The sequence below is a fragment of the Streptomyces sp. NPDC089915 genome (assembly GCF_040684675.1).
Lineage (GTDB): Bacteria > Actinomycetota > Actinomycetes > Streptomycetales > Streptomycetaceae > Streptomyces.
The window spans coordinates 1-55,605 of record NZ_JBFBGN010000030.1 but is presented as its reverse complement, the minus strand read 5'-3'; the positions used below and the strand labels follow the sequence as shown (position 1 = coordinate 55,605).

At 75.1% G+C, this 55,605-nt stretch carries 52 protein-coding genes, 1 tRNA gene and 1 pseudogene (1 of these 54 only partly in view); 35 read left to right on the top strand and 19 right to left on the bottom strand.

Annotation, left to right across the window (positions count from 1 at the left end):
• The 4 genes from AB0O29_RS12605 to AB0O29_RS12590 all read left to right on the top strand — a co-directional run.
• Positions 1-544, top strand: partial view of an amidase domain-containing protein gene (locus tag AB0O29_RS12605; protein WP_365150301.1) — the final stretch only. Its footprint begins 599 nt before the window's first position; the window shows 544 of its 1,143 coding nt (coding positions 600-1,143); its start codon lies off the left edge, out of view; its stop codon occupies positions 542-544.
• A 260-nt stretch (positions 545-804) separates the two neighbouring features.
• On the top strand, positions 805-2,220 hold the full coding sequence (locus tag AB0O29_RS12600; protein ID WP_365150298.1) for a family 2B encapsulin nanocompartment shell protein: 1,416 nt from the start codon (positions 805-807) through the stop codon (positions 2,218-2,220).
• 96 nt (positions 2,221-2,316) lie between these two features.
• Positions 2,317-3,675: a family 2 encapsulin nanocompartment cargo protein terpene cyclase gene (locus tag AB0O29_RS12595; RefSeq protein WP_365150295.1), complete on the top strand. Its 1,359-nt coding sequence runs from the start codon at positions 2,317-2,319 to the stop codon at positions 3,673-3,675.
• Between the two features lie 17 nt (positions 3,676-3,692).
• The gene (locus AB0O29_RS12590) at positions 3,693-4,562 is read left to right on the top strand and encodes a geranyl diphosphate 2-C-methyltransferase (RefSeq protein ID WP_365150292.1); all 870 of its coding nucleotides are present in this window, start codon (positions 3,693-3,695) and stop codon (positions 4,560-4,562) included.
• A gap of 76 nt (positions 4,563-4,638) precedes the next feature.
• Here the strand turns inward: AB0O29_RS12590 and AB0O29_RS12585 are convergent, their stop codons facing one another.
• The 11 genes from AB0O29_RS12585 to AB0O29_RS12535 form a co-directional block, all read right to left on the bottom strand.
• A complete protein-coding gene (locus AB0O29_RS12585) occupies positions 4,639-5,733 on the bottom strand; it encodes a M20 family metallopeptidase (protein ID WP_365150313.1) in 1,095 nt (364 codons plus the stop codon).
• Between the two features lie 74 nt (positions 5,734-5,807).
• Entirely contained in the window at positions 5,808-6,926 is a 1,119-nt protein-coding gene (locus AB0O29_RS12580) for an LLM class flavin-dependent oxidoreductase (protein WP_365150289.1), read from the bottom strand.
• A 59-nt stretch (positions 6,927-6,985) separates the two neighbouring features.
• Entirely contained in the window at positions 6,986-8,347 is a 1,362-nt protein-coding gene (locus AB0O29_RS12575) for an NtaA/DmoA family FMN-dependent monooxygenase (RefSeq protein ID WP_365150286.1), read from the bottom strand.
• Positions 8,348-8,378: 31 nt separating this feature from the next.
• Entirely contained in the window at positions 8,379-9,506 is a 1,128-nt protein-coding gene (locus tag AB0O29_RS12570; protein ID WP_365150283.1) for an LLM class flavin-dependent oxidoreductase, read from the bottom strand.
• A gap of 123 nt (positions 9,507-9,629) precedes the next feature.
• Entirely contained in the window at positions 9,630-10,940 is a 1,311-nt protein-coding gene (locus tag AB0O29_RS12565) for an MFS transporter (RefSeq protein ID WP_365150280.1), read from the bottom strand.
• Positions 10,940-12,034, bottom strand: a complete 1,095-nt coding sequence (locus tag AB0O29_RS12560; RefSeq protein WP_365150277.1) for a PLP-dependent cysteine synthase family protein — start codon at positions 12,032-12,034, stop codon at positions 10,940-10,942. The genes AB0O29_RS12565 and AB0O29_RS12560 overlap by 1 nt, the downstream gene beginning before the upstream one ends.
• Positions 12,035-12,153: 119 nt before the next feature.
• The gene (locus AB0O29_RS12555) at positions 12,154-12,510 is read right to left on the bottom strand and encodes a hypothetical protein (RefSeq protein ID WP_365150274.1); all 357 of its coding nucleotides are present in this window, start codon (positions 12,508-12,510) and stop codon (positions 12,154-12,156) included.
• Between the two features lie 174 nt (positions 12,511-12,684).
• Entirely contained in the window at positions 12,685-13,317 is a 633-nt protein-coding gene (locus tag AB0O29_RS12550) for a hypothetical protein (RefSeq protein ID WP_365150271.1), read from the bottom strand.
• Between the two features lie 312 nt (positions 13,318-13,629).
• Entirely contained in the window at positions 13,630-14,415 is a 786-nt protein-coding gene (locus tag AB0O29_RS12545) for a methyltransferase domain-containing protein (protein WP_365150268.1), read from the bottom strand.
• Positions 14,416-14,551: 136 nt separating this feature from the next.
• Positions 14,552-16,000: an ATP-binding protein gene (locus AB0O29_RS12540; RefSeq protein WP_365150265.1), complete on the bottom strand. Its 1,449-nt coding sequence runs from the start codon at positions 15,998-16,000 to the stop codon at positions 14,552-14,554.
• The gene (locus AB0O29_RS12535) at positions 15,993-16,670 is read right to left on the bottom strand and encodes a response regulator transcription factor (protein WP_365150262.1); all 678 of its coding nucleotides are present in this window, start codon (positions 16,668-16,670) and stop codon (positions 15,993-15,995) included. Before AB0O29_RS12535 ends, AB0O29_RS12540 begins: the two co-directional genes overlap by 8 nt.
• A 136-nt stretch (positions 16,671-16,806) precedes the next feature.
• Here AB0O29_RS12535 and AB0O29_RS12530 point away from each other — a divergent pair, with 136 nt between their 5' ends.
• The 3 genes from AB0O29_RS12530 (at position 16,807) to AB0O29_RS12520 (ending at position 20,768) form a co-directional block, all read left to right on the top strand.
• Positions 16,807-17,436 (top strand): hypothetical protein, encoded by a 630-nt coding sequence (locus AB0O29_RS12530; protein WP_365150259.1) that lies wholly within the window; start codon positions 16,807-16,809, stop codon positions 17,434-17,436.
• A gap of 266 nt (positions 17,437-17,702) precedes the next feature.
• The gene (locus AB0O29_RS12525; protein ID WP_365150256.1) at positions 17,703-19,892 is read left to right on the top strand and encodes a SpoIIE family protein phosphatase; all 2,190 of its coding nucleotides are present in this window, start codon (positions 17,703-17,705) and stop codon (positions 19,890-19,892) included.
• A gap of 9 nt (positions 19,893-19,901) precedes the next feature.
• A complete protein-coding gene (locus tag AB0O29_RS12520; RefSeq protein ID WP_365150253.1) occupies positions 19,902-20,768 on the top strand; it encodes an FAD binding domain-containing protein in 867 nt (288 codons plus the stop codon).
• Between the two features lie 10 nt (positions 20,769-20,778).
• Here the strand turns inward: AB0O29_RS12520 and AB0O29_RS12515 are convergent, their stop codons facing one another.
• On the bottom strand, positions 20,779-22,485 hold the full coding sequence (locus tag AB0O29_RS12515) for an AMP-binding protein (protein ID WP_365150250.1): 1,707 nt from the start codon (positions 22,483-22,485) through the stop codon (positions 20,779-20,781).
• A gap of 95 nt (positions 22,486-22,580) precedes the next feature.
• Here AB0O29_RS12515 and AB0O29_RS12510 point away from each other — a divergent pair, with 95 nt between their 5' ends.
• The 4 genes from AB0O29_RS12510 (at position 22,581) to AB0O29_RS12495 (ending at position 26,429) form a co-directional block, all read left to right on the top strand.
• Positions 22,581-23,207, top strand: coding sequence for an alpha-ketoglutarate-dependent dioxygenase AlkB (locus tag AB0O29_RS12510; RefSeq protein ID WP_365150247.1), 627 nt, complete (start codon positions 22,581-22,583; stop codon positions 23,205-23,207).
• Positions 23,208-23,211: 4 nt separating this feature from the next.
• Positions 23,212-24,168: a hypothetical protein gene (locus tag AB0O29_RS12505; protein ID WP_365150244.1), complete on the top strand. Its 957-nt coding sequence runs from the start codon at positions 23,212-23,214 to the stop codon at positions 24,166-24,168.
• A gap of 110 nt (positions 24,169-24,278) precedes the next feature.
• Positions 24,279-25,496, top strand: coding sequence for an RNA ligase (locus AB0O29_RS12500; protein WP_365150241.1), 1,218 nt, complete (start codon positions 24,279-24,281; stop codon positions 25,494-25,496).
• A gap of 3 nt (positions 25,497-25,499) precedes the next feature.
• Complete coding sequence (locus AB0O29_RS12495) at positions 25,500-26,429, top strand: AAA family ATPase (RefSeq protein WP_365150238.1); 930 nt, start codon at positions 25,500-25,502, stop codon at positions 26,427-26,429.
• Positions 26,430-26,511: 82 nt separating this feature from the next.
• On the opposite strand, the gene AB0O29_RS12490 is transcribed toward AB0O29_RS12495, so the two are convergent.
• Entirely contained in the window at positions 26,512-27,015 is a 504-nt protein-coding gene (locus tag AB0O29_RS12490; protein WP_365150235.1) for a hypothetical protein, read from the bottom strand.
• A 227-nt stretch (positions 27,016-27,242) separates the two neighbouring features.
• Between AB0O29_RS12490 and AB0O29_RS12485 the strand changes: the two genes are divergently transcribed.
• Positions 27,243-27,617, top strand: a complete 375-nt coding sequence (locus tag AB0O29_RS12485) for a YbjQ family protein (protein ID WP_365150232.1) — start codon at positions 27,243-27,245, stop codon at positions 27,615-27,617.
• A 151-nt stretch (positions 27,618-27,768) separates the two neighbouring features.
• Complete coding sequence (locus AB0O29_RS12480; protein WP_365150229.1) at positions 27,769-31,215, top strand: endo-alpha-N-acetylgalactosaminidase family protein; 3,447 nt, start codon at positions 27,769-27,771, stop codon at positions 31,213-31,215.
• A gap of 14 nt (positions 31,216-31,229) precedes the next feature.
• Here the strand turns inward: AB0O29_RS12480 and AB0O29_RS12475 are convergent, their stop codons facing one another.
• A complete protein-coding gene (locus AB0O29_RS12475; RefSeq protein WP_365150226.1) occupies positions 31,230-31,829 on the bottom strand; it encodes a short chain dehydrogenase in 600 nt (199 codons plus the stop codon).
• 111 nt (positions 31,830-31,940) lie between these two features.
• Between AB0O29_RS12475 and AB0O29_RS12470 the strand changes: the two genes are divergently transcribed.
• Both AB0O29_RS12470 and AB0O29_RS12465 read left to right on the top strand, forming a co-directional pair.
• Positions 31,941-32,807: a LysR substrate-binding domain-containing protein gene (locus AB0O29_RS12470; protein ID WP_365150223.1), complete on the top strand. Its 867-nt coding sequence runs from the start codon at positions 31,941-31,943 to the stop codon at positions 32,805-32,807.
• Between the two features lie 141 nt (positions 32,808-32,948).
• Complete coding sequence (locus AB0O29_RS12465) at positions 32,949-33,584, top strand: class I SAM-dependent methyltransferase (protein WP_365150220.1); 636 nt, start codon at positions 32,949-32,951, stop codon at positions 33,582-33,584.
• A gap of 36 nt (positions 33,585-33,620) precedes the next feature.
• On the opposite strand, the pseudogene AB0O29_RS12460 reads toward AB0O29_RS12465, so the two are convergent.
• Positions 33,621-34,415 (bottom strand): annotated as a pseudogene (locus tag AB0O29_RS12460) (AraC family transcriptional regulator); the annotation flags it as partial.
• A 251-nt stretch (positions 34,416-34,666) separates the two neighbouring features.
• On the opposite strand from AB0O29_RS12460, the gene AB0O29_RS12455 reads away from it, so the two are divergent.
• The 3 genes from AB0O29_RS12455 to AB0O29_RS12445 are packed head-to-tail and all read left to right on the top strand — an operon-like array spanning position 34,667 to position 36,323.
• Positions 34,667-35,146 (top strand): LAETG motif-containing sortase-dependent surface protein, encoded by a 480-nt coding sequence (locus tag AB0O29_RS12455; protein ID WP_365150217.1) that lies wholly within the window; start codon positions 34,667-34,669, stop codon positions 35,144-35,146.
• Between the two features lie 8 nt (positions 35,147-35,154).
• The gene (locus AB0O29_RS12450; protein WP_365150214.1) at positions 35,155-35,811 is read left to right on the top strand and encodes a SigE family RNA polymerase sigma factor; all 657 of its coding nucleotides are present in this window, start codon (positions 35,155-35,157) and stop codon (positions 35,809-35,811) included.
• The gene (locus AB0O29_RS12445) at positions 35,808-36,323 is read left to right on the top strand and encodes a hypothetical protein (RefSeq protein ID WP_365150211.1); all 516 of its coding nucleotides are present in this window, start codon (positions 35,808-35,810) and stop codon (positions 36,321-36,323) included. Before AB0O29_RS12450 ends, AB0O29_RS12445 begins: the two co-directional genes overlap by 4 nt.
• Positions 36,324-36,381: 58 nt before the next feature.
• Here AB0O29_RS12445 and AB0O29_RS12440 read toward each other — a convergent pair whose 3' ends face one another.
• On the bottom strand, positions 36,382-36,834 hold the full coding sequence (locus AB0O29_RS12440; protein WP_365150208.1) for a MarR family transcriptional regulator: 453 nt from the start codon (positions 36,832-36,834) through the stop codon (positions 36,382-36,384).
• 196 nt (positions 36,835-37,030) lie between these two features.
• Between AB0O29_RS12440 and AB0O29_RS12435 the strand changes: the two genes are divergently transcribed.
• The 4 genes from AB0O29_RS12435 to AB0O29_RS12420 all read left to right on the top strand — a co-directional run bounded on the left by AB0O29_RS12435 (position 37,031) and on the right by AB0O29_RS12420 (position 41,179).
• Positions 37,031-38,254: an MFS transporter gene (locus AB0O29_RS12435; protein WP_365150205.1), complete on the top strand. Its 1,224-nt coding sequence runs from the start codon at positions 37,031-37,033 to the stop codon at positions 38,252-38,254.
• A 37-nt stretch (positions 38,255-38,291) separates the two neighbouring features.
• Positions 38,292-38,729 (top strand): heme-binding protein, encoded by a 438-nt coding sequence (locus tag AB0O29_RS12430; RefSeq protein ID WP_365150202.1) that lies wholly within the window; start codon positions 38,292-38,294, stop codon positions 38,727-38,729.
• An 86-nt stretch (positions 38,730-38,815) separates the two neighbouring features.
• Entirely contained in the window at positions 38,816-40,447 is a 1,632-nt protein-coding gene (locus tag AB0O29_RS12425; protein WP_365150199.1) for a glycoside hydrolase family 20 protein, read from the top strand.
• A gap of 132 nt (positions 40,448-40,579) precedes the next feature.
• Complete coding sequence (locus AB0O29_RS12420) at positions 40,580-41,179, top strand: hypothetical protein (protein ID WP_365150196.1); 600 nt, start codon at positions 40,580-40,582, stop codon at positions 41,177-41,179.
• 13 nt (positions 41,180-41,192) lie between these two features.
• On the opposite strand, the gene AB0O29_RS12415 is transcribed toward AB0O29_RS12420, so the two are convergent.
• On the bottom strand, positions 41,193-42,008 hold the full coding sequence (locus AB0O29_RS12415; protein ID WP_365150193.1) for an endonuclease: 816 nt from the start codon (positions 42,006-42,008) through the stop codon (positions 41,193-41,195).
• 218 nt (positions 42,009-42,226) lie between these two features.
• On the opposite strand from AB0O29_RS12415, the gene AB0O29_RS12410 reads away from it, so the two are divergent.
• The gene (locus AB0O29_RS12410) at positions 42,227-42,793 is read left to right on the top strand and encodes a DJ-1/PfpI family protein (RefSeq protein WP_365150190.1); all 567 of its coding nucleotides are present in this window, start codon (positions 42,227-42,229) and stop codon (positions 42,791-42,793) included.
• 67 nt (positions 42,794-42,860) lie between these two features.
• On the opposite strand, the gene AB0O29_RS12405 is transcribed toward AB0O29_RS12410, so the two are convergent.
• Entirely contained in the window at positions 42,861-43,673 is an 813-nt protein-coding gene (locus AB0O29_RS12405; protein ID WP_365150187.1) for a glutamate ABC transporter substrate-binding protein, read from the bottom strand.
• A 221-nt stretch (positions 43,674-43,894) separates the two neighbouring features.
• Between AB0O29_RS12405 and AB0O29_RS12400 the strand changes: the two genes are divergently transcribed.
• The 7 genes from AB0O29_RS12400 (at position 43,895) to AB0O29_RS12370 (ending at position 51,338) form a co-directional block, all read left to right on the top strand.
• Positions 43,895-45,001: a hypothetical protein gene (locus AB0O29_RS12400; RefSeq protein WP_365150184.1), complete on the top strand. Its 1,107-nt coding sequence runs from the start codon at positions 43,895-43,897 to the stop codon at positions 44,999-45,001.
• Positions 45,002-45,076: 75 nt separating this feature from the next.
• A tRNA-Arg gene (locus AB0O29_RS12395) sits at positions 45,077-45,149 on the top strand.
• Between the two features lie 107 nt (positions 45,150-45,256).
• Positions 45,257-46,408, top strand: a complete 1,152-nt coding sequence (locus tag AB0O29_RS12390) for a gala protein (RefSeq protein WP_365150182.1) — start codon at positions 45,257-45,259, stop codon at positions 46,406-46,408.
• Positions 46,405-48,252: an ankyrin repeat domain-containing protein gene (locus AB0O29_RS12385; protein WP_365150179.1), complete on the top strand. Its 1,848-nt coding sequence runs from the start codon at positions 46,405-46,407 to the stop codon at positions 48,250-48,252. Before AB0O29_RS12390 ends, AB0O29_RS12385 begins: the two co-directional genes overlap by 4 nt.
• Positions 48,249-49,448, top strand: a complete 1,200-nt coding sequence (locus tag AB0O29_RS12380; protein ID WP_365150176.1) for an AAA family ATPase — start codon at positions 48,249-48,251, stop codon at positions 49,446-49,448. Before AB0O29_RS12385 ends, AB0O29_RS12380 begins: the two co-directional genes overlap by 4 nt.
• Before the next feature lie 29 nt (positions 49,449-49,477).
• Positions 49,478-50,686, top strand: a complete 1,209-nt coding sequence (locus tag AB0O29_RS12375) for a VWA-like domain-containing protein (RefSeq protein WP_365150173.1) — start codon at positions 49,478-49,480, stop codon at positions 50,684-50,686.
• Between the two features lie 106 nt (positions 50,687-50,792).
• Positions 50,793-51,338, top strand: a complete 546-nt coding sequence (locus tag AB0O29_RS12370) for a TerD family protein (RefSeq protein WP_365150170.1) — start codon at positions 50,793-50,795, stop codon at positions 51,336-51,338.
• A gap of 152 nt (positions 51,339-51,490) precedes the next feature.
• Here the strand turns inward: AB0O29_RS12370 and AB0O29_RS12365 are convergent, their stop codons facing one another.
• Positions 51,491-52,120 (bottom strand): TetR/AcrR family transcriptional regulator, encoded by a 630-nt coding sequence (locus AB0O29_RS12365; protein ID WP_365150167.1) that lies wholly within the window; start codon positions 52,118-52,120, stop codon positions 51,491-51,493.
• Positions 52,121-52,291: 171 nt separating this feature from the next.
• Between AB0O29_RS12365 and AB0O29_RS12360 the strand changes: the two genes are divergently transcribed.
• From AB0O29_RS12360 to rraA, 5 genes are all read left to right on the top strand, one after another.
• Entirely contained in the window at positions 52,292-53,293 is a 1,002-nt protein-coding gene (locus AB0O29_RS12360) for a phosphatase PAP2 family protein (protein ID WP_365150164.1), read from the top strand.
• Positions 53,290-54,162: a DMT family transporter gene (locus tag AB0O29_RS12355; RefSeq protein WP_365150161.1), complete on the top strand. Its 873-nt coding sequence runs from the start codon at positions 53,290-53,292 to the stop codon at positions 54,160-54,162. Before AB0O29_RS12360 ends, AB0O29_RS12355 begins: the two co-directional genes overlap by 4 nt.
• 5 nt (positions 54,163-54,167) lie before the next feature.
• Complete coding sequence (locus AB0O29_RS12350) at positions 54,168-54,464, top strand: hypothetical protein (protein WP_365150158.1); 297 nt, start codon at positions 54,168-54,170, stop codon at positions 54,462-54,464.
• Between the two features lie 71 nt (positions 54,465-54,535).
• Positions 54,536-54,802 carry a GlsB/YeaQ/YmgE family stress response membrane protein gene (locus AB0O29_RS12345; protein ID WP_365150155.1) on the top strand — a complete coding sequence of 89 codons (267 nt, stop codon included), beginning with the start codon at positions 54,536-54,538 and terminating at the stop codon, positions 54,800-54,802.
• A gap of 71 nt (positions 54,803-54,873) precedes the next feature.
• Positions 54,874-55,353, top strand: a complete 480-nt coding sequence (gene rraA / locus AB0O29_RS12340) for a ribonuclease E activity regulator RraA (protein ID WP_365150152.1) — start codon at positions 54,874-54,876, stop codon at positions 55,351-55,353.
• Positions 55,354-55,605 lie beyond the last annotated feature (252 nt).

The window sequence follows — 55,605 nt, the reverse complement described above, 5'->3', positions numbered from 1 at the left end:
CCAGTACCCGGACGGCACGCCCGCGTCCACCAAGTACCCGGCGACGGCCAAGCCCAAGACGCTGACCGGCGGTGCGTACAACTACAACGCCATGGCGCAGTACGCGGAGAAGTACTGGAGCAACTACAACCCGGCGTACCGCAAGTTCAGCGGCAACGGCGGCGACTGCACCAACTTCATCAGCCAGGCGCTGAACGCGGGTGGATGGAAGCCGGTACCGGGCACCTCGTCGGACTACCGCAACTGGTGGTACGACGGCGCCAAGCAGTCCGATTCGTGGGTCGGAGCCAACGAGTGGGCCTGGTTCACGCTGTCCAACCAGCGGGCCGCCAACCTGGCCAACGTCTACCAGCTGGACGTCGGCGACATCCTGCAGGCGGACTTCAACCGGGACGGGTCCAAGGACCACTCCATGATGGTGACGTACCGCAGCAAGGCCGGAATGCCTTACCTGACGTACCACTCCACCAACACGTACCGGAAGTCGCTCGCGAGCATCCTCGCGTCGTACCCGAACGCGACGTACTTCGCGTACCGCACCTGACCGACCGCCCCCACGGGCAGTCGCCGGCCCCTCCCGCCGCGGAACCACCGCGGAGGGAGGGGCCTTTTTCGTGCACCGGCGGCCGAAAACCGCTGGTCGGCGCGGCAAACCTCGTACCGAGAAAGATCACTGCATCGAAGTAATACCAACGGCATTTCGCGGCTGACCGGCCGAATCGGCCGTTACTGTTCCTCAGGATCTGGACGGATTCCCGGATATTCATCCTCTTTTTCCAGTTTTGCGAAGGAGAAGCTCGTCCGATGACCATTGACACCAGCCCGGAAGCGCAGCTGCAGGAACCGCCCCAGCAGCAGAGCCTGAGCACGGCCGCGGCCCGCAACCTTGCCACCACCACCAAGTCCGCGCCGCAGATGCAGGAGATCACCTCCCGGTGGCTGCTGCGGACCCTCCCCTGGGTCGAGACCAAGGGTGGTACCTACCGGGTCAACCGCCGGCTCAGCTACACGGTCGGCGACGGCACCATCGACTTCGTCCAGGACGGCGCCAGCGTCCGCGTGATCCCGCAGGAGCTCGGCGAACTCGCCCTGCTGCGCGGCTTCGACGACGTCCAGGTGCTCACCGCGATCGCCGACCGCTGCGTCCAGCGCGACTTCCGGGCCGGTGAGGTCCTCGTGGAACGCGGCACCCCCGCCGACCAGATCCACCTCATCGCCCACGGCCGCATCAGCCAGACCTCCGTCGGCAAGTACGGCGACGAGGTGGCCGTGGCCGTCCTCGCCGACGGCGAGCGCTTCGGCGAGAACGCCCTGCTCGACGCCGACGCCACCTGGGACTACACCGCCACCGCCGACACCCCCGGCACCCTGCTCACGCTCTCGCGGGCGGAGTTCGCCGCCGTGCTGGCCCAGGCGCCCCTGCTCCAGGAGCACATCCGGAAGTTCAGCGCCCTCCCGCTCCAGCGGCAGAACCGCCACGGCGAGGCCGAGATCGCCATGTCGGCCGGCCACACCGGCGAGGCCGAACTGCCCGGCGCCTTCGTCGACTACGAACTCAACCCGCGCGAGTACGAACTCTCCGTCGCGCAGACCGTCCTGCGGGTCCACACCAGGGTCGCCGACCTCTACAACGGGCCGCACAACCAGACCGAGGAACAGCTCAGGCTCACCATCGAGGCGCTGCGCGAGCGCCAGGAGCACGAGCTGATCAACAACCGCGAGTTCGGCCTGCTCCACAACGCCGACTTCAAGCAGCGGATCCAGACCCACTCCGGCCCGCCCACCCCGGACGACCTCGACGAGCTGCTCTGCCGCCGCCGGGGCACCCGCTTCCTCTTCGCCCACCCCAAGACGATCGCGGCGATCGGGCGCGAGTTCAACGCGCGCGGCCTCTACCCGGACCACGTCGACCTCGGCGGACAGCAGGTCCCGGCCTGGCGCGGGGTCCCGATCCTGCCCTGCAACAAGATCCCGATCACCAAGGAGAACACCAGCTCCATCCTCGCCATGCGCATCGGCGAGGACAACCAGGGCGTCATCGGCCTGCGCCAGACCGGCCTGCCCGAGGAGTACGAGCCGGGCCTGTCCGTGCGCTTCATGGGCATCGACGAGCGGTCGATCATCTCCTACCTGGTCTCCACCTACTACTCCGCCGCCATCCTCGTGCCCGACGCGCTCGGCGTGCTGGAGAACGTGCAGATCGCCCGCCGGCGCGACTAGCGCCACCGCACCGCCACGACAGTCCGGGCCGTCCCGGGCCGACCGAGCATGCCCGGGGCGCGGGACGGCCCACTCACCTCACCAAGGAGTCACGCGATGCCCGACCCCGGGCCCTCCCCCCAGCAGCCGGGACCACCCGCCCCGGCGGCCCGCTTCGGGGCACCGGCCCTCGCCGACGCCCTCGCACCCGTGCGCGCGCCCGCCGACCCGCCCGCCGTCGGCGGCCGGGTCCTGCCCGCCCGGCCGGTACGGCCCTTCGGCGCCGCCCCGGTGGCGGAGGCCGCCGCTCCCGTGGCGGAGGCCGCCGCTCCGGCGCCCGTGGCCGTACTGCCCGGGAGCTCCGCGGGCGCGCACTCGGCCGAAGCCCTGCTGCGGATCCTGCGCGGTCCCAGCGGCCTGGGCACGGTGGGCCTGCACTGGGCCCGGGACGAGGAACCCCCGGCCGCCCCGGAGCCCCCGGAGCCCGTGGCCCCGGCGGCCAGCCGCCCGATCCCGGGTCTCTACCACCACCCGGTGGCGGAGCCGGACCCGGTCCGGGTGGAGGAGCTCAGCCGCCGCATCAAGGCCTGGGCGGTGGACGAGGTCCAGGCCTTCCCCCCGGAGTGGGAGGACCAGTTCGACGGCTTCTCCGTGAGCCGCTACATGGTGGCCTGCCACCCGGACGCCCCCGACATGGACCACCTGATGCTCGCCGCCCGGCTGATGGTCGCCGAGAACGTGGTCGACGACGCCTACTGCGAGGACGGGGCCACCGCGCCCGACGTCGGCGGCCGGCTGCTCCTGGCGCACACCGCCCTCGACCCGGTCCACACGACGAAGGAGTACCAGCCGGCGTGGGAGGAGTCGCTCTCCTCCGACGCCGCCCGGCGCTCCTACCGGTCGGCCATGGCCTACTTCGCCGAGGCGGCCACCCCGTCCCAGGCCGACCGCTTCCGGCACGACATGGCCCGGCTGCACATGGGGTACCTCGCCGAGGCCGCCTGGGACGAGACGGAGTACGTCCCGGAGGTGTGGGAGTACCTGGCGATGCGCCAGTTCAACAACTTCCGCCCCTGCCCCACGATCACCGACTCCGTCGGCGGCTACGAACTCCCGGCGGAGCTCCACGCGCTGCCCGCCATGCAGCGGGTCATCGCCCTCGCCGGCAACGCCACCACCCTGTCCAACGACCTCTACTCGTACATGAAGGAACTCAAGAGCCCAGGCAAGCACCTGAACCTGCCGGTGGTGATCGCCGAGAAGGAAGGTCTCTCCGACAAGGAGGCCTACCTGAAGGCGGTCGAGGTCCACAACGACCTCATGCACGAGTTCGAGGCCGAATCCGCCGCGCTCGCCGCGGCCTGCCCCGACCCGCGCGTGGCCCGCTTCCTCAAGGGCGTGGCCGCCTGGGTCGACGGCAACCACTACTGGCACGCGTCCAACACCTACCGATACACCCTGCCCGATTTCTGGTAAACGAGGGGACTTATTCCATGACCAGCACCGTCAGCACCACCCCGTTCATCCCCGCTCCCGCGACGCCCTACCAGGGTGACATCGCCCGCTACTGGAACGAGGAGGCCAGGCCCGTCAACCTGCGCCTCGGCGACGTGGACGGCCTTTACCACCACCACTACGGCATCGGCGCCGTCGACCACGCCGCCCTCGGCGACACCGAGGACAGCGCTTACGAGAAGAAGCTGGTCGCCGAACTGCACCGGCTGGAGTCGGCCCAGGCCGACCTCCTCCTGCACCACCTCGGCGCCATCGGCCGCGACGACACCCTCGTGGACGCCGGCTGCGGCCGCGGCGGTTCGATGGTCATGGCCCACCAGCGCTTCGGCTGCAAGGTCGAGGGCGTGACCCTCTCCGCCAAGCAGGCCGACTTCGGGAACAACCGCGCCCGCGAACTGGGAATCGAGGAATCGGTTCACTCCCGCGTCTGCAACATGCTCGACATGCCCTTCGAGACCGGCCAGGCCGCCGGCTCCTGGAACAACGAGTCGAGCATGTACGTCGACCTGCACGACCTGATGGCCGAGCACTCCCGCGTCCTCGCCGTCGGCGGCCGCTACGTCACCATCACCGGCTGCTGGAACCCGCGTTACGGCCAGCCCTCCAAGTGGGTCTCGCAGATCAACGCCCACTTCGAGTGCAACATCCACTCCCGCCGCGAGTACCTGCGGGCCATGGCCGACAACCGCCTCGTCCCCCAGGCCGTGATCGACCTGACCCCGGACACCCTGCCCTACTGGGAGCTGCGGGCCACGTCCTCCCTGGTCACCGGGATCGAGGAGGCGTTCATCGAGTCCTACCGCGACGGCTCGTTCCAGTACGTCCTGATCGCGGCCGACCGCGTCTGACCCGGCGGCGGCCGCAGCCCGGCCGCCGCACGCGAACGCCGGGCCCGTCCTCGACGGGCCCGGCGCCGTGGTGCGTTCAGGGTTGCTGGAGCGAGGCCACCAGGTCCGCGACGAGCTGCGCCCGCTCGGCCATCGCCTCGATCACCACGTACTCGTGGTCGGCGTGGGCGCCGCCGCCCACCGCGCCGAGCCCGTCCAGCGTGGGAACCCCCAGCGCGGCCGTGAAGTTGCCGTCGCTGCCGCCGCCCACCGCCCGGGCCTCGATCCCGGGCAGCAGCCGCTGCGCCACCGCGAACAGCCCGGCCGCGGCCGACTCGGGCATCGGGGGCCGGGTGATGGACCCCGCCACCGTGATCCGGGCCCCGGGCAGGTGCGGGGCCAGGGCCGCGAAGGCGGCCTCGACGCGCTCGCGCTCCTCGGCCGTCTCCACCCGTACGTCGACCACGACGGTGGCCTCCGCCGGGACGACGTTCTCCAGGGTGCCCGCGGCCGCGACCGTCGGGGTGACGGTCGTCCCGGCCTCCGGACGGCCGAACGCCGTGATGTCCAGGACCTGGTGGGCCGCCTCGACCAGGGCGTTGACCCCGGCCGCGGGCTCCAGGCCCGCGTGCGAGGCGCGGCCGGCGATGGAGACCTGGAAGGCGCCGCAGCCCTTGCGCCCGGTCTTGAGGCCCCCGCCGTCGGCGGCGCCCTCCAGCACCAGGACCGCGCCGCAGGCCAGGGCGCGTTCCTCCAGCAGGGCCCGGGAGGAACGGGAGCCGACCTCCTCGTCGGCGGTCATCAGGATCTCGACCCCCGACCGGTCGGCGAGCGTCGCCAGCCCGTGGACCGCCTGCACGATGCCGCCCAGCATGTCGAAGACCCCGGGGCCGCTGACCCGGCCGTCCCGGACCGTGAACGGGCGGCGCTCCAGGGTGCCCAGCGGGAACACCGTGTCGTGGTGGCCGAGGAGCAGCACCCTCGGTTCGCCGCCGCCCGACCAGTGGACGTGCGGACCGGCCTCGCTGTCGACCAGGACGGCATGGCCGCCCAGACGGTGCTCGATGATCCCGGCCACGGCCTTCGCCGACGCCGCCAGGGCCTCCACGTCGCGCGAGGGGGACTCGACCTCGACGAGCGTGCGCAGGTCCTCGATCATCGCGTCGACGTCCACATCGGCACCCTTCTGCATGGTCACGTCGCACAGAGTAGTACTCCGTGTGCCCGGACGGAGGTCCGGCCCGGGCGCGGGCGGCCGTCCGGGCGTCAGCGGCGGGCCCACTCCTCGGCCAGGAGGCGGTACGAGCGGACCCGGTCCGCGTGGTCGTGCGTGATCGTGGTGATCAGCAACTCGTCGGCCCCGGTGGCCTCCTGGAGCCGCTCCAGCTGGTCGGCCACCGTCTGCGGCGAGCCCGTGAACTGCGTCTCCACCCGGTCCGCCACCAGGGCGTGGTCGGCCTCGGACCAGCCGGCGGTCAGCGCGCGGGCCTCCTCGGGGGTGGGGAAGGGGATGGCGCCCTCGGCGCTGCGGATGCTGTGCACCCAGGGCGCGTACCCGGCGGCCAGCTCCCGTGCCGAGGCCTCGTCCGGGGCCACGACCACGTCGGCGGAGACGCTCAGGTAGGGCCGGTCCAGTCCGGCCGACGGCTTGAACGCGGCCCGGTAGCCCTCCGCCGCCTCAATCACCGTCGACGGGGTGACGTGGTAGTTCGCCGCGAACGGCAGCCCGTGCCGGCCGGCGGTCTCGGCGCTCTGCCCGCCGCTGCTGCCCAGGATCCACACCTCCACGTCCGCCCCCTCGCCGGGCACGGCGTGCGCCGCGAGGCCCTCGGCCGAGCGGTACTCGCCGCGCAGCAGCGCGAGCACGTCCTCGACCTGCTCCGCGTAGTCCTGCGGGCGGGCGCCCGGCAGGTTCAGCAGCTTGCGGTGGAGCTCCACCCTCGGGTGGCCGAGCAGATGGGCGAAGGAGAAACGGGGCGGGATCCGCAGGCCGTTCGGGGTGTACCCCTCGAAGGGTTCGGCGCCGTCCGGGCGCGGGGCGGGGGCGCCCGCGGAGCGGCCGAGGCCCAGGTCGAGGCGGCCCGGGTGCAGGGCGTCGATCAGGCCGAACTCCTCCACCGTGGACAGCGCGGTGCGGTGGCCGAGCTGCACGGCGCCCGAGCCGATCCGGATCGTGGAGGTGGCGGCGGCGGTCAGCGCGAGGACCACCGCCGGGGAGGTCCCCGCCAGGCCGGGGTTGAGGTGGTGCTCGGCGAACCAGTGGCGGGTGTAGCCGAGGCGCTCGGCCTGGCGGGCCAGGTCGATGCTGTGGTGCAGGGCGTCGGCGACGGTGGAGCCGGTGGGGACGGGGATGAGGTCGAGGACCCCGAGGGGGATGCGGGACATGGCCGGGTCTCCTTGCGGGCCGGGTGGCGGGGGACGGCGGGAACGCGGGGCCGGGGGGCTCAGGGGGCGCCGGCCGCCGGTACGTCGAGCCCGAGGTGCTCGCGCAGGGTGGAGCCCTCGTAGTCGGTGCGGAAGGCCCCGCGCTCCTGGAGCAGCGGGACGACGGTGTCGGCGAAGCCCTCCAGCCCGTCCGGGGTCAGGTGGGGGACGAGGATGAAGCCGTCGGCGGCGTCCGCCTGCACCAGCTCGTCGATCGAGGCGGCCACGGTGGCGGGGGAGCCGACGAAGGTCTGCCGGCCGGTGGTCTCGATGACGAGCTCGCGGATGGAGAGGCCCTTGGCCTCGGCGAGCTCCCGCCACTGCCGGGCGGTGGCCACGGGGTCGCGGAACATCCGTACGCTCGCCCGCCCCAGCGCGACCGTGTTCTCGCCGGGCTCGGGGTCGACGTCGGGCAGCGGCCCGTCGGGGTCGTAGCCGGACAGGTCCCGGTTCCAGACGTGCTCCAGGTAGGCGATCGCGGTGGCCCCGCTGACCTGGAGCCGGCGTACCTCGTGGGCGAGTTCGCGGGCCTCGGCGTCGGTGTCGCCGAGGACGAAGGTGGCGGCGGGCAGGATCAGCAGCTGGTCGGGGCGGCGGCCGTGGCGGGCGAGGCGCCGTTTGACGTCGGAGTGGAAGGCGCGGCCCTCCTCCAGGGTCCCGTACCGGCTGAAGATCGCGTCGGCGTGGGCGGCGGCGAACTCCCGGCCCTCGTCGGAGTCGCCCGCCTGGAAGACGACCGGACGGCCCTGCGGGCCGCGCGGCACGTTGAACCGGCCCTCGATGTCGAAGTGCCGGCCCCGGTGCTCGAAGGCCCCGGCGCGGGCGTCGCGCAGGAAGGCGCCGGTGGCGGGGTCGGCGGCGATCTCCGTGCCGTCCCAGGAGTCGAACAGCCCGGTGGCGGCGGCCAGGAACTCCCGGGCGCGGGTGTAGCGGTCCTCGCGGGGCAGGAAGCCGCCGCGCCGGAAGTTCTCGCCGGTGAAGGCGTCCCAGGAGGTGACCACGTTCCAGGCGGCGCGTCCTGCGGACAGGTGGTCGAGGGTGGCGAACTGGCGGGCCACCTCGTAGGGCTCGTTGAAGGTGGAGCTGATGGTGCCGGTCAGGCCGATCCGCTCGGTCACGGCGGCCAGCGCGGCGAGGACGGTGAAGGTGTCGGGCCGGCCGGCCACGTCCAAGTCGTATATCTTCCCGCCCTGTTCGCGCAGGCGCAGTCCCTCGGCGAGGAAGAGGAAGTCGAACTTGGCGCGTTCGGCGGTGCGCGCGAAGCGCACGAAGGAGTCGAACTCGATGTGGCTGCCGGCCGCCGGGTCGCTCCAGACGGTGGTGTTGTTGACCCCGGGGAAATGGGCCGCGAGGTGGATCCGCTTGCGCGGTCGGGTGCTCATCGTGTCCTTCCTCTTCCTTCCGGTTCCGGGGTCAGGCGGTGGCCGCGGGGGCGGCGTACCGGTTGGCGGGGCGCTCCAGGCCCAGCAGCCCGCGCAGGGTGGGCGCCCCGTACGCCGTTCTGAAGGCGCCCCGCCGCTGGAGTTCGGGGACCAGCCGGCGGGTGATCAGCGGGAGGTCGCGGGCGAGCACGGCCGGGCGCAGCCGGAACCCGGTCAGGCCCGCCTCCCGCCAGTCCAGGAGCAGTCCGGCCAGAGCCTCCGGGGTTCCGGTGAACACGGCGGCGTCCGCGGGGGCCGGCTGCCCCGCGACCGCGTCGAGGCGCTCGCGCCGGGCGGCCGCCGCCGGGCCGTCCTCCTCCAGGAACACCGTGAGGTCGCCGAAGACGTGCGCGGTCCCGGGGACGGAGGACGCGGCCGCGCGGGCCTCGTCCCCGTCGCGCGGGGTGACGTACACGAGGTCGACGGAGCCGGGCCGGGGGGCCACCGCGCCCGCCGAGGCCGTGACGAGGGGCTGCCCCTGCGGCGGGCGCGGGGTGATCGAGGGGCCCCGGACGCTGAAGTGCGGCCCGGTGAAGTCGATGGGGTGGAGCCTGTCCCGGTCGAGGAACCGGCCCGTGGCCACGTCGCGGATCTCCGCGTCGTCCTCCCAGCTGTCCCACAGCCGGCGGACCACCTCCACGTGGTCGGCAGCCTCCCCGGCCGGCTCGCCCACCGGGACCGGGAAGGTCCGGCGCCCGAAGTGCGCGGCCTCGTACGGCAGCGAGGAGGTCTGCACGCGCAGGCCCGCCCGGCCCCGGCTGACGTAGTCGAGGGTGGCGATCGCCCTGGAGACGTGGAACGGCTCGGTGTGGGTGGCCGTGACGCTCGGGACCAGCCCGATGTGCCGGGTGAGCGGGGCGACCCGGGCGGCGGTGAGCACCGCGTCCAGCCGGCCGCGCACCTGGTCGGTGCGGGCGTCGGGGGCGGTGGCCGAGGACGACTGGAGGGCCAGGGCGTCCTCGAAGGTCACGAAGTCGAGCAGTCCCGCCTCGGCTTCGGTGACCAGGCCCGCCCAGTGGCGGGCCGTGAAGAGTTCCGCCGGCCGGGCGCCCGGCTCGCGCCAGGCCGCCGGATGCCAGCCGGCGCCGTCGAGGGCGACGGCGAGGTGCAGTTCGGACATGCCGCTGACGCTACGCAGCCGGTGTGTACGGTACAACGACCGCAGTGTTAAAGGAGTTTGGCGGCCGTGTTGCCCGCTCCCCGGCGGTGGGCGCGCCGGGGGCGGACGGTGGGCGGACCGGTCTCAGGCGGTCACGGCCTCCCGTGCGGGGGCCTCGTGCGGGGGCGGCGCCAGGCGGCCGGTGCGGTGCAGCCCGTACAGCGCGGCCGTGCAGCCGAGCCCGAGGGCGAAGAGCGCCAGCCAGGGCAGCGCGGACATCCCCGCCGCGCGGGCCGCGTCCAGCGCGGCCCCCGTGAGCAGGTTCCCGAGCGCGATGCCGACGCCGCAGACGGTGTTGTACAGCCCGTAGTGGGTCGCGACCAGGCGGTCGCCCGAGAGGCGGACGATGGTGTCCATCTCGAAGGGGTAGGCGATCATCGTGCCCAGCGCCAGCAGCAGCGCCGACAGCGCCGGCGGCACCGCCGCCAGCAGCCGTGTCCCCGTCACCGAGTCCGGAGCCGGCAGCGCCGTGGCGGCCAGCAGCGGCAGGAACGCGGCGCCCATCGCGAACAGCCCCCAGGCCAGGGCCCGGCCCGGTTCCATCCTGGCCTTGCACCAGGCGGTGACCCGGGTCTGGAAGAGGATCGTGCTCAGCCCGGAGACGGCGAACAGCACCGCCACCGCCGCCGTGCCGAAGCGGCCCTCGCCGCCGACGCGCCGGACCTCCAGCGGAAGGGCCAGGTACACCTGGAAGTTCATCACGTACGAGCCGATCATGGCGACGGAGAACAGCAGGAAGGGGCGGTTGCGCAGGATGCCGCGCCACTGGGTCAGCACCCCCTCCCGGGACCCCGGCGCGCGCTCCGCGGGGGAGTCCCCGCCGCGCCGCTGCGGCAGGGCCCGGATCTGCACGATGCTCAGCACCGCGAAGATCCCGGCTGCGACCAGGCAGGTGACCCGGAAGTCGACGCCCGTCAGCACCATGCCCACCAGCGGGCCCAGCAGGATCCCGGCCTGGTAGAAGACGTTGAACAGGGCGAAGGCCTCGACGCGGCGCTCGCCCGCGTCGGCCGCCAGGTAGGCCCGGCTGGCCGGGTTGAACAGGGCCCCGGCCAGGCCCGTCGCGGCGGAGGCGGCGATGAGCGCGGGCACGGAGTCGACCAGGCCGAGCGTGGCGAAGCCGGCGATGCGCAGCGCCAGCCCGGCGACGATCATCGGCTTGTAGCCGAACCGGTCGGCGAGGGTGCCGCCGATGAGGAACATGCCCTGCTGGCTGAAGTTGCGGACGCCGAGGATCAGCCCGACCGTCCAGCCGGCCAGCCCGAGGGGTCCGGCCAGGTGGGCGGCCAGGTAGGGCATGAGCATGTAGAAGCCGAGGTTGATGGTGAACTGGTTCACCATCAGCAGCCGGACGCTGCGCTCGTACGTGCGGACCTGCGCGAGGGTGCCCTTCATCAGGCGGACACCCCGGTCCGGGCCAGGGTGAGCGGGTCGACGACGGTGGCGCAGCGGGTCCAGCGGGTGACCTCCCGCTCGTCGAGCCGTCCGATGGTGTCGGGCTCCCGCGCGGGAGGGGAGTCGAGCAGGCCGTGCGCGGCGCAGTAGTCGTCGTCGTACACGGTGCCGAGATAGCGCTGCGGTCCGTCGGGGAAGACCGCCGCGATCCGGGTCTCGCGGGGCAGGGTGCGGGCCAGCCAGCCGGCGACGAGGGCGACCGCGCCGACGCTCCAGCCCCCGGTGGCGTAGTGCGAGGAGGCCAGCTGGCGGCAGGTCCAGACGGCCTCGCCCGGAGCGACCCAGTGCACCTCGGAGAACTGCTCGTAGGCCACGTTGCGGGGGTAGATGCTGGAGCCGAGGCCGCGCATCAGCCGGGTGCGGGCGGGCTGGCCGAAGATGGTGGAGCCGACGGTGTCCACGCCCACCACCCGCAGCTCCGGGTAGAGCTGGCGCAGGACGCGCGAGACGCCCGCCGAGTGGCCCCCGGTGCCGACGCTGCACACCAGGACGTCGACGTGGCCCAGTTCGGTGGCCAGTTCGAGGGCGAGCGGGGTGTAGGCGGTGGTGTTGTCCGGGTTGTTGTACTGGTCGGGGCACCAGGAGCCCGGGTGCTCGCCCAGCAGTTCGGTGACCCGGTCCCGGCGCGCCTGCTGCCAGCCGCCGGTGGGGTGGGGTTCGGAGACGACGTTGACCTTGGCCCCGTACGCCGTCAGCAGCCGGGTCATCGAGGGCTCCAGGCCGGGGTCGGTGACCAGGGTGACGGGGTGTCCGTAGACCATCCCGGCCAGGGCCAGGCCCAGGCCCAGGGTGCCGCTGGTGGACTCGATGATCCGGGCGCCGGGTGCCAGGTCCCCCCGGGCGCGGGCCCGCTCGACCATGTGCAGGCCGGGGCGGTCCTTGATGCCGCCGGGATTGAAGCCCTCCAGCTTCGCCCAGAAGCCGCGGCCCGCCGGGGACAGGGGCTCGGAGACGCGCAGCAGGGGGGTGTTGCCGACCAGTCCGGAGAGGGTGGTGCGGGCGGGCGGGGTGACGTCGGTGGCCGAAGGATGCATGGTTCCGCTCTCGTTCGATGGTGCGTCGGAGGTCGCTCTCGGGAGGAGTCGTGCCGTGGCGGGGCCGAGTTCCCCGCCGGGCCCGCGTCGGCGTGCGCGCGCGGGCTCACGGGAGCGGCCTAGAGCCGCCATCGGCAGACGACGGCCAGGGTCGAACGTGCGGAACGGGCCCGGACGGGTCCGCCCGGGCCCGGCTCCCGGGCCTGGTCGGAGGCGGTGCCGGCCCCGGGAACCGCCTGGGGCCGGGCCGCTCCGGCGGGCTGGGGGGTGCCGGGCCGGGCGGTGGGTGCCGGGTCGGCGGGGGAGCAGGCGAAGCCGTGGGCGGGGTCGGGGTGCGGGTGCCCTTCAGTCCCCGTGGGCCCGGGCTGGAGCGCGGCTCCGGCGTTCGCCGAGGCGTTCGCGACGGGCGCGTGAGTGGGGGAGGAGCAGGAGGGGGCCGTGAACAGCAGGGCCGCGAGCAGGGCGACGAGCAGCACGGCACAACGGGACGCTACGGGACGAAAGGGGTGTACGCGGGGATGGGCGGGCACTGTTCCTCCGTGCGGCGGGCGCCCCCCGGCCCGGGTGGGGGCGGGGCGGCGGGGGATCGCGGGGGAGGCTCCCGGGCACGGCGGTGCGTGCGGGGTCGCCGGCGGCGTGGACCCCGCGGTCTACACCCGCAGGACGGCGGAGCCTCCGGGAGGGGCCGGGGCGGTGCCGCCCGACGGCAGGGCCGCGCCGGCCGCGCCGGAACGGGAGGGGCCGCCGGCCGGGGCGCAGCCCTCGACGGGGGCCGCGGGGGCGGCCGGGACGTCGGCGCCGGGGGCCGCACGGGGCGGCAGGGGCACGCACTCGTGCACCGGGTGGCCGGGGTCGTGCCGCTCGACGACGGCGGCGGCCGGGGCGACGGCTTCGGCCCCGGCGGTGCCCGCCCCGGCGGTGATGGCCCGGGCGGTGTCGGCCGGGGCGACGGCTTCGGTCACGGCGGTGTCGGTCCGGGCGGTGTGGGACCCGGCCGGGTGGGTCTGGATGGTGCCGGTCCGTGCCGCGTCGGGCCCGGGCATGAGGGCTCGGGGGGTGTCGGGCAGGGACGCTGCGGTGTCGGCGGGCCGGATCGGGAGGGCTCCCGGGGCGCCGCCGGAGGCCGAGGCGTGGTGCGGGGTGGCGTGGTCGGCCGTGGTGTGGGAGCCGCCGGTGCCGTGTGCGCAGGCCAGGGCCAGGAGCAGCAGGGTCAGCCCGAGCAGGTGCAGCAGACCCGCGGAGGAGCGGGCCCGCCGCAGGCGGGGCGACCGGGCTGTGACCACGCCGTGATCTTAGCGTGCCCCCAGCGTGATGACGGGCCGCGAATCGGACAATCGGCAGCCGGGTTCCGGACGGCCGTACACCGGAAGGGGGTCAGGCGGCCCGGCTCCCGCGCGTCCAGCGGAACCCGCAGGGCGCGCGGCTCGGCCCCCAGCGGGCTCGGCGGCACCGCGGGGACGCACGCGCGGGTGGTGCGGCCGGCCGGGCCGCCGCCCGGGGCCCGGCAGGCCGGTACCGCCCACGGCTCCGCGCCCCGCGCCCGGGCCTCGGCGGCGGCCGGGGGCGTCAGGCCGGCGCGGGATCCCAGGGGGGCGTCAGGCGGGGTCCGGGGTCGCGCGGACGAGGACCAGCGAGCCCTCGTAGGTGCTCTGCGTGCGCAGATGCCCGTAACGGGCGTCCCAGGCTCCGGAGGCCAGGTCGCGGCGGAGGCTCACGTCGAAGCGCTCGCGCACCCCGTCGTCGACGAAGCTCCACGCCGAGCAGGCCTGCCGGGCGGCCGGGTCGAGGAGCATCTCGGGGCGCCCGTAGTAGGCCTCGTTGAAGCCGTCGGTGCAGTCCAGCGGGATCGGCACGGTGTGGACCGTCCCCGTGCCGCCGACGGCCGCCGCGATGTCCTCCACGCGCGGATAGCGCAGGGCCTCGGTGTCCAGGACCTCGGGGGCGTACTCGTACAGCCAGAAGTCGCGGACCAGTTCGGGGGCGCAGGTGAGGACTACCACCGGGCCCCGGGTGACCCGCCGCATCTCGCGCAGGCCCCGGGTGACGTCGCTCCACTGGTGCACGCTGAAGAGGGTCATCGCCCCGTCGAACTCGCCGTCCGCGAAGGGCAGGTCCTCGGCGACGGCGTCGACGGCGCGGGTCAGACGGGCCGGACGCTGGGCGCGCATCGACCGGGAGGGCTCCACCGCGGTCACCTCGCGCGCCGCGTTCTCGTACGATCCGGCGCCGGCGCCGACGTTGAGGACCGTGCGGGCCTCGCCCAGGGCCTCGGCGATGAAGCGCGCGATACGGGTGTCGGGCCGCCGGAACGAGGAATAGCCGGAACCGATGGCTCCGTAGTCGACGTCCCCGGCGCTGCCGTCCTGAGTGCGTACATTCATGGTTGCATCCTGCATCCGCGAGGCCCGTTTCGTACATGGCCTTGCAGATGCTTGTGGAAACAGCCATACGGGCAGCAGGTGTGGAATGGAGGATGGTCCGGTCCCTCCCCCGTCCCCGGTCCATCCGTACGCCCGTTCAGCCGGCCCCGGACTCCGGCGGGAGCACGGGCAGCCGCAGGACCAGGCGGGCCCCCGCGCGGGAGCGCTCGGCCGTGAGGGTGCCGCCGTGGTGGGCGGCCAGGTCGCGGGCGATGGCCAGCCCCAGGCCGGCGCCGCCGTGGTCGCGGCTGCGGGCGTCGTCGAGCCGGGTGAACCGCTCGAAGACCCGCTCCCGGTCGGCGGGCGGGATGCCGGGGCCGTCGTCACGGACCTCCAGGACCGCCGTCCGCGTCTCCGGCGGGCCCGCGGTGCGCAGCGCGACCTCCACCCGACCGGCGGCGAACCGCTGGGCGTTGTCCAGCAGGTTCGTCACCACCCGGATCAGCCACAGCTCGCTGCCCTCCACCTCGACCCCGGCCTCGGCGCGGACGGCGACCGGGACCCGGTCGCCCAGCCGCGAGCCCACCGCGTCCCGCACCAGGCCGCCCAGGTCCAGCCGGGTCGACGCGGCCGGCTGCGCGGCGTCGATGCGGGCCAGCAGGAGCAGGTCGGAGCAGAGCCGCTCCAGCCGGTCGGTGTCCTCCAGGGCCCCGCTGATCAGCTCCGGCCACAGCTCGGGGTCCCGTACCGCCAGGGCCACCTCCAGCTGGGTGCGCAGCACGGTGAGCGGGCTGCGCAGCTCGTGCGAGGCGTCGGCGATGAACTGGCGCTGGCGGATCCCGGAGGACTCCAGGCGGTCCAGGGTGCCGTTCATCGTCCGGGCCAGCCGGGCCACCTCGTCGCCGGTGGGCGGCACCGGGACCCGGCGGTGCAGGTCGCGGTCGGTGATCTCGGCGACCTCCGCGCGGATCGCCTCGACGGGCCGCAGGGCGCGGCCTGTGACATGCCAGGTCACCAGCGCCACCAGCGCCAGCAGCAGCGGCCCGCCGACCACGAGGGCCGCGGTGGTGGTGTCGTCCGCCGCGTCCACGTCCCGCAGCGAGGTCCCGACGTAGACGGTGACCAGGCCGTCCGGGGTCTGGGTGGTGACCTGGACCACCCGCTGGCGGTGCTCGCCGCCGAGCGGGCGGATCCGCCAGGTGTGGAAGGCCGTGCCGGGCCGCAGCGGTCCGGCGGGCCCGAGCGCGGGCAGGCCGGCCAGGTTCGGGGTCGCGCGCAGCACCCGCCCGCGGGCGTTGACCACCTGCACGAAGTCGGCGCCGTGCAGCGGCGCCCGCATCCCGTCGAGGCGGCCGCCCGAGGCGAGCTGCGCGACGGCCGCCGCCTGCTCCTCGGCGTCGCGCTCGGCGTTGCGCAGCATCCCGGCCCGGAGCAGCCCGAGCAGCGCCACCGAGGCCAGGGCCAGGGCGACGGCCACCACGAGGACGGCCCCGGCCGTGGCCCGCGCCCGGACCGTGGCCGGCCACAGCCGGAGCGCCAGCGCCCGGCAGCGGCGCAGCGGACGCTTCAGGGCGCGCCGGACGCGCGCCGCCCGCCCCTCAGCCACCGTCGGCCGCCAGCCGGTAGCCGACGCCGCGCACCGTCTCCAGGGCGGACCGGCCGAACGGCGCGTCGATCTTCCGGCGCACCGCGCTCACGTGCACCTCGACCACGTTGGGATCGCCGTCGAAGGCGCTGTCCCAGACCTGCTCCAGGATCTCCCGCTTGGGCACCACCTCGCCGGGCCGCCGGGCCAGGTACTCCAGCACCGCGAACTCCCGCGCGGTCAGCCGGATCTCCGTCTCCCCGCGCGAGCACAGGTGGCGGGCCGGGTCCACGAGGAGGTCGCCCAGCCGCAGCGCCTGCGGGCCGCGCCGGCCCGTGCGCCGGGCCAGCGCGCGCAGCCGGGCGACCAGGACGAGGTAGGAGAAGGGCTTGGAGAGGAAGTCGTCGGCACCGGTGTCCAGTGCCTCCGCCTCGTCGTACTCGCCGTCCTTCGCGGTCAGCATCAGGATCCCGGACTGGTTGCCGGCCGCGCGCAGCCGGGCGCAGACCCGGTATCCGTTGAGGCCGGGCAGCATGATGTCGAGCACGATCAGGTCGTACACGTGCTCGCAGGCCATCCACAGCCCCTGCGGCCCGTCGTGGGCCACGTCCACCGTGAACCCCTCGGACTGCAGGCCGCGCTGCAGCGCGGCGGCCAGCCGCCGTTCGTCCTCCACCACCAGTACGCGCATGCCGACCAGGGTCTCAGGCCCGGCCGGGGCTTTGCTGAAGAGGTCTTCAGCGGGCTTCAGGTGGGCTTCAGCATCGCCTCGGCAGGCTCTGCGACGAGCCGGGCGCGGTGCCCGGTGGTTTCCGAGGAGTCCCGCCATGTCTGAGTCTTTCCCGCAGCCCGAGCACACCCCCGAGCCGCAGCCCGAGGCCGTGGTCGCCGAGGGCCGGGCCAAGCGCAAGGGCCGGCTGGCCCGGGTGGCCCGCGCCGTGCCCCGGGGCGCCGGCGCGCGCTGGGCGGTGGCCGGGGCGGCCGCCGCGGTGATCGTGGGCGGCGGGGCCGCGGCCGTGGCGGTGGCCGGCCAGCACCACGGCCACCGCGAGGCGATGGGCCAGGACGGCCGCCCGGGCTGGTCCGTGCCCGACCACGAGGGCGGTCACGGCGGCGGCCACGGCGGCGGGCACGGGGGACGCGGCCCCCAGGGCGAGCGTCCCCACCCGAAGGCCCCGCAGGTCCGCGACGGCGCCGCCGGCCTGGACGGGATGCCCGGGAAGCAGGACGGGGCGGCCCCCGTCCCGCTGCCCGCGCTGCCGATCGACCAGGCCGCCCAGAAGGCGGCGGCGGCCGTCCCCGGCGGCAAGGTCGAGGCGCTGCGCGCCGTCCCCCAGCAGGGCGGCGGCAGCTCCTGGCGGGCCGTGGTCCTCGGCCCGGACGGCGTCCGCCACGCGGTGACCATCTCCGGCACGGACGGCACGGCCACCGCGAACACCCCGCTGACGAAGGGCTGACCCCCGGCCGGGGCCGGAAGGGGGCCCGGACCTCAGCCATGGCCCGAGCCTCCGGCCCCGGCCCGGCCTGGTGGCCCGGCCCGCAAGCCACGTCCCCCGGTCGCCGCCCCCCTGGGGGGCACCGCCCCCGGGTACCGCATCCCCCCGGGGCGCCGGCCGCGTCCCCGGGCGCCGGTGTCGGCGGGGGCGCGCAGAATGAAGGGGGCCCTCCCCCCGCCACTCGGGCGGACGGCCACGCGGCGTGCCCCGGGCAGAGGAGGCCACTCGTGCCGTCGGACCAGCCGGGGGGTGCGCGGGCTCCCGGGCCGATCCGGTCCGAGCCCGGGTCGCTGCTGGAGCACGTGCCCGTCGCCGTCCTCGGCCTCGACGCGGCCGGACGGGTCCGGTACTGGGGCCCGGGCGCGCAGGAACTCCTCGGGTACGCGGCCGCCACCGCGCTGGCCCGGCCCGCCGCCGCCCTCTTCCCCGAGCCGCCCGGGGGCCCGCCCCCGGCCGAGCGGCTCGTGGAGCGGGCCCTGGCCCTGGGCTACTGGCGGGGCCGGCTGCCGGTCCGGCACCGCGACGGCACCGTCTTCGACTGCGGGTTCCGCGTCTTCCCCGTCACCGGCGCCGCCGACGCCGCCGAGGGCACCGTGGTCATGGCGCTGGCCAGCCGGGGCGAGGAGCTCGACCGGGTGAAGACCAACCTCGCCTTCCTCGACGCCCTCTTCGAGACCTGCCCCATCGGCCTGGTCATGCTCGACGAGGACCTCCGCTACGTCCACCTCAACCAGGCGCTGGCCGACATGGACGGGATCCCCGTCGCCGGACACCTCGGCCGCGACACCTCCGAGATCATGATCACTGCCGACGGCGGGGAGTTCCGGCGGATGCTGCGCGCCGTCGCCGACGAGGGGCGCCCCCTGGTGGGCGTCCTGGTCGGGATGCGCACGCCCGGCCGCCCCGACGTGGACCAGGTGCGCTCCGTCAGCCTCTTCCCGCTCAGCGGGGCGGCCGGCAGCCGGCCCGGGGTGGGCGGCCTGCTGGTCGACGTCACCGACCGGGAACGGGCCCTGCTGGAGGCCACCGCCGCCCGCCGCCGCCTCGCCCTGCTGGACCGGGCCGGGGCCCGCATCGGCACCACCCTGGACGTGGACACCACCGCCCGCGAGCTCGTCGACGTGGTCATGCCCGAGTTCTGCGACGGCTCCGTCGTGGAGATGGTCGAGTGGATGTACCCCTCCGAGGCCTTCGACCCGGCCCTGCCCCTGTTCACCCGCCGGATCGCCTCCGGCAGCGTGCTGCCGCCGCCCGCCTCCGAACTGCTCGCCGCCCTCGACCGGGTGACCTACCCGCCGGGCTCCGGCATCCACCGGATGCTGCGCACCGGCCGCCCGCTGTCCCTCCGCGTCGACGAGGAGTTCGCGGCCCGGACCGCCGGCCACCGGGACCTCGCCCGCCAGCTCCTCGACTGCGGCGTCGGCTACGTCCTGATCGCCCCGCTCATCGCCCGCGGCCACGTCCAGGGCATCACCGTCTTCGGCCGCTCCGACGCCCGTCCCGCCTTCACGGAGGAGGACCTCGGCCTGGCCGGCGAACTCGCCTCCCGCGCCGCCCTGTGCCTGGACAACGCCCGCCTCTACAGCCGGGTCCAGGACATCTCCCTCACCCTCCAGCGCGCCCTGCTGCCCACCGCCCCGGACGCGACCGAGCACGTGAGCGTCGCCCACCGCTACCTGCCGGGCAGCCGGGCCACCGAGGTCGGCGGCGACTGGTACGACGTGATCGCCCTGCCCGACGGCCGGGTCGCCCTCGTCGTCGGCGACGTCATGGGACACGGGGTGCCCGCCGCCGCCTCCATGGGCAGGCTGCGGATCACCGCCCGCGCGCTGGCCCGCCACCGCCCCGACCCCGAGGGCCTGCTCGCCGAGCTCGACGCCGCCGCCCGGGACGCCGGCATCGAACTGGCCACCTGCCTCTACGTGGTCTACGACCCCCGCACCGGCCGCGCCCGCATCGGCAACGCCGGCCACCCCCCGCCCCTGGTGCGCCACCCCGACGGCGCGGTCGAGACCCTCGGCGACGTCCTCGGGGTCCCGCTGGGGGTCGGCGGCGTCCCCTTTCGCTCCGCCGGGGCCGCGCTCCCCGACGGGGCCGTCCTGGCCCTGTACACCGACGGCCTCGTCGAGTCGCGCGGCCGGGACATCGACGCGGGCCTCGACGCCCTGCGCGCCGAACTGGCCCGCGCCGCCGGACCGCTGGAAGGGGAGGCCGACCGCATCCTGGCGGCCCTGCTGCCCGACGGGGCGACCGACGACACCGTCCTCGTCCTCGCCCGCCTCCGCCACGCCCGGGCCGAGGACGGGAACGCACCCGACGGCGCGGACGCACCCGACGACGGGAACCCACCCGACGGCGCGGACGCACCCGACGGCCGCGAGCCGCCCGGCGGCGACCCGGCCCCGCACGAGGATTGAGAGCCGCTCATGGAATTCCTTCGCCCCGCGAGCTGGGAGGAGGCCCTCGCCGCCAAGGCGGAGCACCCGTCCGCCCTGCCCATCGCCGGGGGCACCGACGTGATGGTCGAGATCAACTTCGACCACCGCAGGCCCGAATACCTCCTGGACCTCAACCGGATCGGCCTGCTCCGGGAATGGCGGACCGAGGGGGACGTGGTCCGCCTGGGCGCCTCCGTGCCCTACACGCAGATCATGGAGCAGCTGCGCGCGCCCCTGCCCGGCCTCGCGCTCGCCTCCCACACCGTCGCCTCACCGCAGATCCGCAACCGGGGCAGCGTCGGCGGCAACCTGGGCTGCGCCTCGCCCGCCGGGGACTCCCACCCGGCGCTGCTCGCCGCCGGGGCCGAGGTGGAGGCGGAGTCCGTACGGGGCGCCCGGCTGATCCCGATCGACTCCTTCTACACGGGCGTCAAACGCAACGCGCTCGCCCCCGACGAGCTGATCAAGACCATCCGCGTCCCCGTGGCCGACGGCCCCCAGCAGTTCTCCAAGGTCGGCACCCGCAACGCGATGGTCATCGCCGTGTGCGCCTTCGGCCTCGCCCTGCACCCGCGCACCCGCTCGGTCCGCACCGGCATCGGCTCGGCCGCCCCCACCCCCGTCCGGGCGCGGGCCGCCGAGGAGTTCCTGGAGGCGGCCCTGGAGGAGGAGGGCCTCTGGGACTCCCGTGCGGAGCTCGCCCCCTCGCTCGCCGAACGGTTCGGCGAGCTCGCCGCGGCCTCCTGCAACCCCATCGACGACGTCCGCGGCACCGCCCGCTACCGCCGTCACGCGGTCGGCGTCATGGCCCGCCGCCAGCTCCTGTGGACCTGGGAGGAGTACCGCACCCCGTAGGGCCGGCCCCTCAGACCCCTTCCCGGGCCCCCTCCAGCAGGCGGGCCGCCATGGCCCGCATCTCGACCTTGCGGATCTTGCCCGTGACGGTCATGGGGAACTCGTCCACCACGTGCACGTAGCGCGGGATCTTGAAGTGGGCGAGCCGTCCCTCGCAGTACGCGCGCACGGAGTCGGCGGTCAGCGGCTCGGCGCCCTCGCGCATCCGCACCCAGGCCATCAGCTCCTCCCCGTACTTGGCGTCGGGCACCCCGATGACCTGCACGTCCAGGACGTCCGGGTGGGCGTGGAGGAACTCCTCGATCTCGCGCGGATAGAGGTTCTCGCCGCCCCGGATCACCATGTCCTTGATCCGGCCGGTGATGCTCAGGTAGCCGTCCGCGTCCATGACCGCCAGGTCGCCGGTGTGCATCCAGCCCTCCCGGTCCACCACCTCGGCGGTCTTGTCCGGTTCGCCCCAGTAGCCGATCATCACCGAGTAGCCCCGGGTGCACAGCTCGCCCGGGGTGCCGCGCGGGACGGTCCGGCCGGATCTCGGGTCGACCACCTTGACCTCCAGGTGCGGGCCCACCCGGCCGACGGTGGAGACCCGGCGCTCCACGGAGTCGTCCGCGCGGGTCTGCGTGGACACCGGGGAGGTCTCCGTCATGCCGTAGCAGATGGACACCTCGGTCATCCCCATCCGCTCGATGACCTCGTTCATCACCTCCACCGGGCACGGCGAGCCCGCCATGATCCCCGTCCGCAGGCTGGAGAGGTCGTACCCGTCGAACCCGGGCGCCGCCAGCTCGGCGATGAACATCGTGGGCACCCCGTACAGGGAGGTGCACGCCTCCGCCTCGACCGCCGCCAGGGTGGCCGCCGGGTCGAAGGCCGGGGCCGGGATCACCATCGCGGCGCCGTGGCTCGTACAGGCCAGGGCCCCCATGACCATGCCGAAGCAGTGGTAGAAGGGCACCGGTACGCACACCCGGTCCGCCTCGGTGTAGCCGCACAGCTCCCCGACGAAGTAGCCGTTGTTGAGGATGTTGCGGTGGGAGAGGGTGGCGCCCTTGGGGAAGCCCGTGGTCCCCGAGGTGTACTGGATGTTGATCGGGTCGTCCGGGTGCAGGGCGGCCCCCGCCCGCGCCAGGACCGCCGGATCCGCCCGCCGGCCGCGCTCCAGCAGCGAGTCCCACCGCGACCCGTCGAACAGGACCGTGAACTCCAGGTCGGGGCAGCGCGGCCGGACCTCCTCGACCATCCCGGCGTAGTCGGAGCTGCGGAAGCTCCGGGCCGAGACCAGCAGCCGGATCCCGGACCGGTTCAGCACGTACTCCAGCTCGTGCGAGCGGTAGGCCGGGTTGACCGTGACCAGGATGGCCCCGATCTTCGCCGTGGCGTACTGCACGAGCGTCCACTCGGCCCGGTTGGGCGCCCAGATGCCGACCCGGTCCCCCTGCTCGATCCCGAGGTCCAGCAGCCCGAGGGCGAGGGCGTCCACGTCGGCGGCCAGCTCCCGGTAGGTCCACCGGCGGCCGGCGGCCACGTCGACGAGGGCGTCGCGGTCGGGGAAGGCCCGCACGGTGCGGTCGAGGTTGTCCCCGATGGTCTCCTCCAGGAGCGCGACCTCCACGCTCCCGGACGCACAACTCGACGCGACGGACACACGTACCTCCTGGACGGGGAGCCGGGGCGGCGGCGGACGCGCCCGGCCCGCGGCCCGGCGCCCGCTCATGATCGCCTCCCCGGGCCCGTCCCGCCAGAGCCCCCGAGGAGGGTTTCGCACGCATTTAATCGAGCAGGTGTTCGGATCGGGAGTAGGCTGGAACCATGCACGCACTCCAGGGCTCCCTCTTCGACCAGACGGACGAGATCCGGCTCGGCCCCCTCTCGCCGCTGGAGCGCACCGAGCTCGGGGCCGGCGCCTGGACCGACCGGCTGCCCGGCTGGCTGACCGGCGCCGACGCCCTGTTCGAACACCTCGCCGCCGAGGTGCCCTGGCGCGCCGAGCGGCGGCGGATGTACGAGCGGGCGGTCGACGTACCCCGCCTGCTCGCCTTCTACGGGGACGGCGACCCCCTCCCGCACCCCGTCCTCACCGAGGCCCGCGAGGCCCTCGGCCGGCACTACGCCCCCGAACTCGGCGAACCCTTCGTCACCGCCGGGCTCTGCCTCTACCGCGACGGCCGCGACAGCGTCGCCTGGCACGGCGACCGCACCGGCCGCTCCGCCACCGAGGACACCCTCGTCGCGATCCTCTCCGTCGGAGACCCCCGCGACCTCGTCCTGCGCCCCCGCGACGGCGGCCCCACCCTGCTGCGCCTCCCGCTCGGCCACGGAGACCTCGTGGTGATGGGCGGCTCCTGCCAGCGCACCATGGAGCACGCGGTCCCCAAGACGGCGCGCGCCGTCGGCCCCCGCATCAGCGTCCAGTTCCGCACCCGCGGCGTAATGTGAGCCCATGCGCAGCCGCAGCCGCCTGCGGGACCGGTGGGCCGCACTCCCGCCCGCCGCGGGCGGCGCCGTCATGGCCGCCGGGATCCTCTCCGTCGGCCTCGAACTGACCGGCCGCCACCTGCTCTCCCTGGCCGCACTGGCCGTCTCCGCCCTGCTCTGGCTGCTGCTCGCCGCCGACTTCACCGTCCGGCTCGCCGTCGACCGCGGCCGCTTCCGGGCCGAGGCCGACACCCCGGCCGCCCTCACCGCCGTCGCCGCCACCACCGTGCTCGGCGCCCGCCTCTCCCAGCTCGGCCGCCAGGACGCGGCCGCCGCCCTGCTGGTCCTCGCCGCCCTGATCTGGCCCGGGCTGCTGCTGGCCGTCGTCCGGCACTGGCGCCGGCGCATGCCCGGGGTGGTCTTCCTCGGCTGCGTCGCCACCCAGGGCCTCGCCGTCCTGGCCGCCGCCCTGGCCACCGTCCACCGCCTCGACTGGCTCGCCCGCGCCGCGCTCGCCTGCTTCTGCCTCGGGATCCTGCTCTACGCCCTCGCCCTGCGGCGCTTCGACTTCCACGAGGTGCTCCGCGGGGCGGGCGACCACTGGGTCGCGGGCGGCTCCCTGGCCATCACCGCCCTCGCCGCGGCCCGGCTCGCCACCTCGCCGGCGGGGGCCGGCGGCCCGGCGCACACGGCCCTGCGCGCCGCCGCCCTGACCGCGCTCGCCCTCTCCCTCGTCTGGTACGCCGTCCTGCTCGCCGCCGAGGTCCGCAGCCCCCGCCCGCGCTACGACGTCCGCCGCTGGTCCACCGTCTTCCCCCTCGGCATGACCGCCACCGCCTGCCTCACCGCCGCCCCGGTGACGGGCGTGGCCGCGCTCCGCCCGCTGGGCGGGGTGCTGCTGTGGATCGCGGTCGGTGCCTGGGCCCTCACCACCGTCGCCCTCCTGCGCTCGCGCCACCCCGCCCGGCCGCGCCCGCGCTGAGCGCGCCGGGCGTGTCACAGCCCCGCTACAGGCCGGTGACCAGTCGTAATTGAGTACCGGGCCGCCCCTCCCACCGGTGAGAATGAGCCGACTCGAACCGGGAGGAACCCATGAGCCAGGACCGCCTGACTCTCCATGACCTGCTGCCCGCCCAGGCACTGGCGGAGGCCGTCGACGCCGGATACGTGACCCGCAAGCGGCACCCCGAACTGCCGCTGTCCATCTACACGTACACGCGCACCGCGCAGTACGAGCGGGTCTGGAACCAGGTCACCACGCGCTGCCGCGGCCTCGTCGCCGACGACGTCACGGGAGCCGTCGTCGCGCTGCCGCTGCCGAAGTTCTTCAACGTCGGAGAACACGAGTCCGGCCAGCCCTACGCCACGGCCCTGCCCGACGAACCGTTCGAGGTGTACGACAAGGTCGACGGCAGCCTCGCCGTCGTCTTCCACTACGCGGACCGCTGGCAGGTCGCCTCCAAGGGCTCCTTCATCAGCACCCAGGCCACCTGGGCGCAGCGCCGCCTCGACGCGGGCGACACTGCGGCCCTGGTGCCCGGCACCACCTACCTCGCGGAGATCCTGTACCCGCAGAACCGGATCGTCGTCGACTACGGCGACCGCCGCGACCTCGTCCTGCTCGCCGCGTTCGACCGGGCCGGCGCCGAGGTGCCGCTCGCCGAGGCCGCCGCCCACTGGGCGGGCATCGGCTCCGTCGTGAAGGTGTGGCCCGCCATGCCGCTGCCCGAACTCCTCGCGCTCGCCGAGTCCAACACCCTGCCCGGCGGGGACTCCGCCACCGGCATGGACGCCGAGGGCTTCGTCCTGCGGTTCGCCTCCGGCGTCCGCGCCAAGGCCAAGCTCTCCGAGTACGTACGCCTGCACAAGCTGCTCACCGGCGTCACCGAGCGGGACGTGTGGCGCAGCCACGGCGTCCAGCGCTTCGCCGGTACCTCCGCCAAGATCCTGGCCCAGGGCCTCGGCCTCTCGCTCGCCGAGCTCGGCGGCGTCCGCTCCCGGGGCGGCCGTCCGCTGGACGCGCTGCTGGAGCAGGTGCCCGACGAGTTCGACCACTGGGTGCGCGAGGTGATCGCGGGCCTGGAGGAGGAGTTCGCGCGCCGGGAGCGGGCCATCGACGAGGCGTACAAGGAGTTCGAGCACCTGGCGGACGACCGGGGCGCCTTCGCCCGCGCCGTCCGGCAGCATCCCGACGGCCGGATCCGCGCCGCCATGTTCATGCGGCTGGACGGCCGCACCACCGAGCTCGTCAGCTGGCGGGCCGTACGGCCCGAGACGGCCGATCCCTTCACCACCGACGAGGAGAACTGAACCGTGTCCGAAGAGCCCGAACTCCCCGTGGTCCACGTCATGACGGGGTTGCCGGCCTCGGGCAAGACCACCGCGGCGCGCGCCCTCCAGGCCGAGGCCGGCGGCCGGATGCGCCGGGTCAACCTCGACGACCTGCGGGCCATGCTCGACGTGCCCGACCCCGAGCGGGGCCGCTCGTACAAGCACGAGCAGACCGTGCTCGCCGTACAGGACGCGGCGGTCGCGGCGGCCGTCGCGGACGGCTTCGACGTGGTCGTCGACAACACCCACCTGACCTCGCACATCCCCAAGCGGCTCAAGGCGGCGGTGGCCGGCCGCGCCACCTTCGCCGTGCACGACTTCACCGGCGTGTCCGTGGAGGAGTGCCTGCGCCGCGACGCCGCGCGGGAGCGGCCGGTCGGGGAGGAGATCATCCGGATCCTGGCCGACAAGCACGCCAAGGCCCGCAAGGGCGGCTGGCGGCTGACCGCCGAATGGCTCAACGACCAGCCGCCGGTGCGGCCGTACACCGCCGACCCGGACCTGCCGGCCGCCGTGCTGTGCGATATCGACGGGACGCTCGCCCTCACCGGGGACCGCGGCCCGTACGACTTCTCGCGCTGCGAGGCCGACCTGCTGAACGAGCCGGTGCGGCACGCCCTGGAGGCCTTCCGCAGCGCGGGGGACCGGCTCGTGCTGCTGTCCGGGCGCGGGGAGGAGCACCGGCCGCAGACCGAGTCCTGGCTGCGGGCGCACGAAGTGCCGTACGACGAGCTGTGGATGCGGGCGGCGGGGGACACGCGCCGCGACGACGTCGTCAAGGCCGAGCTGTTCGACGCGCACGTGCGCGAGCGCTTCGCGGTCCGCGTCTCGCTCGACGACCGGGACCGGGTGGTCGCGGTCTGGCGCCGGATGGGCCTGCCCACCTGGCAGGTCAACTACGGGGACTTCTGATCCCCGGACCACGGCCCGCCGCCGCGCACGCCGGTACGGGAGCGGCGGGCGCGGCGGCGGGGACGGTCGCGGCGGGAGCGGGTCAGTCGCGGCACCAGCGGACGCGGTCGAGGTCCTTGACGTAGCGGGCCGAGACCCAGTCGTGGTCGTACCCGTCGCGGGCCACGGCCTCGCGGGCCTTCTTGCGGCCCTCGCCGTCGGTGCCGTCCGCCCAGTCGTCGCGGTCGTCGTCACCGGGGTCGATGAGGTACCAGATGTCGTTCCCGGCCACGTTCTCGCCGCGCGTCTTGCACTTCAGGGCGAGGGTCTCGCCCGGGTACACCTTGTACTGGAGGTGCGAGTGGGTGGTCGGCTTGCTGCGCACGCTCAGCGGGCCGCGCGAGACGACCTTGCCCAGGGAGTAGCGGTGCTTGTGGTAGTCGTCGTAGGAGGTGTCGTCGCCGTCCCTCCCGTCGCCGGGGGCGTGGTACCGGGCTCCGCCGTGGGCCGCCGCGCCCTGGTCCGCGAAGGCGGCGCCCCCGCCGACCAGGCCGAGCGCCAGGCTTCCGGCGGCCAGGGCGAGGATGGTCCTGGTGGGCTTGGGCATGAGCGGCTCCTCTGGAAAGACTCCCGCCCGGCCGCGCTGCGCGGCGGGACGCGGCGGCCCGGCGGCCGCCAGGGACGACTATGACGAGACGGGCCTCGCGGGCTCCCGGCGACGCGCCGCCGTTTAGCCCGATATGCCCAACCCGTTCCGGTGGACCGCGCCCGGCGCCCCACGGGGGCGAGGCCCAGCGGATGCGGGCGGCCGCGCCCGCGCCCACAGTGGGGCGCATGGGTATCGAAGACTACGGAGGCGGCCCCGGCGCCCGGGAGACCGGTGTCCTGGTCGTCACGACCAACGACGTCCCCGGCTACCGGGTGGAGCAGGTGATCGGCGAGGTGTTCGGGCTGACCGTGCGCTCCCGGCACCTGGGCAGCCAGATCGGCGCCGGCCTGAAGTCCATGATCGGCGGCGAGCTGAAGGGGCTCACCAAGACGCTCGTGGAGACCCGCAACCAGGCCATGGACCGGCTCATCGACCAGGCGAAGGCGCGCGGGGCCAACGCGGTGCTGATGATGCGCTTCGACGTCACGGAGGCGGCCGACGTCGGGACGGAGGTGTGCGCGTACGGCACGGCCGTCGTGCTGGTGCCCGCCGGGGGCTGATCGGTAAGTCCAGGACGCGGCGTCGCTTTGTCCATGGGCCCGGGCGCCCGGGGTCCGCAAGCTGGCAGGCCAGTGAGCGGACCGCGGGGCTCCGGAGGGAGTCGCGCGGCCTCGCCGTCCGTGCAGGCAAGCGCCGACTCCCGGAGGCCCGATGCGCACCCCCCTCCGGCCGGCCGCGGTCGCGGTCGCCGGTCTCGTCGCCACCCTCTTCCCGTCCGTCCCGGTCGCGGCGGCCCCGGCCGCCGCCGCGCCCGTGACGATCACCTCGCCCGAGCTGTCCGTCAGCGTGGACCCGGCCTTCCCGCGCGTCGTCGACTACACCCGGCGCGCGACCGGGGACGTGCTCCACGGCAACGAGGACCCGCTGAGCACCGTCCTCGTGAACGGGACCGCGTACACCCCCGCCGTCACCTCCGTCCCCTCCGCCTCCGGCGTGGACTACGCGATGTCCTTCTCCGGGGTGACCGTCCGGTCCCGGATCTCGGTGGCCGGCCCGGTCGTGGAGTTCCGGGTCACCGCCGTCGAGGACACCCCCGCCCTGCGGGTGCGCAGCTTCGAGATCCCGGAGCACACCCTCGTCAGCGTCCGCAGCGACCAGCCCGGCGCGGCCCTGGCCACCGCCACCATGCACACCGCCACCACCGGCACCGGCGACGCCTTCACCCCCGTCACCGCCTCCACCCCGGTGGACCCCGCCGCCAGGACCGTGATGTACGGGCTCCTCAGCACCGGCCGGCTGGCGGCCGCCATCGACTCCAACTCCCTCTACGACACCCCCTCCGGCGGCACCGCCCGGGAGAACGGCCGGATCGGCGAACGGGTGACCGACCACGGCTCCTACCGCCGGGCCGGCCTGTGGAGCGGGGCCTGGCTCTACCGGGCCCAGGGCGCCGCCGACACCGACACCGAGCCGCTGCCCTACGTCCGCGTCGCGATCACCGCCGACCGCAACGGCGACTCCGTGGTCGACTGGCAGGACGCCGCCGTCGCCTACCGGGACATCTGGACCCCGCCCGCCGGCTGGCAGGACACCGCCCGCCGGGTGGTCCAGCGCATCCCGTTCAACTTCGCCTCCCAGGCCACCCACCCCTTCGCCCAGACCCTCGACGAGACCAAGCGGGTCAGCCTCGCCACCGACGGCCTCGGCCAGTTCGTCCTGCTCAAGGGCTACGCCTCCGAGGGCCACGACTCGGCGCACATGGACTACAAGGACATCGGCGCCAAACTCGGCGGCGCCGAGGGCCTCAACGCCCTCACCACCGCCGGCCACGCCTACAACGCCGACTTCGGCGTGCACGTCAACGCCACCGAGGAGTACCCCGTCTCCGCCACCTTCGACCCCGCCCACCAGAGCGGCGGCCTCGGCTGGGACTGGCTCGACCAGTCGTACCGCGTCGACACCCGCAAGGACGGCCAGTCGGGGGAGCGGCTGAAGCGCCTCGCGGACCTCAAGGCCGCCGCGCCCGGACTCGACTTCCTCTACGTCGACGTCTGGTACGGCGACGGCTACGTCTCCCGCAGGCTCCAGCGCGAGATCTCCGGCCTCGGCCTCCAGCTCGCCACCGAGTTCCCCAACACCCTCACCGAACAGTCCCTCTGGCACCACTGGGCCGCCGACGTCGACTACGGGGGCAGCGACCTCAAGGGAGTGAACTCCACCATCGCCCGGTTCATCGCCAACCACGCCAAGGACGACTGGATCGCCCGCGACCCGCTGCTCGGCGGCGCCGAACTGGCCGCCTACGAGGGCTGGCAGGGCAAGAAGGACTACCCGGCCTTCCTGAACACCACCTTCGGCGTGGACCTGCCGACCAAGTACCTCCAGGAGTCCCCGATCGTGAAGTGGACCGCCGACACGGTCACCCTCGCGAACGGCACCTCCGTCACCACCGCCGGGGGCACCCGCCGCATCACCACCGCCGGGCGCACCGTCCTCGACGGTTCCGCCTACCTGCTCCCGCGGGACGGCAGGCTCTACCACTGGAACGCGGCCGGCGGCCCCACCACCTGGACCCTGCCCGCCGGCTGGCGGACCCCCACCCTGTACCGGCTCACCGACACCGGCCGGCAGCCCGTCGGACCCCTCACCCCCGGCGCGGACGGCCGGGTCACCATCGACGCCGCCGCCCGCACCGCGTACGTGGTCACCGACGGCGCCGCCCCCGCGCAGCCCGACCCGCGCTGGGGCGAGGGGACCCCCGTCAAGGACCCCTCCTTCAACGCGGGCGACCTCGCGGCCTGGAACCCCACCGGGACCGGCGCCGCCGTCACCCGGAACGCCCTGGGGCAGAACGAGCTCACCTTCGGCCCGCAGGCCGCCCCGGCCGTCTCCCAGCGGCTCACCGGCCTGAGCCCCGGCACCTACGCGGCCTCCGTCTGGGTCACCACCCCCGCCGGCCGGGCCGCCACCCTCGCCGTCACCCCGGCCGGCGCCACCACCGCCGAGTCCGTGTACGCCGACTCCTCCCCCCTGGTCAACGACCTGGGCGGCAGCGAGAAGAACGGCACCACCATGCAGCGGATGAAGGTGCTCTTCGACGTACCCGACGGGCAGTCCACGGCCCTCCTCACGCTGTCCGCCGCCGCCGGACCCGGCACCGTCCGGCTGGACGACGTCCGCGTGGTGCGCTCCGCCCGCACCCCGTTGGGCGGGCACACCTACGCGGAGGACTTCGAGAACGTGGACGCCGGCTGGGGCCCCTTCGTCTTCGGCGGCGCCGGCGGATCGGCCACCGACCCCCGCACCCACATCGCCCAGCGCAACGCCCCCTACACCCAGGCCGGCTGGAACGGGAAGCTCGTCGACGACGTGATCGGCGGACGGAACTCCCTCAAATCGCACGAGGAACGCCCCGGACTGGTCTACCGCACCCTCCCGCAGACCCTGCGGTTCACCCCCGGCCACGCCTACCGGGTCGGCTTCCGCTACGAGAACGGCTTCGCCGGGGACTACCGGTTCGTCACCGGAGCGGGCACCGCCGAGACCGCCACCGCCCTCGGCCAGGCCCGCACCGCCACCGCCTTCACCCAGACCTTCACCGCGGGCGCCGACGCCTGGATCGGGGTGCGCAAGGTCAGCGCGGAAGGCTCCCACGACGAGGCCGACCTCGTCCTCGACGACCTCACCGTCGACGACCTCGGACCGGCCGGCCCCGGCGAACTCCTCGTCCCGCAGAACAAGATGAGGGTCAGCGCCGTCGACAGCCAGGAGACGGCCGGCGAGAACGGGAGCGCCGCCAACGTCCTCGACGGCAAGGCCGCGACCCTCTGGCACACCCAGTGGTACGCCGCCACCGCGCCCATGCCGCACGAGATCACCCTCGACCTCGGCGCCTCCTACCGGGTGTCCGCCCTCCACGTACTGCCCCGCCCGGCGCAGAGCAACGGGCGCATCGCCGACTACGAGGTCTACACCTCCGCCGACGGGACCACCTGGGGCCCGGCCGCCGCCACCGGGACCTGGGCGGACGGCGCCGCGCAGCAGGACGCCGCCTTCACCCCGCGGGCCGCCCGCTACGTCAGGCTGAGGGCCACCCGGGAGGTGAACGGCAACCCCTGGACCTCGGTCGCGGAGCTCAACGTCGGCTACCGGCCCTGACCGGACGGGCCCGGTCAGTGGACCCGGTAGACCTGGCCCGTCTGCGCCCCCTCCACCGAGCGCACGTAGGCCGTCGCCGCACGGGCCGCGGAGACGGCCTCCATCCCGGCGAAGAAGGGGCCGTAGGCGGGCAGGGACTCCTCCAGCACCGTCGGGCTCACCGCGTTGATCCGCTGCGGCGGCAGCTCGACCGCCGCCGCCCGCACGAAGGCCTCGACCGCTCCGTTCGCCGCCGAGGCGGCCGCGCCGGCCACGATCGGCTGCTCCGTGAGGATGCCGCTGACCAGCGTGAACGAACCGGTCGGGGCCAGGTGCGCGGCGCCCTGGCGGACCAGCTCGATCTGGCTCAGCGCCTTGCCCCGCAGCGTCGCCGCGAAGTCGTCGGCCGCCAGCTGTCCCAGCGGGCGGAACACGGCCTCCCCGGCCGCGACCGCCACCGCGTCCAGCGGGCCCGCCTGCGCGTACAGGCGGGCCACCTGCTCCGGGTCCGTGACGTCCGCCACCAGGTCACCGCCCGAGCGGCCCACCCCGACCACCTCGTGCCCGCGCGCCGCCAGCGCCCCGCGCACCGCGGTGCCCAGCGTGCCGCCCGCGCCGACCAGCAGAATCCTCATCACGACCTCCGGAGAACCTGCCCGGCGGAACCTCCGCCGGGCACCTCCGACCGTAGGGACCGCGCCGCCCGTCCGGAAATGCCGTCTGGGCAGCGACTATGCTCCCCAGGCATGGATGATGTGGAACTGCGGCACCTCAGGGCGCTGGACGCCGTCGCCGAGGCCGGGACGATCACCGCCGCGGCGGCCCGCCTGCACATGACCCAGCCCGCCCTCTCCCGGACCCTGGCCCAGCTGGAGGCCCGCGTCGGCGTCCGGCTCGTGGACCGCTCCTCCCGGCACCTGGCCCTCACCGGGGCGGGCACCACCCTGCTCGGGCACGGCCGGGCCATCCTCTCCCACCTGGACGCCGCCCTCGCCGACACCCGCGAGGTGTCGCGCCCGCTGCGCCTCGGCTACACCTGCGCCGTGCTCGGGCAGCAGACCGTACCGCTGCTGCGCACCTGGCGCCGCACCCAGCCCGGCACCCCGCTCGACGTGGTCCGGCGGGACAACGCCACCGCCGGACTCGCCACCGGGGACGCCGACGTCGCCGTCCTGCGCACCCTCCTCGACGACCCCCGCATCCGCAGCGAGGCCCTCTACACCGAGGGCCGCGTCGCCGCCCTGCCCGACGACCACCCGCTGGCCGGCCGGGACCGGATCCTGCTGGCGGAACTCACCGCCGCCCCCGCGCTGCCGCTGGCCGTCTGGCTCGAGGCGGGCACCGCCTCGCCGGAGCTGTGGCCGCCCGCGGAGCGCCCCGCCCGGACGGTGGAGGTCGGCAACGTCGACGAGTGGCTCAACCTGATCGCCACCGGCGGCGCCTTCGGCCTCGCGGCCGCCGGCACCGCCGAGAGCCACGGCCACCCCGGCGTCCGCTTCCTCCCCGTCTCCGACGCCCCGCCCGCCACCGTCTACGTGTCCTACCCGCACCACCCCACGCACCCCGGAACGGACGCGTTCCTGGCGGCGGTCCGGGAGGCGGCCTCCGGCTGACGCCCTTTCGGCGGTTCCGGGCACGGGCGGCCCGCGCGGCGGGCATCCTGCGCCTGGGGCCCGTCCGGCCATGCCCGCCCGGGCCCCAGGACCCCGTACCCGGCAACGGTGCGGGCACGACGAGGAGAGGCAGGCCGCACGATGACCGGTCGCAGGACCGCCGCAGAGGTGTTCGACGCGCTCGCGGGGCGCTACGAGGAGGCGTTCGGCACCATCCCGGCCCAGCGGCAGGCCCTGGAGTGGCTCATGGGACGGCTGCCCCGGGGCGCCCGCGTCCTCGACGTCGGCAGCGGCACCGGCCGCCCCACCGCCGAGACCCTGGCCCGCGCGGGCTGCGCCGTCACCGGCATCGACGTCTCCGCCGAGATGGTCGCCCTCGCCCGCACCCGGGTCCCCGGAGCCCGCTTCGAGCAGGCCGACGTCCGCACCTACACCCCGCCCGGCCCCGAGGGCTTCGACGCCGTCTGCGCCTTCTTCCCGCTGCTGATGATGGACCAGGCGGAGATCGCCGGCTCACTGGAGCGGATGGCCTCCTGGACGGCGCCCGGCGGCCACCTCCTCGTCGCCACCGTCCCCGGGGACATCGACGCCCTCGACATCGAGTTCATGGGCCATCCCGTCACCGTCAGCAGCCTCTCCGCCGAGCAGTACCTGCACCGGATCCGGGCCGCCGGGCTGGAGGTCCTGCACCAGGAGACCGTCCCGTTCCGGCCCGCCGGAGGGCTCGCCGACCCGGAGGAGCACTTCTTCTGCTACGCCCGCCGGCCCATGCCCTGAGGCCCCGCCGCCCCACCCCGCCGGGGCCCGCACCGACTGCTGCTCCCGGAACCGCACCGGGGCCATGCCCACCCGGCGGCTGAAGAGCCGGCTGAAGTAGGCCGGGTCCTCGTACCCCACCCGGCGGGCTATCCCCGAGACCGGCAGGTCGGTCCGGGCCAGCAGCTCCTTGGCCCGGCTCAGCCGGATCCCGAGCAGGTACTCCTTGACGCCCCCGCCGGTGCTGCGCCGCACCGCCCCGCGCAGCTCCGGCAGCGGGATGCCGAGCCGGGCCGCGTGCTCGGCCACCGGGATCGGCAGCAGCGCGTCCCGGGCCAGCGCGTCCACCACCGCGTCCCCGTGCCGCGACACCTCCGCCCGCGCGTAGCGCAGCGCCACCAGCAGGGCGTGCACCTGCGCGGCGGCCTCCACCTCCAGCAGCGGCCCGCCGCGCCGGGCGGCCCGCACGATCCCGTCCACCACGTGCTGCACCCCGGTGGTCCCGCTCAGCGGCACCACCGGACGGTCCGGGGTGAGGTAGCCGAGGTCGGTGTACGCGCCGACGGCGGCGCCCGTGAAGTCGACGAAGCACTCGTCCCAGCCGCCGCCCTCCGGATCGGGGCCGTAGTGGTGCTCCACCCCCGGCACCAGCCACAGCAGGGCGGGCGCCGCCACCGCCTGCGGCGGACGCCCGGCCCCGGCGAACCAGCCGCGGCCCCGCGTGACCACGACCGCCACGTGATGGCCGAGGACCCGGGGCCCGACCACCGGCAGCGCCCCCTGCTGCACGCCCACGCCCAGGCAGACCAGGCCGAGCCGGCGGTGGACCGGGGCGGGGGAGAAGTACCGCATCCAGCTGCTGTACGGGGGCCGTTGGCCCGTGGCAGGGCTCGGGGGAGTGCACGGCGGCGTCGGCATCTGCGGATTGTGATCCACGACGGCGGCCCCATCAAGGGGCCCTCACCCGGCGACGGCCGTCGCCGGCCCCGCCGAGGGGCGCGGAAAGTTTTTTCGGGAACGGCGGCAACCGATCGCGGACTCGCACGTCGTGCGGGGGTGAAGGGCGAAGTTCCGAGCCCTCGAACCGACCGTGGAGATGCACCGTGAAGAACCTGAAGCGCGTACCCCAGTCCGCCCGCCGGGCGGCCGTCGTCGCTGCCGCCGCCGGGGCGGCCGTCGCCCTCGTCGGACCGGCCTTCGCCGCGCAGGCGCCTTCCGCCACTCCGGCGCAGCCCTCCGCCTCGGCCGCGCCGCACCCGGTTCCCTCGCAGCCCGGCGGCACCGCCCGGCCCAGCGCGGTCCCGACCCACCCGGGCGGCGGGCAGCCCTCGGCCGTGCCCTCCCTGCCGCCGGGTGCCAAGCCCAGCCCGTCGGTGAGCATGCCCGGCACCGCGCGGCCCTCCGCCGTCCCGTCCGCGGCCCCGTCCGCCGTCCCGTCCGGGGCGCCCGGCTCCGGCGAGGGATCCGAGCTCGCGCATACTGGCTCCTCGGCGACCACCGTCGCCCTCGGCGCCGGAGCGGCCGGGCTGGTCGCCGTGGGCGCGGGAGCCCTCTACACCGTGCGGCGCCGCGCCGGCAACTGAGGACACCCGTGCTCGCACTCGCACCGACCACCGGCCCCGCCGCGCCCGTTTCCCCCCGGGCGTGGCGGGGCTTGTGGTGGTGGCTCACCCGCCGCGAAACCCCCGCCCCGCCGGCCGGCCCCGGCGCGCACCCGCACCCGTACACCTACGGGGCGTCCGGCCCCGCCGCCGGCGACCCCGTGCCGACCGTCAGCCAGCTGTACCACGCCCACCGGCTGTCCATGGTCCGCCTCGCGGTGCTCCTCGTCGACGACCTGGGCACCGCCGAGGACGTGGTCCAGGACGCCTTCACCGCCCTCTACCGCCGGTACGGGGAGCGGATCACGGAGGTGGACAACGCGCTGGGCTACCTGCGCACCTCCGTCGTGAACACCGCGCGCTCCGTGCTGCGCCGCCGCCGCACGGCCCGCGCGTGGATCCCGCCGGTCACGGCCGACGTACCCTCCGCGGAGGCGTCCGTCGTCCTGGACGAGGCGCACCGCGAGGTCCTGGCGGCGCTGGGCCGGCTGACCCCGCGCCGCCGCCAGGTGCTGGTGCTGCGGTACTGGGCCGACCTCAGCGAGGCGGAGATCGCCGAGACCCTGGGCATCAGCCGGGGCTCGGTGAAGTCGAACGCCAGCCGCGCCCTGGACGCGCTGGAACGGATCCTGGAGGGAAGGGTATGAGCGGCGAACGTCCCGTGGAGGGCCGGCTGCGGCGGGCCATGGAGGCCAGGGCCGCGGAGGTCACCGTGGTCGTGCTGCGCCCGGCCGACCCGCCGGGTCCGCACCTGAAGGCCGGCCGGGTCCGGCTGCGCCGTCCGGTGTGGGCCCTCGCGGGCCTGTCCGGTCTCGCGGCGGCGGCCCTGGCCGGCTACCTGCTGCTGGGCCCCGACGAGGTCCCGGTCCGCCCGGTGCCGCCCGCCGCGCCGCCGGAGCTCACCCCGCTGCCGAGCCCGAGCCCGAGCACGCCGCCCGGCGCGACGCCCTCGGCGGTCCCCTCGGCGCCGCCGTCGCAGAGCCCGTCCCCCCGCGTCACCCCCACCCCGACGGCGCCCGGCTCCTCGGCGCGTCCGCCGCGTACGTCGTCGGCGCCCCCGCCCTCGCACGGCCCGGTCCAGGGCTCGCCCGTCCCGTCCTCCGGCCCGGCCGGCGGCCTCCCGCCGGCAACGGCGACCCCCTCGGCAGCGCGGGGCTAGGGACCGGAAACGCGTGGGCCCCCGGCCGGAAGGCCGGGGGCCCACGCGTGTCGGCGGGCTATCCGCGCAGGTTCTCGACCGCCGAGACCAGCGGGGCCAGTTCCGGGCGGGCGGCCGCCTCGTCCAGGGCCTCGCGCAGGGCGGCCGCGTTGGTGGGGCGGGCCAGGGACAGCAGGTCGAGGCCCGCCTGGCTGACGTCGGTGTAGATGCCGCGCCGGTCGGTGTCGCAGAGGTAGCGGTTCAGCAGCCCCCGGTCCTCCAGCCGGCTGACCAGGCGGGTCGTCGCGCTCTGGCTGAGCACCACCGATTCCGCCACCTGGTGCATCCGCAGGTGCCCGCCCGGCCCGTCGTGCTGGCGGCTGAGCACGTCCAGCAGGGAGTACTCGCGCACGCTCAGTCCGTGCCCGGCCTGGAGGGCCCGCTCCAGGTGCGCCTCGATGCGGCCGTGGAGGAGGGAGAGGGCGCACCAGCCCTGGGCGAGGGGGGTCGGGGCGCTGTCCGTGGCCGTCATGGGCTCCTCCGTCGTCAGGGCGTACGCCCGGGGCGTGCGCGTGCGCGTACCACTCAGGATAGGGCACGCATGCAATAGCCCGCGCTTGCAAATATCAGGCGTCTGCAATTAATGTGGACGACTGTAAACGGCTGGCGCAATCTTCCGGCCGCTTCGCGCGCACCGACCTCCCCCCACCCTGAAGGGCCGCACGCTCATGCCTCTCGCGCTCCTCGCCCTGGCCATAGGGGCCTTCGGGATCGGCACCACCGAGTTCGTGATCATGGGCCTGCTGCCCGAGGTCGCCGCCGGATACGGCGTCTCGATCCCGACCGCAGGCCTCCTGGTCACCGGCTACGCCCTCGGCGTCGTCCTCGGCGCCCCCGTGATGACCGTCCTCGGCACCCGCGTCCCCCGCAAGCGGATGCTGATGGTGCTCATGGGCCTGTTCGTCGTCGGCAACGTGGTCTCCGCGCTCGCCCCGGCCTTCGGGGTGATGCTGGCCGGCCGCGTCGTCGCCTCCCTCGCCCACGGCGCCTTCTTCGGGATCGGCGCGGTCGTCGCCGCCGGACTCGTGGCGCCCGAGCGCAAGGCCGGCGCCATCGCGATGATGTTCACCGGCCTGACCGTCGCCAACGTGGTCGGCGTCCCGCTCGGCACCCTCGTCGGCCAGCACCTCGGCTGGCGCGTCACCTTCCTGATCGTGGCCGCGCTCGGCGTGGTCGGCCTGCTCGGCATCGCCCGCCTGGTCCCCGACCTGCCCCGCCCCGAGGGCGTACGGATCCGCCACGAACTGGCCGCCTTCCGCAACGTCCAGGTACTGCTCGCCATGGCCATGACCGTCCTCGGCTTCGGCGGCGTGTTCGCGGCGATCACCTACATCAGCCCCATGCTCACGAACGTCGCCGGGTTCGCCGACACCTCCGTGACCTGGCTGCTCGTCCTCTTCGGCCTCGGCATGGTCGCCGGCAACCTGGTCGGGGGCCGCTTCGCCGACCGGGCGCTGATGCCGATGCTGTACGTGTCGCTCGGCGCGCTCGCCCTGGTCCTGGCCGCCTTCACCCTCACCGCCCACAGCAAGGCGGGCGCCGCCGTCACCGTCGTCCTCATCGGGGCCCTCGGCTTCGCGACCGTGCCGCCGCTGCAGAAGCGGGTCCTCGACCAGGCCTCGGGCGCCCCCACCCTGGCCTCCGCCGTCAACATCGGCGCCTTCAACCTGGGCAACGCCCTCGCCGCCTGGCTCGGCGGCCTGGTCATCAGCGCCGGCCTCGGCTGGACCGCCCCGAACTGGGTCGGCGCCGCCCTCGCCGCCTCCGCGCTGCTCCTCGCCCTGGTCTCCGGAGCCCTGGAGCGCCGCACGGGCCGCCGCGCGGCGGGCGGCGGCCGGGTCGTCGCCGCCGCCCCGGCCGCGGCCCCCGCCCCCACCCCCGTCCACCACTGATCCGCCCACCCGCCCCCCACCGCCACAGGAGCACCCCATGTCCCGCACCACCACCCGCACCGCCGTCTCCCCGCTGACCACCGAGGACGCCGAACTGCTCGTCACCGCCGCCCGCCGCGCCGCCGAGGCGGCCGGGGCCACCGTCAGCGTCACCGTCCTCGACGCGGGCGGCCACCTCCTGGCCTTCCGCCGCGACGACCGGGCCGTCCTGATCTCCGGCGAGACCAGCACCCGCAAGGCGTACACCGCCCTCCAGCTGAACGCCCCCACCGCGGCCCTCACCGAGGCCGTCCTGCCCGGCGGCCCCTTCCACTCCCTGCCCACCGCCCTCGACCGGCCGCTGCTCTTCATCGCGGGCGGCCTCCCCGTCCACCGCGACGGCCACCTCATCGGCGCGGTCGGCATCGGCGGCGGCGCCCCCGAGCAGGACCACGGGTTCGGCGAGGCCGCCCTGGAGGCCCTCGCCGCGGCCTGATCCCGCCCGGCCCGGGGCGCCCCCTTCCGCCCCGGGTCGCGCGCACCGGTCCCCCGTGCCAGCTTGGTACGGGGGACCGGTGCATCATGCGGAAGACGAAGAGAAGGACCGCCGCAGGACGGACCATCGCGACGGCAGCGGCCGCCGCCCTGGTCTCCTTCGCCGTGCCGGCCTGCTCCGCCGGAGCCCAGGACAAGGGCGCCGCCCCCACCGCCACCGCCCCGCCCGCCACGCCGGCGCCCGCCTCCCCGACCGCCCCGGCCCCGCCGCCGGCCTCCTCGTACCCGCTGTCCGCCGCCCCGCGCACCGTCCCGGCCGTACGGGAGCACGTACCCGCCCGGGGCCCCGGCTGGAAGCCCGCGCCCGGCGCCCGCGTCCTCGTGGCCCCCGCCGACCGCGTGGCCCTCGCCGACGAGGGGAGGCTGCTGGCCGGCGAACTGCGCCTCGGTTACGCCGAGTCGGACCAGCAGCGGCCCGGTGACGTCCGGCTCGCCCTCGGGCCCTCGGGGTCCGGGCCGCCCGAGTCGTACACCCTCACCGTCGAGGGCGGCCGGGTCACCGTCACGGGACCCGACGAGGCGGGCGTCTTCTACGGCACCCGCACCCTCAAACAGGAGATACGCGGCGCCGGTTCGGCCCCCGAGGGCACGGTGAAGGACGCCCCGGCCAAACCGCAGCGCGGGCTCAACCTGGACATCGCCCGCAAGAACTTCTCCCCCGGCTGGATCGAGGACCGGCTGCGCGAGATGGCCGACCTCAAACTCAACCAGCTCGGCCTGCACTTCTCCGACGACCAGGCCTTCCGCATCGAGTCGGACACCCACCCGGAGATCGTCTCCACCCCGCACCTCACCAAGGCCGACGTCCGGGAGATCACCGCGCTCGCCGCCCGGCTGCACATCGCGGTCGTCCCCGAGATCGACTCGCCCGGACACCTCGGCGCCGTCCTGCGCGCCCACCCGGACCTGCAACTGCGCGACGCGGCGGGCAAGGCCGTCAAGGGCGCCGTGGACATATCCAACCCGGCGTCCGCGAAGCTCGTCGACGACCTGCTCCGCGAGTACCTGCCGCTGTTCCCCGCCGGTGCCTGGCACCTGGGCGCGGACGAGTACCAGGCCCTGGTCGTCAAGGACCCGCAGGCCTCCTTCCCGCAGCTCGCGAGCGCCGCGCGGGCCCGCTACGGGGCCGCGGCCCGGGTGCAGGACCTCGCCACGGGCTGGCTCAACGACCGGGCGGCGGTGGTCCGTCCGTCGGGCAAGGCCCTCAAGGCGTGGAACGACGGGATCTTCAAGGGCGGCGTCGCGCAGGCGGCCCCGGACATCCAGGCCGAGTACTGGACCGGCAAGGAGTACGGCGCCCGGCCGCCGGCCGAGTACCTGGGCACGGGCCGCAAGGTGGTCAACCTCAACGACGAGTACCTCTACTACGTGCTCGGCGAGCCCAACCAGTTCACCTACCCCACCGGCGAGCGGATCTACGAGCAGTGGACCCCGCTCGTGCTGCGCGGCACGACCGCCGTCCCCGCCTCGTACGACGCGCAGATCCTCGGGGCCCGCCTCGCCGTCTGGTGCGACCTGGCCTCCTCCCAGACCCCGGACCAGGTGGCCGCCGGCATCCGGATGCCGCTGGCCGCGCTCTCCCAGAAGCTCTGGGACCCGCGCGCGCCGCAGGCGCCCTGGTCCGAGTTCCGGTCCCTCGCAGCGCGCCTGGGCCCCTGACGGGGGGGCGGAGGTCCGTACTCCGCAACAACCGGATCCCGGCCCGGTGACGAATCGCGTCCGGCCGTCGTCCCGGCCGGATCCGGGGGGTTACGGTGCGGCGACGCCGGAACCTTCCCGAGGGAGAAGACGATGAGAGCGGTACGGGGGCACGCGGCCATGGCCGTCCTCGCGGTGTGCGGCATGCTGGCGCTCACCGCCTGTCAGAACGGCGACGACCCGGCCGCGCCGGAGGTGAAGCCGACCGCGCCCGCACCGCTCCCGCCCACCGCCACCGCCACGGCGGCCGCGCCGGCCCCCTCGAAGACCGGCGCCGCGCCCAAGCCCTCGGCGACGGCCACCCCGGCGGGGAAGGCGCCCCCCGCCCCGGCCCCGCCCTCCGGGACGCCCTGCGGCGCCGACGGCAGGATGCCGGTCTCGCCCGACACGATCGCCGTGCAGCGGTACACCCCCGAGGGCGGCATGACCAGCCTCGTCGTCCAGCACGGCACGTACGGATGCCCCGGCCGCTTCGAACCGTCGGGCCCGTGGACGTACCTGCCGATCGCGGAGACGGCCAAGATCACCGCGACGGCCCCGATCCTCGGGCCCTCCACGGTGATGGGCAGGCCCATCTCCACCAGCGAGCTGACCGGGTGGCTGGACACCCACCCGGACAAGGGGCTGCCCTTCCACTACCACCTGAACGCGGCGGGGGTCATCGACACCCTCGACGAGATCTACGTCAAGTAGACCGACGGGCGGTCTACCAGATGGAGTTGACCCACTCCGGGTGGTCGATGAACGGGTTGCGGTTGTGCTGGTAGGTGTCGAAGATGACCTGGTTGCGCCGCTTCTCGAAGGCGTCCGGCGGGTCCATCTGGTTCCACTGCTTCAGCAGGCTGAGCCGCCCGAAGAGCGGCGCGGTGCCGTTGTTGACCTTGTCGTTCATCTCCAGGTCCGGGAAGCCGTCCCCGCCCTCGTAGCGCACGGCCATGTAGAGCAGCATGCGCGCGACGTCGCCCTTGACCGCGTCCCGCGGCTCGAAGGAGTCGGCGTCGGTGTAGCTGCCGGGGGCCTCGGCGACCGGGCTCCCGCCCATGTCGAAGTCCTTGTTCCCGCGCGTGCTGTTGACCGTGACGTCCTCGGGGCGCAGGTGGTGCAGGTCGGTGCCCGGCCCGGTGGCCGTGCCGAAGTCGCCGTGGCTCTTGGCCCAGACGTGCTCGCGGTTCCAGTCGTTGACGCCGCCGCCGTTGGTGTTCTTGGACTGGGAGCGGCCCGAGTACACCAGGATGACGTTGTTCGGGTTGGCGGGGTCCTGGTCGGTGACCTTCAGCGCGTTCCACACGCCGTCGTAGGTCACCGTGGACTGGTTCTTGATGATGTCGTGCAGCGCCTTCTTCAGCGCGGCGCCGGTCTTGCCCGCGGCGGGCGCGTAGTAGTCGTCGACGCTCGTCGCGGCGGCCGCGGCGCGGGGGGCCGCCGCCGTCCGCTGCGGGCCGGCCGTGGCGGTGGCCGGTATGAGGAAGAGCGCGGCGGCCGCGAGGCCGGCGGCCCAGGGAGCCGTACGGGAGATTCTCATGACGTGGGGGATACCTCTCCACAAGCACCGCCCCCGCCCTGGCAGTTGGCGGGGTGTCAGGTGGCAGAGCGAGGCTCACATTGTCATGTATCGAACAGGTTAAAACCATGTGTCTGACGGGCGCGGGGCAGGGGTTTGCCGGTCGACGGGCATGGGCACGGTAGGCGGTGCCCCGGACGGCCCGGACCGGCCGTCGACAGCGCCCCCTGGAGCAGCCCATGGCAGTGAAGATCCTCATCGTGACCGGCGACGCCGCGGAGTCCCTGGAGGTCCTCTACCCCTACCAGCGCCTGCGGGAGGAGGGGTACGAGGTCCACGTCGCGGCCCCCTCGCGCAAGAAGCTGCGCTTCGTCGTACACGATTTCGAGGAGGGCTTCGATACCTACACGGAGAAGCCCGGCTACACCTGGCCCGCGGACGTCGCCTTCGCCGAGGTGGTCCCCGAGGAGTACGCGGCCGTGGTCGTGCCGGGCGGGCGCGCCCCGGAGTACCTGCGCAACGACCCGGAGGTGCGCCGGATCCTGGCCGCCTTCGCCGGGGCCGACAAGCCCATCGCCCAGATCTGCCACGGCCCGCTGATCACCGCCGCGAGCGGGGCCCTCGGCGGGCGCACGGTCACCGCCTATCCGGCGCTCGAACCCGACATGCGCGCCGCCGGGGCGGAGTTCCGCGACGCCGAGGCCGTGGTCGACGGCACCCTGGTCTCCGCCCGCGCCTGGCCCGACCACTCCGCCTGGATGCGGGAGTTCCTGACGGTGCTGCGCGCCAAGGCGCCGCTGGCGTAGGGGAGTGCCCGCGGCCGAGGGGCCCCGCCGGATCCGGCGGGGCCCCTCGGTGCGCGGTCTCCCGGAGTCAGCTGCCCGTGGTGACGCGCGGGGCCGGCTCGTACTTGTAGTTCGCCTGGCCGAAGTTCTTCTTCACGGCCGCCTCCCAGGAGCCGTCCGAGACCATCTTGGTGAGCGCCGCGTTGATCTTCTTCTGGAGCTCGGAGTCGCCCTTCTTGATCCCGATGCCGTAGTTCTCGTTGCTCAGGTTCAGCCCGACCAGCTTGAACTTGCCCTCGTTGCCCTTCCTGGCCGCGTACCCGGCGAGGATGGAGTTGTCCGTGGTCATGGCGTCGACCAGGTTGTCCTGGAGGGCGACCAGGCATTCCGAGTACCCGCCGAGCTCCAGCACGCTCGCCTTCGGGGCCAGCTTGCTGCGCACGTTCTCGGCGGAGGTGGAGCCGGTCACCGAGCACAGCCGCTTGGTGTTGAGGTCCTCGGGCTTGGTGATCGTGTTGTCGTCGGCGCGGACCAGCAGGTCCTGGTGGGCGACGAAGTAGGGGCCGGCGAAGTCGACCTGCGCGCGGCGCTTGTCGTTGATCGTGTAGCTGGCCGCGACGAACTTGACCTCGTTGTACTGGATCAGCAGTTCCCGGTCGTTGCTGTAGACCTGCTTGAACTCGATCTCGTTCGCCTTGTAGCCGAGCTCCTTGGCCACGTAGGTGGCCACGTCGACGTCGAACCCGGTGTACGTGCCGTCCGGCTCGCGCATGCCGATGCCCGGCTGGTCGAACTTGATGCCGACCGAGATCGGTTCCTTCTTGGCTTCACCGCCACAGCCGGAGGCGGTGGCGGCGAGGGCGATCACTGCGGCGACCGCACCGGCCTTGGGAACCTTCATGTGCTGCTCTTTCCTCGGGAACGCGGATCCGCGGGGGAGTGTCGCGGGAAACGTGGGGGGACGTGCGGAACCGCGGGGGCGCGTGGGCACGTGTATGAGGAAGCTAGGAAGGTGGCGGCCGCAGCGTCACTACATCTGAGGAAAACTTGAGGATAACGATCCGGTTCCGCCGAAGATCCTGCGGTGGCGGGGCTCCGGGGCGCGAGAAGGGGGGCCGGTGCATGGCGGTGGGCGAAGTGTCGGGTGCGGCGCGGGTCGAGGGCAACACCCTGCTGCTGGGCGACGGGGTGCGTATCAGGTTCATCCGGACATTGCGTCTTCCCGAGTCGGGGACGCACGCGCTTCCGCCGGGGCTGGGCGAGTTCCCGCTGCGCCGGGTCGAGGACCACCCGGACACCGTTCCGCCGGAGTGGCGGGCCAAGGGCGGCGTGATGCTGCCGGTGTACCTGCGCGAGGCGATGTGGCTGGCCTTCGGCGGGTCGGCGGAGCCCGCCGCGCTCCAGGTCGGGGTCGGCAAGGTGTGCGCCGTGTCGGGGAAGCCGTGGACGGGCCGGCTGGCGCGCGACCCGCAGAACTACGTGGTGCTGCCCCGCCAGCCCTGGCTCGACGGGATCAACTCGGGCGACGGTACGGTCCGTCAGTTCGTCGCCGTGCCCCTCGGCCTCGGCGCGACCGTCGAGGGGCAGGTCACCGGGGAGGAGACCGCGGGCGGGGTGCAGCTCCAGGCGTTCCCGCTGGAGCCGGACGCCCTGGCCGCGTGGCGCGACGCGCAGCGGGTGCGCAGGCGCGGACGGCCCCGCGGGGGCGCGGGCCCGGTCCCGGCCCCGCCCGGTTCGGCCCCCGCCGGCTTCGGGGGCTACGGGGCCCCGCCGCCGATGCCGGCGGCGATGTCGGCCCCGGGCGGCGCTCCGGCCCGGCCCGCCGCCCGGCGGGCCCCGGCCCCGGCGATGGGGCTCGGGGTCGGCGGGGCGATGCGCCAGGAGGTCTACCGGGACGAGCGCACGCTCTCGGCCTGGGCGGACACCCCGGCCGCGCGGGTCTTCGTGCACCTGGTGACCCCGCCCGAATGGCGCCGCATCACGGGTGAGGACGCCCCGCCGTCGCCCGTCGACCGGGCCGCCTGCACCCGGGCCGGGCTGCCCTGGTACGACTACTACGACGAAAGCGGAACCGACCTCCCGGCCGCCGGACCCCTCGCGGAGGTCAAACCGGTGGGCGACTGGCTGGGCGACGACCACGCGCCCTGGACGCCCCCGGCGCCCGGCCAGGTCAAGCACGTCGGGAAGGCGTCCCGCCCGGGCGACCCCGTGCAGGACGGGGACTGGTAGCCGGACCGGGCGCCACCTCATGAATTCAAACTGGTGATCGATTTTCGGCCTCGCGGCCGCTATGATCACCGCAGCAAGGCCGTAGCGCAGAGGTCGTCGCGCCCAAGCATCGAGCTGGAGGACGTCGGTTCGAATCCGACCGGTCTTGCGTCTTCTTCCCGTCATGACGGCAGGGCGCCGCGCCCTGCCGTCATGACGGTCGTACCCGAATCAGCTCGGTCGCCGGAAGCCGGCGAAGGAACCGGTGGAGTGGTGATGACACGGCCGACGCCCGTACGGTGCCCCGCGATCGAGCACCCGGACCTGCCGCTCGCCGAACCGGCGGGCCTGGACCCGCTGCTCGCCCGCCTCGCGCAGGACCACCCCGTCGAGGCCGACGAGACCTTCCCCCTCGGTACCCTGCGCGCCGACGGCCGCGTCGACCTGTGCAAGCAGGGCATCGGCCCCGCCGGCGCGGCCCGCCTGCTGCCCGCCGCCACCGCCTCCCCGCACGCCGCGCACCTGCTGCTCGGCACCAACTCCATCGCCGACGAAGGCGCCCGCACCCTCGCCGGCGCCCTCACCGAGGCCGGCCCCGCGCACGGGCTGCACACCCTCTACCTCGGCTGCAACCGCATCGGACCCGACGGCGCCCTCGCCCTCGCCGGAGCCCTCGCCGAGGACACCACCGTCCGCGCCCTCTGGCTCAAGCGGAACCCCCTCCACGAGGACGGCACCCGCACCCTGGCCGCCCTGCTGCGCCGCAACACCGCGCTGCGCACCCTCGACCTGGTCAACACCGGCGTCACCGCCGACGGCCTGCGCCTCCTCCTCGACGCCCTGCGCACCCGCGCGACCCCGCTGGAGCGGATCTACCTCGGCGGCAACGGCCTCACCGCCGAAGCGGCCCCGCTGCTCGCCGCCCTGATCACCGAGGCCGGAGTCCGCGAACTCTACGTCCCGGCCAACCACCTCGGCGACGAGGGGGCCGCCGTCCTCGCGGCCGCGGCGGCCGAGGCGGGCCCCGACCGCCCGGTGCGCCTGGGCCTCGGCGGCAACGGCATCGGCGTGGCCGGAGCCCGCGCCCTGGCCGCCGCCCTCGGCGGCATCGAGTCCCTGGACCTCGGCCGCGTCATGTCCGAGCGCAGCCTCGGCTCCACCGGCAACGCCACCGGCGACGAGGGCGCGTACGCCCTGGCCGACGCGCTGCCCGGCAGCCCGCTGCGCCGCCTGGAGCTGCGCCACACCGGGATCACCGGCCGCGGGGCCAAGCGCCTGCTGGCCGCCCTGCCCGACGGCAGCCCGCTGGAGCACGTCGGCCTCGGCCCCGGCACCCCCCGCCGCCTCAAGCGCTCCTTCGCCGAACGGCTGCGGCCCGCCCCGGCCGGCCACCCGGACCTGCGGGCCATCGGCAGCGTGTACCGGTGAGCGCGCGCGACGAGAACCTCCTCGCCCACCTGCCGCCCGGCGCCCTGCCGGACCAGGACGCCGCGTCCTGGCAGCGCGTGCGCCGCTACGCGGTGCCCCGCTGGATGATCGAACGGGCCACCGCGCACCGCCTGGCCGGGGACTGGCGCGCCGCCTGCGCGGCCGCCGGCGTCGAGACCGCCCTCGACCTGCCCGCCCTGGCCTCCGCGTACGGGACCGCCGTCGCCGGGGCCGTCGAGGCCGATCTGCACCACCTCGTCCCCGAGCTGGTGCGCTGGCACCTGCCCCGGGTGCTGGGCGGCCGCAGCGTCCTCGCCCCCAGCCGCCGCGTCGTCCTGGCCCGCTACGGCCGGGACGAGAGCGCGCCCGCCCTGTTCATCACCACGCGCGGAATGATCGACGGCCCGCAGCGGCTGCGGCTGCACTGCGCGCCGGTCGACCCGGCGCGCAAGCACCACGCCTACGGGGGCTGGACCACCGAGGACTGGACCCTGGCCCCCTGGTTCTGGGACTCCCGGCACACCGCCGCACTCCGCGCCGCCGCCGGGCCCGCCGGCCGACTCCCCTTCTTCCACGCCGACGGCACCCCGCTCGGCGCCGACGCGCTGCCGGCCGCCGAACCCGCCGCGGGCGACCGCGCCGCCCGCACGGAGTGGGCCGCCGAGCTCTACCGGCGCGGCGACCTGGAGGGTGCCTTCGCCGCCGCCGGGATCGAGCTGGACCTGTCCCCCTTCGAGCGGCGCGGCCGCCTCTACCCCACCCACGACGCCCGGGAGGCGCTGGAGTCCGTCCCGCTGGAGCCGGTCCGCCTCGCCGCCGAGTTCCGCCGCCTGACCGCGGCGGGCGCGGGGGAGCGGTTCCGCTTCACCCCGCACTGGCGCGCCACGCTGCTGCTGGAGCCCGCCGGGGACACGGCAGGCGGCGGCCCGCGGCTGCGCGTCGTCGACTCCCAGACGGTGGGCGACGTCACCCGGCTGCCCGGCCACGCCTGGCAGCCGCTGCCCGACCCGTACCTCGTGCGCTCCGGCCGGACCGCCCGGCACGAACTGCATCCGCTCGTCGCCGACGCGCTCTTCCCCGGAGCCGGCCCGGCCGCGGGGCCGCCCGGCCCCGCCGCGCCGCGGCCCGTCCGGGTGCGCTGCGTCGGCGCATGGCACGAAGTGCGTTCTCGGGACGGCGTACTCGAACTCCCGCACACCGCCGAGGAGCAGCAGCGCGAGCGCGCCATGCGGGCCTTCGGCGGAGCCATCGCGGGCTGCTTCGCCGTGCGCGAGGCCTGGACCACCGGCGAGGGCCGCCTCCCGCGCGCCCTGCGGGCCGAACGGCGCGAGCTGTTCGAGCGCGTCCAGCACGGCGACACCCCCGGCGTCCGCGCGCTCCTCGACGCGGGCCTCGACCCCCGGGTGCGCAACGGGCGCGGCCAGGGCCTGCTGCACCTGCTCCCCTTCGTACGCCACGAGGAACTGCTGCCCCGGCTGCTGGCGGCCGGGCTCGCCCTGGAACAGGAGGACGACGCCGGCCGCACCCCGCTCCAGTGCGCCGTCCAGAACGGCGGCACCGCCGCCCTGGTGCGCGCCCTCCTCGCGGCCGGCGCCCGCATCGACGTGGTCGACGAGCTGGAGCTGTCGCTGGCCCAGGTGGTGCGCCGCTACAAGCGGACCGACCTCGCCTTCCTCAAGCAGCTGGTGGAGGAGGCCCACCCCGAGCTCGGCTCCGGCGAGTACGACGAGTTCATGGAAGAGCGCGAAGAGTGGGAAGAGGACAAGGACTACGACGACCACGACGGCTACGCGGCCACCGGTGACCCCACGGGTCCGGCCGGCGCCGGGGCGGGGGAACTGTGACCACCACACCTGCGCGGCCCGCGCCCGCACTGGCCGCCGCCGACGCCCTCAACGCCCGGCTGGGCGCCACCCGTACCGAGCCCGCGACCAACCCCCAACTGGAGGCCCTGGCGCTCGCGGTGACGGCCAATCAGCCCGTCCTGCTGTGGGGCGAGCCCGGCATCGGCAAGTCCGCCGGCATGGAGCGGCTCGCGCAGGCCCTCGGGGTCCGGCTGGAGACCGTGATCGCCAGCGTCCACGAGCCCTCGGACTTCGCGGGCCTGCCCATCGTCGGCGACGACCCGGCCACCACCGGCGTGCCCATGGCGCCGCCGGACTGGGCCGTGCGCCTGGCCCGCACCGGGCACGGCCTGCTCTTCTTCGACGAGCTGTCCTCCGCCCCGCCCGCCGTCCAGGCCGCGCTCCTGCGCGTGGTCCTCGAACGCCGCGTCGGAAGCCTCGAACTGCCCGCGTCCGTAAGGATCGTGGCCGCCGCCAACCCGCCCTCCAGCGCGGCCGACGGCTGGCACCTCAGCCCGCCGCTCGCCAACCGCTTCGTCCACCTCGACTGGACCCACGACGCCCGCACGGTGGCCCGCGGCATGGCCGGGACCTGGCCCGAGACGGCCCTGCCCGCGGTCGACCCCGCCCGGGCCGCCGGCGCGGCGGCCCGCGCCCGGGGCGCGGTCTCCGGCTTCCTCACCGCCCGGCCCGGCCTCGTCCACCACATGCCGAACGACGCCGAGGGCCGCGGCCGGGCCTGGCCCTCGCCGCGCACCTGGGAGATGGCGCTGCGCCTGCTGGCCACCGGCTACGCGTCCGGCGCCGGCCGCGAGGCGCTGTCCGCCGCGCTCACCGGGGCCGTCGGCGACGGCGCGGGCCTGGAGCTGCTGGCCTACCTGGAGAACCTCGACCTGCCCGACCCGGAGAAGGTGCTGGCCGACCCCGAAGCCTTCGCCCTGCCCCAGCGCGGCGACCGGCAGCTGGCCTTCCTCATCGCGGTCGTGGCCGCCGTACAGGGCGAGCTCACCCGGCCCCGCTGGGAGGCCGCCTGGACGGTGCTCGCCAAGGCCGTCGACGCGGGCGTCCCCGACGTGGCCGCCCGGGCCGCCGCCGACCTGGCCGCGATGCGCGACCTGTCCTGGCCCGTACCCGCCGGGATCGACGCCTTCGTGGAACTGCTCCAGCTGGCCGGCGCCCTCCCCGGCGCCCGCTGACCGGGCGGGCCGCACCGGTGGACCGCGCCGTGGACCGCCCCCTGGACCGGGCCAAACTGCTCGCCGCCCGCTACGCGGCGGCCGAGGCCCGCCCCTACCTGGCCTCCGCCCTGTACGCGCTGACCGTCGTCCCCTCCCCGGGGCCGGCGGGGGTGGCCACGATGGGCGTCGACCGGCACTGGCGCTGCTACGTCTCGCCCGAGTTCGTCGAACGGACCCCCGTCCCCGAGCTCGCCGGGGTGTGGATCCACGAGGTCGCCCACCTGCTGCGCGACCACCACGGCCGGGCCGACCGGCTGCCCGCCGCCGACCAGCGCGATCCGCTGCGGATCAACATCGCGCAGGACTGCGAGATCAACGACGACCTCCTCGCCGACGGCCTGCGGCTGCCCGAGGGCCGGATGGAACCGGGCCGGTTCGGTCTCGCGGCGGGCGGTCTCTTCGAGGGCTACCTGCCCGGCATCCCGCACACGCCCCCGCACGAGCACGTGGACTGCGGCTCCGGCGCGCACGGCGTACCCGCGCCCTGGGAACTCGGCGACGCGCCGGGCGGCGCCGCCCGGGTCGGTTCGGCGGAGGCGCAGGCCCTGCGCCGGACCACCGCCCAGGCCATGCGCGCCCACCTGCGCACCAAGGGCCGGGGCAGTCTGCCCGCCGGGTGGGAGCGCTGGGCGGAGGAGGTGCTGGAGCCCGTCGTGGACTGGCGGCGCGCGCTGACGGGCGCCGTGCGCGAGGCCGCCGCGTGGGCGGGCGGCGCGGTCGACTACACCTACCGCCGCCCCTCGCGGCGCACCCCCGCGCTGGGCGGCCGGGTGGTGCTGCCGAGCCTGCGCCGGCCGCTGCCACGGGTCGCGATCGTCGTCGACACCTCCGGATCCATGGGGGACGAGGAACTCGCCGCGGCGCTCGGCGAGGTGACCGGGGTGCTGCGGGAGGTCGGCGTCGGCCGCAACCGGGTCGCGGTGCTGGCCTGCGACGCCGACGTACAGGCCGTGAACCGGGTGACGAGCGCCGCGCAGGTGACCCTGGCCGGGGGCGGCGGCACCGACATGCGGGTGGGCATCGCCGCCGCGCTGGCCGCGCCGGACCGGCCGGACATCGTCGTGGTCCTCACCGACGGGTACACCCCGTGGCCGGAGGGCCCCCTGCGCTGCCGGGTGATCGCCGCGCTGATCGGAGCGGACGCGCCGCAGCCGCCGGACTGGGTGGAGACCGTACGCGTGGCCCCCGCGGGCTGACCGGCGAACTGGCCGGTTGTCTACGGTGGTTCGCCCGGTGATCACGGACGCGTGGCAGCATGGCCGGGCAGCACCGGCCAGAGCGGCCGAGCGGAGGGGGAGTCCGGTGACCGGAGTACGCAAGAGCCTGGCCAAGGTGGAGATCTCCCTGCGCTGGGACCCCAGCCCGGCGGGGACGCGGCCGCACGACCTGGACCTGGTCGCCGGCGTCTTCGGGGTCTCCGATCCCTACGGGGAGCCGGTGTACCTCGTGCACTTCGGCAGCCGCGCCCCCGACGGGACCATCACCCTCGACCGGGACAGCCGCAACGGGCAGGGGTTCGGCTGGGACGAGGTGATGACCCTCGAACTGGACCGGCTGGCGGCCGGGCTGGGCCGGGTCGTGGTCGGCGTGGTGATCCAGGACCCGGGTCCGGCGGGAACCCCGGGCCGCACCGTCTTCGGCTCCGTCGCCGGGACCGGGCTGAGGATCCGCGAGGGCTACACCGACCTCGCCACCCTCGACTTCGCCGGGCTCGCCGGGGCCGCGTCGGCCACCGTCGCCGAGTTCGTCCGGGACGGGGAGGGCGGCTGGACGCTGGACGCCCGCGCCCGGGGCTTCGACGCGGACCCGCAGGAGTACACCCGGCTCATGGGCGCCGCGCGCGGCTGAGCCCGCTTCACGGGCGGGGTCCGGACCGGACGGGGCGGCGGTCCCCCTGCTCGGGAGGGCCGCCACCCCGTCCGGGTGGCGCGCTGCCGCCGTCCCCACGAGGCAGCGCGAGCGGGTCGCCGTCCGGTCATCGTGGACGGCGGCCCACCGGTTCAGGTGGCCGGAAGGTCTCCCGGGCCGATGCCCAGGGCGGGCAGCAGGGCCGCGTCGACGAACCGGACCAGGTAGTCGGCGTCGGCGTAGCGCCCCTCCAGCACCGGCCGGATCCGCAGGACGCCCATCAGCTGCGCCGGCAGGAACTCCACGGCCGGGTGGTCGGGGGCGATCTCGCCCCGTGCCACGGCCCGCGCCACGATCGCGTCGAAGGCCGCCAGCTCGGGCTCGATCAGGGCCTCGCGCAGTGCGCGCTGGAGTTCCTCGTCGCTGAGCACGGCGTTGCCGAGCGCCTGGGTGAGCCGGGTGTCGCGCCCGGAGGTGCCGGCCGCGATCCGGGCGGCCTCGCGCAGGTCCTCCGCCAGGTTCCCGGTGTCCACGTCGGCCAGCGTCCGCTCGCCGCGCCGCGCCCGGCTCGCCCGCAGGGCGGCGGCGACCAGCTGGGGCTTGGTCTTCCACTGCCGGTAGAGCGTGGACTTGCCGCAGCAGGCCCGCGCGGCCACGCCCTCCATGGTGAGGCCCTCGTAGCCGTGCTCGCGGAGCTGCTCCAGAACGGCGTCGTAGAACTCCTGCTCGCGCTCCGGGCTGATCTTGGAGCGGCGCGCGGTGGCCTGCGGCGTGGACGTCATGGGCTGCGGCTCTCCTCGTGAGCTCACGGGCGGTGGGTCGTGCTCCCGAGTGTAAGGCCCCGGAGGCTTATCGCTACACCATCGTATCGATACGCGAATGTATCGATACACTGGCGTGTCGATCGGAAACGGTTCCGACCGAAAGCCGCTCGAAAGAATTGAGACCGGGGGATGAACTCCCACACCACACCCACACGGCCCTGGCGCCGGCTCATACGCGAGCTGCTGCTCGTCGCGGGCCTGTTCTCCGTGTACAAGGCGGGCCGGATGCTCTCGACGGGCCGCACCGACGACGCCTTCCGCAACGCCGCCCGCGTGTGGGACGCCGAACGCGCCCTCCACCTGCCCGGCGAAGGCGCCGTCCAGCGGCTGCTGCTCCACTCCGACGGCGTGGTCCACGCGGCGAACACCTACTACGCCGCCGTGCACTTCCCGGCGACCGTGCTGTTCCTGGTCTGGCTGTACCTGCGCCGCCCCGGCCACTACCTGTGGACCCGCCGGGTGCTCACGGTCCTGACCGGCGCCGCCCTCGCCCTGCACCTGTCCTTCCCCCTCGCGCCGCCCCGGATGCTGGAGGCCGCGCACCTGGTGGACACCGGCCAGGTCTACGGGCCGACCGTCTACCGGGCCGCCCCGGACGCCGACACCCTGGCCAACCAGTTCGCCGCGATGCCCTCGCTGCACTTCGGCTGGGCCCTGATGCTGGCCCTCGGGATGATCGCCGCGACCCGCTCGCGGTGGCGCGCCCTGTGGCTGCTGCACCCGCTGGCCACCCTCCTCGTGGTCGTGGGCACCGCCAACCACTACTGGGTCGACGCGATCGTCGCGACCCTGCTCCTGGGCGCGGCCCTCCTCCTGGTCCCCCGCCCGGCGGCCCGTCCGGACACCACCGCCGGAGCGGTACGGGACCTCCCGCGCCCGCACCGGACGGCGGCCCGCGCCGACGCCCGGCCGGCCGGCCCCGCCCCGGCGGCCGGCCCCGCCCCGGCGGCCGGCCCCGTGCCGACGGTCGTTCCCGGCCCCGCGCCCGGCCCCGCCCCCGCGCCCGGCGGCCCTGCGCCCGGCGGCCCTGCGCCCGGCGGCCCTGCGCCCGGCCGCCCTGCGCCCGGCGGGTCCGGGGCCGTCCCGGAAGCCGTCCGGCTCCTTCCCGTGGCCGCCGGAGGCGAGCGGTGAACGCCACCCTCCTCGCCGTCCTGCTCTGCCTCGCCTCCGCCGTCACCTACGCGGCCGCCGCCGTGGCCCAGGAACGGCTCGCCCGCCGGGCCGTCGCCCGCAGCGCCCGCGACCTGATCGGCAACGGCGCCTGGTGGTGGTCGGCCGGACTGAACGCCGCCGCCGCGCTGCTGCACGCCGCCGCCCTGCGCTACGGCCCGCTCACCCTGGTCCAGCCCCTCGGCGCGCTCACCCTCGTCGCCGCCGTCCCGCTGGGCGCGCGCGGCGCCGGCCGGCGGGTCGCCGCCACCGAGTGGCGGGGCACCCTGGCCACCGTCGCCGGGCTCGGCCTGCTGCTGCTCCCCGCCTCCGGCCCGGCCCCCGACGACACCCTCAGCGTCGCCGAGGCCCTCACCGTCTCCGGCGCCACCCTGGCCGTGATCGCCCTGCTCACCGCCCGCAAGGACCCCGGCCCGGGACTGCGCCACGCCACCGCCTCCGGGCTGGCCTCCGCCGTCGCCTCCGCCCTCACCCAGACCGTGGCCGTGGCGGGCGGCCGGGGAGGCTCCCTGCTCAGCGCCCGGGTGATCACCGTGGCCCTGCTCGTCGTGGTCTTCGCGGTCGGCGGGATGCTGCTCTCGCAGCGGGCCTACCGGGGCGGCCTCGGCGCCCCGCTCGCCGTGGTCAACCTGGCCAACCCGCTCGCCGCCGCCGTCATCGGCATGGTCCTGCTCGGCGAACGCCTCCAGGGCGGCGCCCTCGGCATCGTGCTCGCCGCCGCCGGCGCCCTCGCCGCCACCCGGGGGGTGCTCCTGCTGACGCGGACCGCGCCCGGATCCGTCCAGACCGGCGAAAGCCACCCCGTACCGGCCGGCCATGTGACAGCATGATCGCCATGGCCGACCGCTCGTACCTCTCCCTGTGGTCCCGCAACTCCGTGCTGTCCATCGGCTCGGTGGGATCGGTGCTCTCGATCGGATCGGTGGGCAGCGTGCTGTCCGTCGGCTCCTTCGGCTCCGCGCTCTCCGCCGGCTCGGCGGCCTCCTGGCTGAGCGCGGGCTCCGCCTTCTCGGCCCGCTCCGCCCTCTCCCTCTTCTCCTACCGCTCGCGCGGCGGCCTCGCCGTGGCCGGGATCGGTGCCGTGACGGCCGCCACCCTGGCGGCCGGCCTGCTCCGGACCCGGCGCGGCTGAGAACCACCGGGCCGCGGCCCGCGTCCTACCCACCGTAGAGAGACGCGGAACGACGAGCGGAGTGAACGACCATGGGCATCATCGGCTGGATCGTCCTGGGCCTGCTGGCCGGGGGCATAGCCAAGTTCCTGCTGCCCGGCCGGGACCCCGGCGGCCTCATCGGCACCACCCTCATCGGCGTCGCGGGCGCCTTCACCGGAGGCTGGCTCTCCGCCAAGTTCCTGCACCGCTCGATCGACAACCACTTCTTCGACCTCGCCACCTGGGCCGCCGCCATCACCGGCTCGATGGTCCTGCTCATCGGCTACCGCATCCTCTTCGGCAACTCCCGCGACTGACCCGCGCGCACCCGCCGCATACGCTGGGCGGCGCACGGCGCGACGTCCCGAACGCGAGGAGCCACAGCCACATGAGCGTCAACCCCGTCCCCACCGCCGACCTCTACGACGAGCACGGCGAGGGCCTCGAGATCTGCACCACCGCCTTCCGCTCCATCGGCGGCCGCCGGCTCTTCGCCGGGCCCGTGCGCACCGTCCGCTGCCACGAGGACAACGCCCTGCTGCGCGAACTCCTCCACACCCCGGGCGAAGGCGCCGTCCTCGTCGTCGACGGCGGCGGCTCCCTGCGCACCGCCCTCGTCGGCGACCTCATCGCCGGCGCCGCCGAGCGCTCCGGCTGGGCCGGGCTGATCGTCAACGGCGCCGTCCGCGACAGCGTCGCCCTCGGCGGCCTCGACCTTGGGGTCCAGGCGCTGGGCACCTGCCCCCGCAAGAGCGGCAAGACCGGCGCCGGCGCCGTCGACGAGCCCGTCACCATCGGAGGGGTCACCTTCCGGCCCGGCGACACCGTCTACGTGGACGACGACGGCGTCGTCGTCCTGCCGGCCTGAGCCGCGGGGGGTATCGCGAAAATCCCTGGGCGAGATCGCGCCAGGCCCGGACCACCGGCCCTGGCGGACCGCGCCGGGATGCCGCTTCACTGCGGGCCCATGAGACGACACAGGATCACGGGCCTGCTCGGGGCGCTCACCCTCGCCGCGGGCACCCTGGCCGCGGCCGGCCGGCCGGCGGCTGATCCACCGGTCCTGTCGATGGCCGAGGCCGCCCGCTTACGTCCGGACCTCTGGGACGTCTGCGTCCCG

Excerpts from the sequence above, each read along its gene's own strand:
- AB0O29_RS12600 (WP_365150298.1), top strand. The coding sequence starts at position 805 with ATGACCATTGACACCAGCCCGGAAGCGCAGCTGCAGGAACCGCCCCAG.
- rraA (WP_365150152.1), top strand. The coding sequence starts at position 54,874 with ATGAGCGTCAACCCCGTCCCCACCGCCGACCTCTACGACGAGCACGGC.
- AB0O29_RS12420 (WP_365150196.1), top strand. The coding sequence starts at position 40,580 with ATGAGAGCGGTACGGGGGCACGCGGCCATGGCCGTCCTCGCGGTGTGC.
- AB0O29_RS12390 (WP_365150182.1), top strand. The coding sequence starts at position 45,257 with ATGACACGGCCGACGCCCGTACGGTGCCCCGCGATCGAGCACCCGGAC.
- AB0O29_RS12405 (WP_365150187.1), bottom strand. The coding sequence starts at position 43,673 with ATGAAGGTTCCCAAGGCCGGTGCGGTCGCCGCAGTGATCGCCCTCGCC.
- AB0O29_RS12415 (WP_365150193.1), bottom strand. The coding sequence starts at position 42,008 with ATGAGAATCTCCCGTACGGCTCCCTGGGCCGCCGGCCTCGCGGCCGCC.
- AB0O29_RS12585 (WP_365150313.1), bottom strand. The coding sequence starts at position 5,733 with ATGCAGAAGGGTGCCGATGTGGACGTCGACGCGATGATCGAGGACCTG.
- AB0O29_RS12425 (WP_365150199.1), top strand. The coding sequence starts at position 38,816 with ATGCGGAAGACGAAGAGAAGGACCGCCGCAGGACGGACCATCGCGACG.
- AB0O29_RS12520 (WP_365150253.1), top strand. The coding sequence starts at position 19,902 with ATGGAATTCCTTCGCCCCGCGAGCTGGGAGGAGGCCCTCGCCGCCAAG.
- AB0O29_RS12530 (WP_365150259.1), top strand. The coding sequence starts at position 16,807 with ATGTCTGAGTCTTTCCCGCAGCCCGAGCACACCCCCGAGCCGCAGCCC.
- AB0O29_RS12490 (WP_365150235.1), bottom strand. The coding sequence starts at position 27,015 with ATGCCCAAGCCCACCAGGACCATCCTCGCCCTGGCCGCCGGAAGCCTG.
- AB0O29_RS12590 (WP_365150292.1), top strand. The coding sequence starts at position 3,693 with ATGACCAGCACCGTCAGCACCACCCCGTTCATCCCCGCTCCCGCGACG.
- AB0O29_RS12470 (WP_365150223.1), top strand. The coding sequence starts at position 31,941 with ATGGATGATGTGGAACTGCGGCACCTCAGGGCGCTGGACGCCGTCGCC.
- AB0O29_RS12510 (WP_365150247.1), top strand. The coding sequence starts at position 22,581 with ATGCACGCACTCCAGGGCTCCCTCTTCGACCAGACGGACGAGATCCGG.
- AB0O29_RS12430 (WP_365150202.1), top strand. The coding sequence starts at position 38,292 with ATGTCCCGCACCACCACCCGCACCGCCGTCTCCCCGCTGACCACCGAG.
- AB0O29_RS12570 (WP_365150283.1), bottom strand. The coding sequence starts at position 9,506 with ATGTCCGAACTGCACCTCGCCGTCGCCCTCGACGGCGCCGGCTGGCAT.
- AB0O29_RS12500 (WP_365150241.1), top strand. The coding sequence starts at position 24,279 with ATGAGCCAGGACCGCCTGACTCTCCATGACCTGCTGCCCGCCCAGGCA.
- AB0O29_RS12480 (WP_365150229.1), top strand. The coding sequence starts at position 27,769 with ATGCGCACCCCCCTCCGGCCGGCCGCGGTCGCGGTCGCCGGTCTCGTC.
- AB0O29_RS12560 (WP_365150277.1), bottom strand. The coding sequence starts at position 12,034 with ATGCATCCTTCGGCCACCGACGTCACCCCGCCCGCCCGCACCACCCTC.
- AB0O29_RS12475 (WP_365150226.1), bottom strand. The coding sequence starts at position 31,829 with ATGAGGATTCTGCTGGTCGGCGCGGGCGGCACGCTGGGCACCGCGGTG.
- AB0O29_RS12545 (WP_365150268.1), bottom strand. The coding sequence starts at position 14,415 with ATGAATGTACGCACTCAGGACGGCAGCGCCGGGGACGTCGACTACGGA.
- AB0O29_RS12465 (WP_365150220.1), top strand. The coding sequence starts at position 32,949 with ATGACCGGTCGCAGGACCGCCGCAGAGGTGTTCGACGCGCTCGCGGGG.
- AB0O29_RS12595 (WP_365150295.1), top strand. The coding sequence starts at position 2,317 with ATGCCCGACCCCGGGCCCTCCCCCCAGCAGCCGGGACCACCCGCCCCG.
- AB0O29_RS12345 (WP_365150155.1), top strand. The coding sequence starts at position 54,536 with ATGGGCATCATCGGCTGGATCGTCCTGGGCCTGCTGGCCGGGGGCATA.
- AB0O29_RS12350 (WP_365150158.1), top strand. The coding sequence starts at position 54,168 with ATGGCCGACCGCTCGTACCTCTCCCTGTGGTCCCGCAACTCCGTGCTG.
- AB0O29_RS12505 (WP_365150244.1), top strand. The coding sequence starts at position 23,212 with ATGCGCAGCCGCAGCCGCCTGCGGGACCGGTGGGCCGCACTCCCGCCC.
- AB0O29_RS12365 (WP_365150167.1), bottom strand. The coding sequence starts at position 52,120 with ATGACGTCCACGCCGCAGGCCACCGCGCGCCGCTCCAAGATCAGCCCG.
- AB0O29_RS12575 (WP_365150286.1), bottom strand. The coding sequence starts at position 8,347 with ATGAGCACCCGACCGCGCAAGCGGATCCACCTCGCGGCCCATTTCCCC.
- AB0O29_RS12440 (WP_365150208.1), bottom strand. The coding sequence starts at position 36,834 with ATGACGGCCACGGACAGCGCCCCGACCCCCCTCGCCCAGGGCTGGTGC.
- AB0O29_RS12515 (WP_365150250.1), bottom strand. The coding sequence starts at position 22,485 with ATGAGCGGGCGCCGGGCCGCGGGCCGGGCGCGTCCGCCGCCGCCCCGG.
- AB0O29_RS12565 (WP_365150280.1), bottom strand. The coding sequence starts at position 10,940 with ATGAAGGGCACCCTCGCGCAGGTCCGCACGTACGAGCGCAGCGTCCGG.
- AB0O29_RS12535 (WP_365150262.1), bottom strand. The coding sequence starts at position 16,670 with ATGCGCGTACTGGTGGTGGAGGACGAACGGCGGCTGGCCGCCGCGCTG.
- AB0O29_RS12400 (WP_365150184.1), top strand. The coding sequence starts at position 43,895 with ATGGCGGTGGGCGAAGTGTCGGGTGCGGCGCGGGTCGAGGGCAACACC.
- AB0O29_RS12435 (WP_365150205.1), top strand. The coding sequence starts at position 37,031 with ATGCCTCTCGCGCTCCTCGCCCTGGCCATAGGGGCCTTCGGGATCGGC.
- AB0O29_RS12485 (WP_365150232.1), top strand. The coding sequence starts at position 27,243 with ATGGGTATCGAAGACTACGGAGGCGGCCCCGGCGCCCGGGAGACCGGT.
- AB0O29_RS12580 (WP_365150289.1), bottom strand. The coding sequence starts at position 6,926 with ATGTCCCGCATCCCCCTCGGGGTCCTCGACCTCATCCCCGTCCCCACC.
- AB0O29_RS12410 (WP_365150190.1), top strand. The coding sequence starts at position 42,227 with ATGGCAGTGAAGATCCTCATCGTGACCGGCGACGCCGCGGAGTCCCTG.
- AB0O29_RS12360 (WP_365150164.1), top strand. The coding sequence starts at position 52,292 with ATGAACTCCCACACCACACCCACACGGCCCTGGCGCCGGCTCATACGC.
- AB0O29_RS12445 (WP_365150211.1), top strand. The coding sequence starts at position 35,808 with ATGAGCGGCGAACGTCCCGTGGAGGGCCGGCTGCGGCGGGCCATGGAG.